Genomic DNA, 57,223 nt, shown 5'->3' with positions numbered 1-57,223 from the left:
GGAGCAGACGCCAGAGGCTCAGCAGCAGCGCCCCGGAGACCAGTGCGAAGGCGATGGAGACGGCGATGCTCAGCATGGCTCGAAGACCTCTTTGATCGGTGCCTCGTAGCGACGCTTGATCTCGGCGATCAGGGCGTCGGGGTCGTTGACCTTGAGTCCATGAACGACCAAATGGCTGCGATCCGGGCTGAGCCAGGCCGAGACGGTGCCCGGCGTCAGGGAGACCGTATTGGCGAGCAGGCTGATCCCCAGATCCGTGCGCAAGGCAAGCGGCACGCGGACGAAGGCCGGCTTGACGTGCTTCGGACCGCCCAGGATCAGGGCGGCGACCGCGAGGTTGGCCACCAGGATGTCGTACATGACGACCGCCAAAAATCGCATCAAGGTCAGTGGCTTGTGGACCCTGACCCGCTCCGGCCAGAAACGCAGCGTGAAGACCGGGATCGCCCATCCCAGGATCAGGCCCAAGAGAATCTGACCGGGCGACAGGCTGTTGACCAGCAGGAGCCAGATCAGGGCCAGGACCGGCGTGAGGATGGGGTGAGGCAGCAGCCTGAGCTTCATCGCTTATGCACTCCGGTCATACAGGTCGGGGGTCGCCCAGCACGGCCCGGATATAGACGCCGGGCTCCAGGAGCTGCTCGGCGGTTGCACGGGTGTACTCGGACAAGGGTCCGGCCCAGATGACCAGCGTGACGCACAGCAGCAGCAGGCCGAAGACCGGCAAGAGACGGCCCCAGTTCGGACCGACGGCGGATCGCCCGGCGGTACCGGTGCGCTCGATCAGGCCCTCGGCGCGGTAGAACAAAAGGCTGCCGCTGCGGGCGAGTGCAATGATGCCGAAGAGCCCGGCGGTCAGGATCACGCCGAACACCCAAGGCATGCTCGGCAGGTCCACCGCGGCGTTCAGCACCATGTACTTACCGAGAAATCCGGACAGCGGCGGCAACCCGGAGACGAGGATGGCGGTGATGAAAAAGAGCGCACCAATCAGGTTGGCGTTGGCGATGACCGGCCCCGGATCCAGACGATCCGCAAGCGTGCCGCGCCCCATGGCGATGATGTCCGCCAAGAGGAAGAAGGCCGCCGCCGCGAATGTCGTGTGCGCCAGATAATAGAGACCTGCGCCGATGCTGGCCTCGGTCCCCAGTGCGAAGGCCGTCAACAGGAACCCCACCGACACCACCACCAGATAGGCGACCTGCCTGCGCAGCTCATGCGCGGCCAGCACGCCCAGGGTGCCGATCGCCATGGTCGCGAGCGCGAGCGGCAAGAGCCAGGGGCTGATCAGATTCGCGACCGGACCGGCCTCGGCGCCGAAGATCAGGGTATAGACCCGCAGGATGCTGTAGGCACCGACCTTGGTCATGATCGCGAAGAGCGCGGCCACCGGTGCCGACGTCGACGAATAGGCCGCGGGCAGCCAGAGATAGAGCGGGATCAGCGCTGCCTTCAGCGCGAAGACCACGAACAACAGGAGCCCGGCCGCGCGCACTACGCCGAGATTCTCCGGCGGGGTCGCCGCCGCCTTCACCGCGAGGTCCGCCATGTTGAGCGTCCCGAGGATGGCGTAGAGTGTGCCGACCGCGAACAGAAAGAGTGTTGACCCCGCGAGATTCAGTGCGACGAAGTGCAGCCCCGCGCGCACCCGATTGGCCCCGCCGCGATGCAGCAGCAGCCCGTAGGAGGCGAGCAGCAGGATCTCGAAGAAGACAAAAAGATTGAACAGATCGCCGGTCAGAAAGGCACCGCTCAGACCGAACAACTGGAGCTGAAAGAGCGGATGGAAGTGCCGGCTTCCGGCATCCGTCCCGCGCACGGCATAGAGCATGGCGAAGAAGGCGAGCAGGCTCGTGACGAGCAGCATCCAGACGCTCAGACGATCCGCGACCATGACGATCCCGTAGGGCGCCGGCCAGTTGCCGAGCGCATACACCAGGATCTCGCCCCCGGCGACACGCTGAGCCAGAAGAGACACCAGCAGGATCTGGATGACGAGCGCGACGAGATTCAGGCTGCGTCGTAAGCGCAAGGGCATGACGCGCCGCAACAGCAGCAACAGGGTTGCCGCAAAGAGCGGGAAGAGGACCGGGGCAATGACCAGATGGCTCATCCGTGCTGTCTCCCGCGTTCCGGCCCGCGCTCATTCGGGGCGTCGCCGCCGTCGAGTCGGCCATCCACCTGATCTGTTCCCAGCTCGGCACGCGCCTTGAGCGCCAGCATGATGATGAAGGCGGTCATGCCGAAGCTGATGACGATGGCCGTCAGCACCAGCGCCTGAGGCAGGGGATCGGTATAGCCGACGGCCTGATCCGAGATCACCGCGGGTTGGCCGACGGTCAAGCGCCCGGTGACGAAGAGGAAGAGATTCACGGCGTAGGACAGCAGGGTCAGTCCGATGACCACGGGGAAGGTGCGCGCCCGCAGTGCAAGGTAGACCCCGCAGGCGGTCAAGACACCGATGATCAGGGCGATCAGGGCTTCCATCGACAACGGTTCCTCAAGCATGGTTCGGCGCGGAGGGTTCCGGCTCGTCCGGATGACTGGCGTGATGCATCAGGCCGAGATGCACCAAGATCAGGAGCGTCGCCCCGACCACCACGAGATAGACCCCGAGATCGAAGGCGATTGCCGAGGCCAGCTCGAAGTCCCCGATCACCGGCCAGTGCACGTGGGTGAATGCGGAGGTCAGGAAGGGATAGCCGAAGACCAGGCTCGCGAGCCCGGTGAGCAATCCGATCATCAACCCGGCACCGATGACCGGATGCAGATTGGAGGTCATGCGGCTGTGTGTCCATTCCACGCCGTTCGCCAAGTACTGCATGATCAAGGCGATCGCGGTGATGAGCCCGGCGATGAAACCGCCGCCCGGCAGGTTATGTCCGCGCAGGAAGATGAAGGCCGAGACAAGCAGGGCGAGCGGCAGCAGGAGACGCGTCAATGCCGCCATAATGGTCGGGTGCATGTCCCAGTTCCAAGGTCGCCCGCGTGCATCGCAGGTCGGTCCGGGCAGACGCAGATCCTTCAGCATCGCATAGATTCCCAGGCCGGCGAGGGCCAGGACCGAGATCTCGCCCAGTGTGTCGAAGCCGCGGAAATCCACCAGGATCACGTTGACCACGTTCGCGCCCCCGCCTCCGGGCACGCTGTTTTCCAGGAAGAAGTCCGCGATGCTCTCGTAAGGCCGGGTCAGCACCGACCATGTCAGTGCCGCCGCGCCGCCGCCGGCCAAGCCGGCCACCCCGATATCCCGGATCCGCCGGGCCCGGCTCGATTCGCTCGGGCTGTGTTGCGGAAGGAAATAGAGCGCCAACAGCAGCAGGACGATCGTCACCACCTCCACCGAGAGTTGGGTCAAGGCGAGGTCCGGCGCCGAGAACTTCACGAAGATGAGCGACACCAGCAGGCCCAAGGCACCCATGACGATGAGTGCGGTCAGGCGGCGACGGTGCAGGATGACCGTCCAGAGGGCGACGGTGATCAGAGCGATCGTGACGAGCAGGCTCACCGCATCGGCAGGCAAAAGGTCGTGATCGCCGGTCAGGGGTGCATCGCCGCCGAGGAAACCGACCGTCCCCAGGGTCAGCGCCGACAGGATGAAGACGAGCAGCATGCGCTGCAGCGAGCCGGTATCCAGGGTGCGTGTGACGGCGCCGGCCAGAGCGAGGAGACCCTTCAGGAGCCAATCGAAGACGGCCCTGGCATCGAGGAGTCCTTCGAGCTTGGTGGCGAGGTTGAACAGCGGGCGACGCCCCACATAGAGCAGGATGCCGCCGACCGACGCGGCGATGCTCATGATCAGCGCGGCGTTGACCCCGTGCCAGATGGCCAGGTCGTAGTCCGGCGGGGCGCTCTGAAGCACGCCCGTCGCCGCCACGGAGAGCAGCGGAGCCACGGTGAAGGCCGGTAGCATCCCGACCAGGAGACAGATCGCGACCAGGATCTCTACCGGCACCTTCATCCAGCGCGGTGGCTCGTGCGGGGTCTTGGGCAGATCGACCGGGTCGCCGTTGAAGAAGACGTCGTGGATGAAGCGCAGCGAATAGGCCACGGCAAAGATCCCCGCGACGACGACGGCGCTGGGCAGGAGCCACTCCCATGTATGGTTCGCCGAGAAGGTGACCGTCTCGCCGAAGAACATCTCCTTGGAGAGGAACCCGTTGAAGAGCGGAACTCCGGCCATGGCCGCCGCAGCGACCATCGCCAGCGTCCCCGTGTAGGGCATGTAGCGCCAGAGACCGTTGATGCGCCGCATATCGCGCGTCCCGCACTCATGATCGATGATGCCCGCGGCCATGAAGAGCGACGCCTTGAAGGTCGCGTGGTTGATGATGTGGAAGACACCGGCGACCGCGGCGAGCGGTGTCCCGATGCCGAACAGCAGCGTGATGAGGCCGAGATGGCTGATGGTCGAATAGGCGAGCAGACCCTTCAGATCGTGCTTGAAGAGGGCGAAATAGGCGCCGATCAAGAGGGTCGAAAGCCCCGCGCCCATGACCAGGACCGACCACTCGGTCGTCCCCGAAAGCACCGGGAACAGGCGTGCCAGCAGGAAGACGCCCGCTTTGACCAGGGTTGCCGAGTGCAGATAGGCCGACACGGGGGTGGGTGCCGCCATCGCGTGCGGCAGCCAAAAATGGAACGGGAACTGCGCGGACTTGGTAAAGGCGCCGAGCAGGATCAACACCAGCATCGGGGTGTAGAGCGGGTCGGAGCGGATCAGGTCGCCGCTGGCGAGAACCACCGATAGATCGTAGCTTCCGACCATCTCGCCGAGCAGCACGAAGCCGCCGAGCATGGCGAGCCCGCCCAGCCCCGTGACGGCAAGCGCCATGCGCGCCCCCGTTCGGGCATCCTCGCGATGTTGCCAGTAGCTGATGAGCAGGAAGGACGACAGACTCGTCAGCTCCCAGAACATCAGGAGCAGGATCAGGTTCTCGGACAGGACGATGCCGAGCATCGAGCCCATGAAGAGCAGCAGATAGCCGTAGAACCGGCCCATGCAGTCGCGCTCGGCCAGGTAATAGCGCGCGTAGAGGATCACCAGCAGACCGATCCCCAGGATCATCAGGGCGAACAGCAGACCCAGCCCGTCGAGCCGGAACGCGAGATCGAGTCCCAGCGCGGGTATCCAGGGGATGCGTTGTACCAGGGTCTCGCCCAGAAACGGGGCGGTCACGCTCGGCGCCAGCGCGATCAGTGAGGCCAGGGCCACGCCTCCGGCCATCCAGGCCGATTGCAGCCGTCCGAAGCGCGAGACCCACGCAGCCAGGCCGGCCCCGATGAAGGGAATGAGAACGACGAAGAGAAGATTCATGCGCGCGACTGCCTGGACGGGAGGACGGTGACTCGCTCGGGCCAAGGATACCACCGTCCGTTCGCAGGCGTCCCCGTGCGGACGCGCCTCTGCGGATCAAGCCACCGTCGGCGATTGCGCAAGCAGATCCTCGGCGGCGCCCGGCCGTCCGAACAGATAGCCTTGGAAGGCTCGACATCCGTGCTCGGAGAGAAAGCTCCGCTGCTCCGCCGTCTCGACCCCTTCGGCAATGACGCCGAGGCCGAGCGTTTGCGCCAACGCGACGATGGTGCGGGCGATGGCCGCGTCGTTGGGGTCGGTGAGCACATCGCGCACGAACGACTGGTCGATCTTCAATTGATCGAGCGGCAGGCGCTTGAGATAGGAGAGCGAGGAGTACCCGGTGCCGAAGTCGTCCAGCGAGAAACCCACCCCGTGGGATTTGAGCGCCGACATCTTGTCGATGGCATCCCCGATGTCGTCGAGCAGGAGGCTCTCGGTGATCTCGAGCTTGAGGCGCTGCGGATTCGCTCCGGTTTGCTCGATGATCCGCAGGACTTGCTCCACGAAGCGCGGGTCGCGGAACTGGCGCGCACTGATGTTCACCGCCAAAGACAGATGACTGGTTTCGTATTGCCTCGACCAGACGGCGAGCTGACGAGCGGCGGCCTCGAGCACCCACTGACCGAGCGGCAGGATCAGACCCGAGGACTCCGCCACCGGGATGAACTCGCCCGGCGAGACCATCCCGCGCTGGGGATGGCGCCAGCGCAACAGTGCTTCGGCGCCGGTCACGCCGCCGGCATCGTCGACCTGCGGCTGGTACTGGAGGAAGAACTGCCCGTCGAGCAGGCCCTGACGCAGGTCGACTTCGAGCGCGGCGCGCCGAGCCAGGACTGCATGCATCTCCGGGTCGAAGAAGCAGAGTGTGTTTCGGCCTGCGGCCTTGGCCTGATACATCGCCAGGTCGGCGCGCTTGAGCAACTCTTCCAGGCTCTCCCGGTGGCCGCTGAAGAGCGTGATTCCGATGCTCGGGGTACTGTGGTGCGACTGCTCGGCGATCCGATAGGGCGGGTTCAGGTTGGCAAGGATCTTTTCGGCGACACGCTCGGCCTGCAAAGCCGCCTCTTCGGCGTCCGTGCCCAGGTCCTCGAGCATCACCACGAACTCGTCGCCCCCGAGGCGGGCCACTGTGTCGCACTCGCGCACGCAGGCGCTCAGCCGCTCGGCGACCTGCCGCAGCAGCAGATCGCCGGTGTCGTGGCCGTAGGTGTCGTTGAGTGTCTTGAAGTTGTCCAGATCGATGAACAGGAGCGCCCCCTCGCTCATGCTGCGGGCACTCGTGGCCTGCGCGTGGGAGAGATGCTCGAGGAGGAGCCGGCGATTGGGCAGGCAGGTCAGGGGGTCGTAGAAGGCGAGCCGCCGGATCTCGTCCTCGGCAGCCTTGTCCCGGGTGATGTCCTGGTTGACGACGACCACTCCCTTGACGGCCCCGTCGGCTCCGCGCAACGGCACGGCCGAATTGAGGACGATCTTGCGCGTGCCGTCGAAGCACTCGATCTCGATCTGCTCGCCCAGCGAGGTCTCGCCGCGGGCGATGGCGCGTGACGCCGCCCAGTCATGAGGCTCGATCGGCTTGCCGCTGTCCAGCCACCAGGCTTTGTACTCGCCGAACCGCTCGATCCCGACATAACGGCTGCCGGCCCAAATCCGCTTCCCGGCGTCGTTGATGAATCGAATCTCGCCCGTCTCGTTCAGGAACCAGATTCCTACGGGAAGGATCTCCATGACGGAGTTGAGAAACCCTTCGCTCTCGCGCAAGGCCGAATCGGCAGCCTTATGCTCCGTGATGTCCTGCAGGGTGCCGACACTGCAGCGGCGCTGGTTCGATGTGGCGGGCGCGGGCTCGAGACGGGCTCGAAGCCAGGAAAGCCGTTCGCCGTTCAGGATCCGGTAGCAGATATCGAACGCCTCGCCCGCGCACGCCGCCTGCCAGGCCTGCTCCGTGATCTCCAGGTCCTCCGGATGAACGGGACCGAACAGCGCCTGCGCCGTGCACTGCTTGCCCTCGTGCGGCCCCAAGATCCGGTCGGCCTCCTCGGAGCGTTGCACGCGACCGCTCGCCAGGTCCAGCGTCCAACTGCCGACCTTCGCGACCGCTTGGGCGCGCGTGAGCTCGGACTCGCGGGCACGGATCTGCGTCGTACGCTCGCGCACCAGGTCCTCGAGTCTTTCACGGTCGATCCGGGATTGGGCCAGCAGGCCGGCGAGGGCGGCCAGCAGCAGCGCAAGCGAGACCCCCGATGCACCCTTGACCGCCAATCCTGCGGGATCGGACCAGCCCCACACCGGGCTGACGCTCAATGTCCAGGTGGCGTTCGGCAGCGGCACCGGTTGGTTCACCGGGTCGGAGAGTGGCGCGGGCGAGGATTGTTCGATGATCTGCACCGCGCCGCTGCGCGGGTCGGTGCGCCAGAGTGCGAGCTCGAAACCGCGTTCGTTCAACTGCGACAACCCGGCGGGCGCGAGTGCCGACGGGGTGCGCAACATCGCCATCGTAAAACCCCAGAACAGCGGGTTGCCCTGCGCATCCTCCAAGAAGACAGGTAGGCGCCCGACCACACCCTCTCCGCCCTGCACCAGCTCGAACGGACCTGCCAGGGTCAGCCGACCGGTGTCGCGGGCCAGGCGTGCTTCGATGCGCTGCTCCGGATCTTCAAGCAAATTCAAACCGAGCGCCGCTTCGTTGGTTTCCAAGGGGAAGACCTGCCGGACGATGCCCTCGGGTGCCAGATAAAGGGCCTCGACGTTCTCGTAGAAGGGCAAGAGTGCACGGGCCGTCGTCTCGAATCCGTCGATTCCTCCTCCGCCCTGATGGACCAATGCGGCCAGCGCGTAGGTTACCGACAGGGCGCGATCGATCTGGATCTCGAGGATGTCCGCGTAATCGTCGGCGATCGCGGCCGCATCGGCACGGGCGAGCGCAATGCGCTGTCGCTCGAAGTAGAGGATCGCCCCCCCGGCAAGGATGGAGGCCGTCAGGAACACCAGGGCCGCGACCACCCCGGGTCGGGCTCGGGCTCGCAGGGAGGAATGAGTCATCGCGGTCGAGCTCCATATCTGCCGGCTCCGGTGCAGGACGTCGTCGGCTGCGTCGGCGTCGGGGCGACGTGGCCGGCTTGAATATACCCGCGAGCGAGAGTCTGTGGGTGTCGGTTCGACTGTGCGATATCGTCTTTTTTTGGTGCTCGCGGGGTACGCCGACGTTGGGCCGTGCCCCGCCAGTTTCAGCCCATCCGTCGGTATCGGGAAGCACTGATTCGATCGGTCTTTCCTCGCCGAATCTCGTTTGAGATCCGCCCCGGCCGGGCGGCCTCAGGCCGCATCGTCTCTGCGGCTCGAGGCTTGTGCTCCTGCCGTGAAAAGCGCGTCGGCCGGACCCGGCAGCCCGAAGAGAAAGCCCTGAAAGGTCCGGCAGCCATGATGGGCCAGGTAATCGCGCTGCGCCTCGGTCTCGACGCCCTCGGCCATGATCGCAAGACCAAGGCTTTCGGCAAGTGCGACGAAACTGTCGGCCGTTGCGTCCGCGGAATCCTCAAGGACCTCGCGTACGAACGCCGGGGCGATCTTCAGCTGATCGAGCGGCAGTCGCTTGAGATACGACAAAGAGCAATAGCCGGACCCGAAGTTGTCAAGGGTAAAGCCAACGCCCGTCTCCTTCAACGCGATCATCTTGGCGAGCGAGTCCTCGGGATCGTCGAGCAACGTCGCCTCGGCCAACTCCAGGCGGAGTCGTCGGGGATTTGCCCCGCTCTCGTCAAGCGCCCGGCTGATGTCCTCGACAAGCTCGGGACGGCGAAAATACGCGCCGCTGATGTTAACTGCCAGGTTGAGCCCCGCGCTCTCCGGTCGCCTCGCCCACTCGGCCAACTGAGCGCAGGCGCTTGCAAGGACCCAACGGCCCAACGGCAGGGCCAGTCCGAGCGATTCGGCCGATCCGATGAACTGCGCCGGCGGGATCAGGCCGCGCTGCGGATGGCGCCAGCGCACCAGCGCCTCGGCCCCGTTGACACGCCCCTGCGTGTCGACCTGCGATTGGTAGTAGAGGACGAGCTGGCCTTCCCCGATGGCATGGCGCAACTCCCGTTCGAGCGTGCCGCGTTGGTCGACGCTCGCCTGCATCTCGGGGTCGTAGAACCGCAGTCTATTACGTCCGGCGGCCTTGGCTTGGTACATGGCCAGATCCGCGTGTTTCAGGATCTCCTCGGCGGTATGCGGCTCGCGGTTGAACATGGCGATCCCGAGACTGGGGGAGCTGCTGTGCTCCGCGCCTGCGAGCATGTAGGGCATCCCCAGGGCGGCGATGACCTTCTCGCCGACCGCTTCGGCCAGCGCGGCCGCCTGCGCCGGGTCATCGCCGAGATCCTGGAGCAGGACGACGAACTCGTCGCCCCCGAGACGGGCGACACTGTCGCTCTTGCGCACGGTCTCGGTCAGTCGCCGCGCGACCTCCTCCAGCAGGAGGTCGCCGATGTGGTGCCCGCGGGTGTCGTTGAGCTTCTTGAAGTTGTCCAGGTCGATGAAGATCATGGCACCGTCCTGACCGGAACGTGCCGAGGCGGCCAGGGTCTGATTCAACCGGTCGAGCATCAGCCGGCGATTCGCCAGGCCGGTCAAGGGGTCATAAAAGGCGAGCCGGCGAATCGCCTCCTCGTCCTTCTTGCGTTGGCTGATGTCGGTCAGTGTGCCGACATAGTGGGTCATGCGCCCGAGGGCATCCTTCACGGCCGTGATGGTCATCCAGTCCGGAAAGATCTCGCCGCTCTTGCGCCGATTCCAGATCTCGCCTTCCCAGTATCCGTGTTCGAGGATGTGCTTCCACATCTCGGTAAAAAAGTCCGTGCCGTGCCGACCTGAGCCCAGTAGCCGCGGGGTCTTGCCCACCGCCTCCTCCGGCGGATAGCCGGTGATTCTCGCAAAGGCTTTGTTGACCCGCAGGATGCGCTCATTCGTATCGGTGACGAGCATTCCCTCCTGCGCCTCGAAGGCGATTGCGGCGATGCGCAGCTCGGCCTCGGCCTCCTTGCGCGCGGAGATGTCGGTGATCATGGCCAACGCCCCGTTGACCTCGCCGTCCTCGCCGTAGAGCGGGTTGGTGGAGACCAGCGTCCACAGGTGGGATCCGTCGGGCCGCTTGAACCGGAACTCATGCCTCTCGGCGATCCCGGCGCGGCGTTTTGCGAGATTCTGCTCGGCGATCCCGCGGATGTCCGGATCGACGAAGTCGAAAAAGGATCGGCCGACGAGTCGATCGATGGGACATCCCAAGAGCTCCGCCATTCGGGGATTGGCGAAGGTGGTGCGACCCTCGATGTCGATCGTCCAAATGCCCTCGTTTGCGGTGTCGAGGATCTGGCGAAGACGCGCCTCGCTACGGTGCAGCGCTTCCTGCGCCAGCTTGCGCTCGGTGATGTCCTCGACCGAGCCGAGCGCGCGCAGCGGCTTTCCGCTCGGGTCGAAGTGCAGGACCGCCCGTTGGCGCAGCCAGCGCAGCCTGCCGTCGACAAGGCTGCGGTGCTCTACATCGTAGGTCTCGCCCCGAAGCGCCGCTTGCCAAGCCGCCTCGATCGTTGCGCGGTCCTCTGGGTGAACCTGCTCCAGGAAGTGCTTGAGGCTGAAGGGCGTATCGGGCAGCCCGCCGGTGATTCGGCAGGCGACGGCCGACGCGGTTGCCCGGTTTGCCTGGACATCGAAGTCCCAGCTCCCGACCTGCGCGATTGCCTCCGCGCGCTCCAAGTCCACCTCACGCGCGCGGACCTCGGCGGTGCGCTCGGCGACCTTCATCGCCAGCCGCGCCTTTTGGGTGCGTGCGTCGACCAGCAGCTTCGCCAGGGTTGCCAACAGGAGGCTGAAGAGCAGACTCAGCCCGGCTCGGACCCCGAGCCCGATTGGATCGCCCCAGCCGTCGATCGGGCTGAGGCTCAGTGTCCAGGTGGCGTTCGGCACCTTGAGTTGTGCCTCTACCGGAGAGATCGGCTCGACCGGCGAGGCGTCGATGATCTGTTTTTCGCCGGTTGACGCCTTGATGGTCCAGAGTCGGTAGGCGATGCCGCGCTCGTCGAGCTGCGACAGGTGGCTGGGTGCGATCGCATCGGGGAACGGCATGCGGGCATGGTAAAGCCCCAGAAGACGGGATTGCCCTGTGCATCGTCGAGGAAGATGGGCAGGCGCCCGATGATGCCGATCTGGCCTTGCACCAGCGTGTAGGGACTGGACAGGGTCAGACGGCCGGTCTCCAAAGCCAACCTGGCATCCGGGCCGCGCACGGGGTCGCTCAGCAGATCAAGACCGATTACCGGCTCGTTGCCGGCAAATGGAACGCCATCCCGGATGACGCCGTCCGGTGCCAGGAAGAGGGCATCCACCCCGGGATATTTGGGGAGCATCGCCTCGCCGATCTCTTGGAAATCGGAGATCCGGCCTTGGCCCTCTTGTACGAGCGCGGCCAAGGCATAGGTTGCCGACAAGGCGCGATCGATGGTCTCCGCGATCTTGTGTGCGTAATCCTTCGCGAGGACAGCGGTATCCGCGCGCATCAGCTGCAGGCGCTGCTGCTCGGTGTAGATCACTACGCCCGTGGACAACGCCAGGGCAACCAGCAGGGTTGCAAGTGCGATCGTCCGGGATGAGGTCGTCTTGGGTGTGTCGCGATCGCGCATGCTGCTCCGGCGATCCTGTGTCGTGCCGTCGTGTCGGGCGGGAGAGGGTGCTTCGGTCGAGCCGCCTCGCCTCCAAGTTCGCGAATCCTTGTGTTCGGGTGCCCGGAAAGGTGCCGAAGGACTCGGGTCGTTCCCGTGTACTTAAGAGTAGACCTTATTTTGCGGGTCGGCGTCGCTTGAGCTCGATCCAGTGGCGATTTGCGTGCTCGGCAAAGCGCGCATCGAGGCATTGGGGCTTTCCAATTTCCTCCCGAGCGCCGATGATTCACCGCATGGACGTCTTCCCTCTCCCCATTGCACGTATCGGCATCATCGGCGGCGGTCAGCTCGGCCGCATGATGGCGAAGGCCGCGAAACGGATCGGCTGCACCTGCGTGGTGCTGGACCCGACACCGGGCTCGCCGGCCGGCCAGGTTGCCGGACATCAGATCGTGGGTGCCTATCACGACCCTTCCAAGCTCCGCGAGCTGGCCGAGTCCTGCGATGTCGTGACCTTCGATATCGAAGACATCGATGCCGAGACACTCATCCAGCTCGGGCGCGAGGGGCACAATATTCAGCCGCCCCCGACCGTACTCGCCTTGATTCAGGACAAGCTCACGCAAAAACGGGCGCTGAGCGCGGCCGGCATCCCGACCGCGCCCTTCGAGCCGATGCCCGAGCCGTCTGCCGAAGCCTTCGCTGCATTCGGCTATCCGCTGGTTCAGAAGGCCTGCCGGGGCGGCTACGACGGCCGCGGTGTCTCGATCCTGGACGGCCCCGAGGATTTCGACGGTCATCTGCCGGTGCCCTCCCTGGTGGAGCGCTTCATCCCCGCGGCCAAAGAGCTGGCGGTGCTGGTGGCGCGCGGTCTCGACGGGGACCATCGCTGCTATCCCGCGGTCGAGATGTGTTTTCGACCGGGCGAGAACGTGCTCGAGATGCTGCTGGCACCGGCGCAGATCCCGGCCGAGACCGCCGCCGCGGCGGAGCAGCTCGCGGTGCGCACCGTGGATGCGCTTGGCGGCGTGGGCATCTTCGGGGTCGAGATGTTTCTGACCGAGGCGGGCGACCTGCTGGTGAACGAGGTCGCGCCGCGCACCCACAACTCGGGTCATCACACCATCGAAGCGAACATGACCGACCAGTTCGAGCAGCATCTGCGCGCCGTCGTGGGTCTGCCGCTGGGGTCGACCGAGCAGCTCTGCCCCGCGGCCATGATCAACCTGTTGGGCGCGCCCGGTCATCGGGGGCGCCCCGTCATCAAGGGGATGGCCGAGGCCCTGGCGATTCCGGGCGTCTGTCTGCACCTTTACGGCAAGGCGGCGACCTCGCCCTTTCGCAAGATGGGCCACGTCACGGTTCTGGACCGGGACATCGAGCAGGCCCGCATCAAGGCCGAGCGGGTCCGTCGTCTGATCGAGATCTCGGGAGAGGATCACCCATGACCGCATCCAACCCATCCCCGTCGTCGGCGGATTGCCCGGCCCGAGTCGGCATCATCATGGGAAGCGATTCCGATCTGCCGGTGATGCAGGATGCCGCCGCCGTGCTCGGCGAGCTCGGCATCCCCTACGAGATGACCATCGTCTCGGCGCACCGCACGCCCAAGCGGCTCTACGACTACGCCGAGAGTGCGGTCGAACGCGGCCTGCGAGTAATCATCGCCGGTGCGGGCGGCGCGGCACACCTGCCCGGCATGGCCGCCGCCATCACGCCGCTGCCGGTCATCGGCGTGCCGGTGAAGACCTCCAGCCTCTCGGGGCAGGACTCCCTGCTCTCGATCGTGCAGATGCCCGCCGGCGTGCCGGTGGCGACGGTCGCCATCAACGGTGCGAAGAATGCCGGGATCCTCGCCGCCCAGATCCTCGGCGCCTCGGACGCGCAGGTGCGCGAGCGGATCGTGCGCTTCAAGCAGGATCTGGAAGCCACGGTCATGGCGAAGGTTGCGGCGATGGAGCAGCAGACGTGAACCCGCTCGCCTATTTCGATCCGGACGATCCCTACCCCGAGAGTGATGGACAGCCAATGGCGGAGAACACGGAGCAGTTCGACTGGATCGTCAAGATCAAGGAAAACCTGGAGATCCTCTTCGCCGATCGGCCGGACGTCTTTGTCGCCGGCGATCTGCTTTGGTATCCGGTTTCGGATCGGCGTGTCTCCGGCCCCGTCGCACCGGATGTCATGGTTGTCTTCGGGCGGCCCAAGGGCCGACGCGGCTGCTACAAGCAATGGGAAGAGGGCGGGGTGGCACCGCAGGTCGTCTTCGAGATCCTGTCGCCCGCCAACAGCCTCAAGGAAATGGCCGACAAGCTGGCCTACTACGAGCTTTACGGCGTCGAGGAGTATTACCTCTACGACCCCGGCACCAACCGTCTTGAGTTGTGGATCCGTCAAGGCGAGCGGCTATGCCTGATCAGCCACATCAACGGCTGGGTCAGCCCGCGGCTCGGGATCCGTTTTGCGCTCACGCCCGAGACTCTGGAGATCTTCGGCCCGAACGGTCGTCCCTTTCTAACCTCGATCGAATTAGCGCGGCGCGCCGATCACGCGGCCGCTCGGGCGCAAGAGCAAGCAACCCTGGCGCAGCAGGAGCACGAGCGTGCAGAACGTCTCGCCGCACGACTACGCGCCCTCGGTATCGATCCCGACGCCGACATCTGATCTGCTGCACCGCGATGCATCGCGGGTCAATTCAGAGCCGCAAGGATGTCTGCCTCGACCGGTATATTCCCGCTTTTCCCATCCTGAACCGCGTCGGCACCGGCGTGGTTTAACGCAGACGACGTCAAGCCGACCCGAAGACCTCGCATGTCCCGCGGAGGACGCGGTTCAGCAACCGACCTCGTGCGTCGCCGGAATCAAGTCCGCGACCCCGTCGCGTTGGTTCGCAGCGGCAAGCAAATCCGGAATATCCGCCTCGACGACCTCCACCCCCTTGCTCTCGCAAAACCGACGCTCCTTGTCCGTCGGATCCGGGATCAGCGCCCAACCGGCCGGCGTTCCTGCCCCGTAGATCAGGTCCGACATCACCATCCGCTCGGTATCGCGCAGCAGACGCAGCCCCAGAAAGAGGTACTGCCGTTCCTGCCGATAGGTCTTGAGAAACGCGGGGATCCCGAATCCGCCCATCAGCTCGGTCAGGTAATCCACGAAGTCCGCATCCGAGGCGATATAGGTCGCGTCCGGTCGCGGGCTTCCCATCGGCTTGAAGAGCACGGGAAGGCGCTGATCGACCTCATCCAGCTCGATCCGGCGATAGGCTGCCCCGTCGAAGTGGTCGAGCCGAAAACGATAGTCGGTGCCGGCGATGCGCGCGATGCCGCGCACCAGTGTATGCGGGACCCCGACGTAGGAGTCCTGCAGCTGAGTATCCCGATTGATGTCGATGACGTAGCGCGGCTGTAGATCCTTCAGCCAGTCATGCAGAGGCGCGCGCGTCCAAGCGCGCTGGCCGTAGGTGGCGTCGAGAAATCGGTTCACGGCACTGCGGCCGCGTTTGAGCTCCACATCCATGGCCGCGCGGGGGAACTCCCACATGAGACGCCGCGACATAGGCTTGCCGCCGTTCATGGCAAGGATGAGGCTGTCGCTGTCGGCAGGTATGGGATCGCCGGTGGCGGTATCCACCACGCCGGCGAGCGCACCCGGGCCCAGATAGGGAATCAGATCGCCGCGCGTGAGCGCGCCTGCAAGTCGTTGAAGCATTTTGGGGACCTATTGCGACCGAGAGAGAACACTGAAGTGGCTAAGCAAGAACAACGCCACCCGTAACATCCCAAGATCACAGCCAGGCCCGGACGGTACGGCAACTTAAATGTCCCCGATCCTCCGCCCCATGTCCTCTTCCCGACAATCCGATTGCTTTTCCCCTTTTCCCCTTTCTCCTGAACCGCGCCAACTTCGAGTCCGACGCGGCACTGAAACGTCCGCACGGGGCTTGAGCTTCGCGTCGAGCCCCGGACGCGGCTCAGCTGGGATCCGTACGCTTGCGACGCCGCTCCTGATGAAATCCTGGCTCACGAGGCTTGCGCTCGTACGAGGGCTGATCGGGTCGCGGGCTGCCGGTGGTTTCTCCGCCGCCGCGCCGCGTGCCAGCGGCCGACCCGTCGGCGAGCGAGATCCGCAGCGCTTGACCGCGGACATAGACCCGCTTGAGGTGGTTGAAGATCTCTCGCGGCATGCCCTCCGGCAGATCGACCAGCGAGTGATCGTCCCGGATGTCGATTCGGCCGATGTAGCGGCCTTCCAGCCCGGATTCGTTGGCGATGGCGCCGACGATCTCGCGCGGGGTGGCGCCGTGCTGGTGGCCGACCTCGATCCGGTAGCTTGTCAGTCCCTCGGATCCGCGCCCTTGCGGACGTGGCCGGTCGCGACCGTCCTCACGCGCTCCTTCGGGACGAGGCGCTCCCCGGTCGCCGTCGCGGGCCGGGCGAGGGCGTCCCTCGTCGCGACCCTCGCTCCGCGGGCCGCGCTCCGGGCGCTCCGGGCGTGTCGCAGCCGGACGCGGCAGATCCGCTTTGACGTCGAGCGGACGCTCGCGCTGGGTCAGGTAGGCCAGCGCCGCGGCGATGTCCATCAACTCCATCTCCTGCTCCGTGCCGAGTCGCGCGACCAGACGGTAGAAGAAGTCCAGATCCTGCTCGGTCAGGGTCTTGCGCAGCTCCGCGGTAAAGCGGTCGATGCGCGACTCGCTGAGCTGGGAGGCCGAGGGCGGCTCCATCGCCGGGACGCTGCGTCGGATGGTGCGCTCGATCGCGCGCAGTAGGCCGCGCTCGCGCGGCTCCACCAGCAGGATGGCGCGACCGGCCCGCCCGGCCCGCCCGGTCCGCCCGATCCGGTGGACATAGGCGGATGGATCGGTCGGGATGTCGTAGTTGACGACATGGCTGAGCCGCTCCACGTCGAGCCCGCGTGCAGCCACGTCGGTGGCGACCAGGATATCGAGCTGGCCCTGCTTGAGCCGCTCGACGGTGCGCTCGCGCATCTCCTGGCTCATGTCGCCGTTCAGCGGCTCGGCGGCGAAACCGTGCGCCTTGAGCTTGTCGGCGAGCTCGACGGTCGCATGTTTGGTGCGTACGAAGACGAGCATGCCGTCGAACGGCTCGAGCTCTAAAATGCGGGTGAGCACGTCCAACTTGTGAAAGCGGGTGACGACGCAGTGGTGCTGGTCGATGGTGTCGACCGTCTCCGAATCTGCCGTGACGCGAATCTCGACCGGATCCGACAGTCGGGTCTGGGCGACTCGGCGGATCCCCGCGGGCATGGTCGCGGAGAAGAGCGCGACCTGGCGTCCGGGCGGGGTCTGCTCGAAGATCCAGTCGATATCCTCCGCGAAGCCCATGTTGAGCATCTCGTCGGCCTCGTCCAGGACGAGCGTCTTGAGCACGTCGAGCGCCAGGGTGCCGCGTTTGAGATGGTCCATCACGCGTCCCGGCGTGCCGACGATCACCTGCGGGTTGCGTTTGAGCTGACTGAGCTGCAGGCCGTAGGCTTGACCGCCGTAGATCGGCAGGACGAGAAAGCCCTTCAGATGCTGTGCGTAGCCTTGGAAGGCCTCGGCGACTTGGAGCGCAAGCTCGCGGGTCGGCGTGAGCACCAGAATCTGGGGTCCGCGCTGCGTGGGATCGACGCGGCTGAGCAAGGGAAGGGCGAAGGCGGCCGTCTTGCCGGTCCCGGTTTGGGCCTGGCCGAGCAGGTCGCGCCCGGCGAGCAGATGCGGAATGCATTGGAGTTGAACGGGGGTCGGGGTCTCGTAACCGAGATCCTCGACGGCTTGTGCAACGGCGGGGGCTAGGCCGAGCTGGCCGAAGCCGATACTCGTGTCGGGGGTGTCCATCGTGGGGCCTCGAAAGAATGGTGCGTCCGGCGGGAAGTCCGGCGGACCATCCAGGGGGATTCGCAAAGTAACAGCAAAGTAACAGGGTATTATCTGCGCGGGTTGTCGCTGGATCAAGTTTGATTCGCGGCTCGGGTGCGATTCCGCATCGTTGCACTGCGGATAACTCGATACTATGTCCAACTTTTAGTCTGGACAGGATCCGGACGCCGCCGATTCTTTTCCGAGGAAACCCGATGTCCACAATACCGCCACGACCCGGCATGACCGTCCCGAGCACGCGTCTGAGTCGTCTTTGGCATCTTGGATGTGCCACCGGGGATCTCGCCGCAGGGATCGGCGTGAAGGGTCTAATCGAGCTTGCCCGCACCCGTCGCAGCGCCGAGCCGTCGCGGATCAGGCTCTCGCCCGAGCACACCCGCCGCTTTACCGATCGGCTTGCGCGCATGCGGGGTGCCGTCATGAAGATGGGGCAATTGATGTCCATGGATGGCTCGGACATCTTCACGCCCGAGGCCGCGGAGATCATGAGTGCCTTGCGCGAGCGTGCCGCGCCGATGCCGATGAGCCAGCTCGCCGGGGTTCTGGAGCGCGAATACGGGCAGGGCTGGGACGCGAAGTTCAAGCGGTTCGAGTTCACGCCCGTGGCCTCCGCCTCGATCGGTCAGGTGCACCGGGCCGAGACGCGCGACGGACGTCGTCTCGCGCTCAAGATTCAGTTTCCGGGCGTGCGCGAGAGCATCGACAGCGACATCGACAACCTCGCCTTCTTGGCCCGGACCCTCGGCATGGCCCCGGCGGGCGTTGACCTGACGCCTTATTTGGAAGGCGCGCGCCGGCAGCTCCATCAGGAGGCGGACTACGGCGCGGAGGCGGATTCGCTCGAGGCGTATGGGGCCGGTGTCGGCGCGGATCCGGACTTCCTCGTCCCGCGCGTGCATCGCGACCTCTCCACATCGCGCGTGCTGGCGATGGATTTCGCCGAGGGTGTCCCGGTCGATCGTTTGGCCGACAGCGGCTACAGCTGTGAGGAGCGCGACCGTGCCGCAACGGCGTTGACGCGTCTGTCGATGCGCGAGCTCTTCGAGTTCGGTCTCGTCCAATCCGACCCGAACTTCGGCAACTATCTGTATGACGCCAACAGCGGGCGGATCGTGCTGCTCGATTTCGGTGCCGCGCTGCCGGTGGGGTCGGATCTCGTCCAGCGCTATCGACAGCTCGCTCGTGCTGCATTCGCCGATGACCGTGCTGCGATGCGCGCGGCCTCGATCGATCTGGGCTATGTCGGCGCGAGCGACCCGAGCGAGCAGGTGAACGCTCTGATCAATCTCCTGCGCATGTCCAGCGAGCCGCTGCGCAGCCCGGGGCATTACGACTTCGGCGTCTCCGATCTCTTCGAGCGGGTCTATGCGCGCGGTCGCGAGATGTTCTACTCGGGCGCCTTCAGCACCGTGCCGGCACCCGAGACCATGTTCCTGCACCGCAAGTTCATGGGTGCTTTCATGTTGTGTCGGCGTTTGCGAGCGCGGGTGGATCTCGGCGGGATGCTAAGGCCATATCTCTGAGGCCAACCTCCAGCTCGTAGGTTGTGCTGACGATAGAAAGCACAACTTGCGCCGACGGTTGGTTGTGCCTCGCACGGCTCGGCACAACCCACGGACGCGGTGTCGTGAAACCCTGAGCTGCGCAGCCTGGCATAACGGTCTCCGGAATTCGCCTTGGCGGAGGATCACAGCTGGAGGCGGGAGGCTCACCGCGCCAAACGGGCGAGCCGTCCCTGATACCGCCGCATGACCAGAAGATGCGCAACCGCCTGTGTCCAGAGATAGACATACCAGGGCAGGGCGGGTGCGTAGTCGTGGATGGCGGCCATGGTGTAGCGATCGTCCAGCAGGGTTTGGAACTCGAAGCGGGCACGGCCCTGCGCGACCGGTCGGCTCAGCAGACCGCCGACGATGGCGTAGACCTGCCGTTGCGGGCTGCTTTCTTCGGCGAGCCATTGCAGCGTCAGCAGGTGCAGGCGCGGGAAGCGGGTATAGACACTGCACCGGCCTGTTTCGTCGATGTGGGTGCAGACCATGGGCCAGCAGCAGGCGCCGAGCCAGCGGAAATAATTGCCGGCAACCCAGGCGGCATCCTGACCGGGCGGCAGAATCACCCGCTGAATGGAACGCACCAGCCGCGCGCGTCGCATCAGCTCGCGGCTCTGACCCTCGATCGGCTGGCGCGGGCTCGGCAGCAGGTGTCGGCCGGTTCGGTCGAGTGCGGCGCGCAGCGCCTCGCCGAACGATATCGCTGACGGGTCGATCGCGCGCTGCACCGGGTTGTCGCGAATCACCGTGTCCTGAGGCAAGCTTTCCAGTGCCGGACCGACCACAGCCGATGGCGCACCGCTGAAGAACCGAGCGGTGGCCGAGGCCAGCCAGAGCGGCATCCACGGCAGGGTCAGGATGCGTCGCCGCAGCCCGAGCACCTCGGCCGCTTGACGCAGCATCTCTTCGTAGCTCAAGCACTCAGGACCGCCGATGTCGTAGGCGCCCCGACAGGTCTCCGGTTGTCCCAGGCAGTGGCGGACCGCCCGCACAAGATCCACGAGCGCGATGGGCCGCGTCATCGAGCGAGCGCTCGGCGGCAGCAAGAGCAGCGGCAGGCGCCGCACCAGATCGACCAGCAGCCGCGGGGCCGAGCCGCCGGGGCCGACCACGAGCCCGGCACGCAGCGCCGTGACCGGTGTCCCGCGCGAGGCCAGCACCAGCTCCACCTCGCGCCGACTCCAAAGCAGCGGCGAGATTCGGAAGCTGTCCGGGATCAGCCCGCCGACGACAATGATCTGCTTGACCCCGTTCGCCGCCGCGGCCCGGGCGAAGTTATCGGCCAGGATGAGATCCATGTCGCGCGGATTGGCCTGCGTCAGGCGCGAGGAGGGCGCGAGCGAATGCACCAGATAGACGGCGTAATCGCAGTCCGCGAGCCCTTCGACCAGGTCCGGTGCCGAGAAGAGATCGCAATGACGCCAGGTGATGCGCTGATCCGGGTCAGGTGTCTGTGCCCGGGCGGGCGATCGTGTCAGCGCCCGAACGGAGAAGGCGTCCGTCAGGGCGCGGCAGATCGCGGTGCCGATAAAGCCGCTGGCGCCGGCGACGGCGACCCTCGGCCGCCGGGGTGGATTGGATGGCATGGCGTCCTGTCTCTCGGGGGATGTCTCGACCGAACGCCATAGGATATACCGCCCGAGGAGCGCTCAGGCTTCGCTTGCAACCCTTTTGGATTTTGCCCTCTTGGAATTTGGTAGAGTCGCGACATGGAGCTCAACAGCTTTGTCCTTTCGGCGATCTCGCTGCTCACCGTGGCGGCGCTCGCCGTTGCGCTATTCAAGCACTTGGGTCTGGGCTCGATCCTCGGGCTTCTGGTGGCGGGCATCGTGGTCGGGCCGCACTCGCCCGGCCCATCGGTGACGGCGCATGTCGAGGACGTGCGCAATTTCACCGAGCTGGGCGTGGTGATGCTGCTCTTCCTGATCGGTCTGGAGATGAAGCCGCGGCGGCTGTGGTCGCTCCGACGCGAGGTCTTCGGGATGGGCTCGGTGCAGATCCTGGTCTCCGGCCTTCTGGTCGCGGGCTACATGTCGCTTTACGACTACTCCTGGCGGGCGGCGCTCCTGATGGGGCTGACCTTGGCGCTCTCGTCCACGGCGCTGGTCATGCAGCTGCTGCACGAGCGCGGCGATCTCGCCACCCGCCACGGGACGGCCGCCTTCGCCGTCCTCTTGATGCAGGACCTGGCCGTGGTGCCGCTGCTCGCGATCGTGCCGATCCTCTCGGATGTCGGCACCCTGTCTTCGGACGTCCCCTTTTGGCAGCAGATCCTCGTCGTCGCCGGCATGGTGGCTCTGGTCTTCGGCTTCGGGCGTTACCTGGTGCCCTTTGCGCTCAAGTCTCTGCTACGTCAGCACAATCGCGAGGCCTTTACCCTGGTGGTGCTGCTGGCGGTCTTTCTCGCAGCCGGCGCGATGCACGAGGCGGGGCTCTCGATGGCGCTCGGTGGCTTCATGATGGGGATGCTGCTCTCGACCTCGCGCTTCAGTTTTCAGATCCAGGCACAGATCGAGCCCTTCAAAGGGCTGCTGATGAGCCTCTTTTTCGTCGCCGTCGGGATGTCGATCGACTTGGAGGCGATCGCGGCTCAGCCGCTGCTGCTTGCCCAGCATGTCGCCGTGATCCTCGCCATCAAGCTCGTCGTACTCCTCTTGATCGGCATGGCCTTCGGACTGCCGCGCGGCACGGCGACGCGTGTCGCCTTCATGCTGGCTCAGAGCGGGGAGTTCGGTTTTGTCCTTTTCGGCTCGGCCAAGGCGCTCGGGGTCATCGACGATTCGACCTTCGTCATCGCGGTGAGCGTGATCTCGGTCAGCATGTTGCTGACGCCCTTGCTGGTGCGGATCGGCGACGTCTCGGCGCGGCGCCTCGAGCACCGAGCGGCGGCTCCGACGCCCTTCGAGTACCCGACGGTCCCCGCGGGGCAGGCAGGGCAGGTGGGTCGGGTCGTGATTGCGGGGTACGGGCGCGTCGGTCATACGGTTGCGACCCTCTTGGAGGCCAACAACATCCCCTTCATCGCCTTCGACACCAACCCGGCCCATGTCGAGCGCGGCGAGCAGGACGGTCGCGCGGTCTATTTCGGCGATATCGGCGATGTGGAGCTCCTGGAGGCCGCCCAAATCGACAAGGCGGCACTGGTGATCCTGACCATCGATCACGGACCGACCGCCTTGCGGGCCGTCTCGCATATCCGCACCGCCTACCCGAAGGTGCCCGTGATCGCCCGCGCGCGGGACCTGGAAGCCTGCGGCAGCCTTATCCGCGCCGGTGCGACCCTGGCCTACCCGGAGGCGATCGAGAGCAGTCTGCGCTTGGGCGCGGAAGCCCTGCAGATGCTCGGCATCTCCACGAACGAGGTCGACTCCTTGCTCCAAGGCGTGCGCAGCGCGGGCTATGCGCAGGTGGTCGAGTAACCAGGCGCTGGCTTGGCCTCATGAGCGGCTGATGCTCGCGTGACCCGCAGGCCGCGTCGCGGTGCGCATTTTGCTCGCTATCAGCCGCCGGCCGCCGGCCGCCAGCCCTAAGCTGTCAGCTGTCAGCTGTCAGCTGTCAGCTGTCAGCTGTCAGCTGTCGGCTCTCAGCTCTCAGCTTCCAGCTTTCGGGTTTCACCTTTTACCTTTCACCTCTCCCCCTCACCACCATCCCCGGTTGCTCGATTCGCCCAAACTCAGTAGGCTTCCGGGCCGCCCAGAACAAGAAGACGAGGACTCGATTCCGATGGACATCACCGACGAGCGCGCGCGTTTCAATATGATTCAACAGCAGATTCGCCCCTGGGACGTCCTGGACGACCGGGTCCTTGAGGCGATGGCGGAGATTCGACGCGAGGCGTTCGTGCCCGACGCCTACCAGGGTCTCGCCTACGCCGATATCGAGATCCCGATCGGCGAGGGCGCTTGCATGCTGGCGCCGAAGGTTGTGGGGCGCATGCTTCAAGCGCTCGACGTGCAGGCCGGCGAGCGGGTGCTGGAGATCGGTGCGGGGACGGGCTATGTGAGCGCCTGTCTCCATCGCTTGGGCGGGCGGGTCATCGGGGTCGAGATCGATACCGCTCTGGCGGACGAGGCGCGTGCGCGTTTGGCCGGCTTGGGGCTCGAGTCGATCGAGATCCGCACGGGCGACGCGCTGAGCGAGCCCGTCGAGGGTGGGCCGTTCGACGTGATTGCAGTCACCGGATCGATGCCCACCGAGGCCGCCTTGCCGCTGCTTCAAGGGCAATTGGCTAAAGGCGGGCGTCTGTTCTGTATCGTCGGTGTGGAGCCCGTGATGGAGGCCCTGCTCCTGACCCGTGTCGGCGAGCGTGATGTTCGCCGAGAGGGGCTGTTCGAGACCGCGACGCTTGCGTTGAAAAATGCCGCCGAGGCGAACGCGTTTGAGTTCTGACCGCGCTGAACCGCGTTCGATGGTGTATGCGGGGTTTGCGTGTGGGCTCGGTGTCGTTTGAGTCAACGGGCGTTGCAGTGGACGCGGTTCAGGACATTGGAAGGAAAGGATCGAGCCATTGTGGTGCGTTTACCGGGGCTGGCTGCTTTCTTCGAGGGTTGGTTGGTCGACCCTCGGAAACGCATGCACGCCTGGCGTGGCTGAATACGGGGGCTGGTGATGCGTCGAATGGGGCCTGGAGAGGTTGCGCAGTTGTTGGCGGCGGACGGCGAGCCGCCGATCTTGCTCGATGTCCGCGAGCCGTGGGAGTTTCAGATCTGTCGGATCGAGGGATCCTTATCCATCCCGATGGGACAGATCCCGGGGGCATTGGCGCGCTTGGATCCGAATCGCGAGATCGTCGTGATCTGTCATCACGGCATTCGCAGTTATCAGGTCGCGCGGTTCCTCGAACAGCAGGGCTTCACGCGCACGGTCAATCTCGACGGCGGCGTTGCGGCTTGGGCGCGTGATCTGGATCCCGCGATGCCGGTCTACTGATCCGCCATCTGTCGTTGCCCGCGGGCGGCTCGGGCGCGACGCTGCTTTTTCCTTGATTCCCGTCGGGAAACTGACGCACACTCACCTGTGCCACGGGCGATCTCGGCCACGGGCGATCCAATAACAATATCGCGAGGACACGCCATGAGTACCCATCAAGCGCAGATGCCGCTCTGTCAGAGGGCCTTTTCCCAGCTTCTGATCATCGACGCCCAGGAGCGTCTGGCGCATGCAATGCCTGCCGACGAGCTGGACCTGGTCGTCGGGAACATCAATCGGCTGGTTTCCGCCGCCAAGATCCTCGGTATTCCGGTCATCGCGACCCAGCACAATTCCAAAGGGCTCGGACCGGTCATGGCGAGCATCCGCGAAAACATGCCCGAGGGTGCGGAACCGACCGAGAAGACCGCCTTCTCCTGCTGCACCGCTCCCGGATTCGAGCGCAACATCTCCGCCCATCCAGACCGGCGTCAGTTGATCGTCGTGGGCATGGAGGCGCACATCTGTATCGTCCAGACCGTCTCCGGGCTCCAGCGCTGGGGGTATCAGGTGTTTGTTCCGGCCGATGCCATCGTCTCGCGTAAATCGGTGTTCAAGCAGAACGTACTCGACCGTATGCGCCACGCCGGGACCCAAGTCGTCTGCACCGAGTCGGTCGGCTTCGAATGGCTCGGGGACTCGACCGACGCCCAGTTCCGAGAGGTTTGGTCGCTGTTCAAGGCAGAGGATTGATGCGCCGGGGCGGCCGATCATTGGGTCATTGCCGCGGCCCGAACATCGCTCGCCCTCGGTTGATCCGCATTACACGGGCGTCTTCGGCAAGCGGGCTTCGATCAACGTCATGAGCCGATCGAGTGCGCCGCGATTCGCCTCGACGATGCGACGGCCGTTCTCGCCGATGCGGGCCCGCTCGGTGGCATCGCTCAGCCAAGAGATCATGAGCTGCGCCAGCGCTTCGGTGTCGGCGACCTCCGTCGCGCCCTCTTCGGTGCACAGCAGCTCCGTGATGGCCGCAAAGTTGAAGTGGTGCGGGCCGATGGCGACGGGGACGCCCGAGGCCGCGGCCTCCAAGAGGTTGTGACCGCCGGCCGGCACCAGGCTGCCGCCCATAAAGGCCGCGTCGGCAGCGGCGAGAAAGACCGGAAGCTCTCCCATGGTGTCGCCGAGAAAGACCGCCGTGCTCGGTGCGGATGGCTCCTGTCGGCTGCGACGGGCGAGCGTCAAACCCTGCCGTGTCACCAGCTCGGCGACGCGATCGAAACGCTCCGGATGGCGAGGAACCAGCACCAGCAGGGCCTCGGGCAAGACCGTTCGAATGCGTTCATGAGCCGCGAGTACGGACCCGTCTTCCCCCTCGTGGGTGCTGGCCGCGACCCACACCGGGCGTTGGCCTCCCCACGCGCGTCGCATCGCCTCGGCCTGATCGACCAGGCTCGCCGGTTGGCGCAGATCGAACTTGATGCTGCCCGTGACCTGGACCCGATCGGGATCGGCCCCCAGTGCGATGAAGCGCCGGGCGTCCGGCTCCGCTTGGGCGGCGATCAGATCGAAGCCTTGCAACGTCTCGCGCGTGAGGCGCGCGAACCGTCGATAGCCCCGCGCGGAGCGTTCCGAGAGCCGGGCGTTCGCCAGGATCACCGGGATGTCGCGTTTCGCGCAGGCCGCCAGCGTGTTGGGCCAGATCTCGGTCTCCATGACGATCAGCAGCGCCGGGGTTGTTCGGCTCAGGAAGCGGTCGAGGATTCCGGGAAGATCATAGGGGGTGTAGCGGTGCGCCACGCTGTCGCCGAAGCGCTCGCGCAGCCGCTCGGCGCCCGTGGGTGTCGTGGTCGTCACCAGGACGGACAGCGGCGGGTCATGCTCGATCAGGCGCCGAATCAGGGGCTCCGCGGCCTGGACCTCGCCGACCGAGACGGCATGGATCCAGACCTGCGTTGCCGGTCCTGCCGGGCCGAGCGCGAGCCGCTCGCGCACCCGCCGCCGATAGGCAGGTGACTTGAGGCTGCGCCAATAGAGCCGTAGGAGCGCGAGCGGCAGCAGCAGGCGCAGCAGGAACGTGTAGAGGCGTCGGGTCATCGGCGAGTGATCGTCTCGGTGTGCGGTACGGAGCGGCGCTTTTGCACCGGCTCAGGTCTGCGGCGCGGCAGCCCGGATGTTTCCCAGGATCCGCGTGGTGGAGCGCCCGGGCAACAGATCGAGGACGCGGACCTCCCCGCCGTTGGCACGCACGCAGTCCGCCCCGGCGATCTCATCGGGCAGATAGTCTCCGCCCTTGACCAGCAGGTCCGGCTTGACCCGGCAGATGAGTGCCTCGGGCGTATCCTCGGAGAAGGCGCAAACCCAATCCACCGAGGCGAGACCGGCGAGCACGGCCATGCGTTGCTCGATGCCGTTGATCGGTCGCTCCGGGCCCTTCAGCCGGCTCACCGACGCATCGTCGTTGACCGCGACGATCAGTCGATCGCCGAGTCGCTTGGCCTGCTGCAGATAGGCGACATGGCCCTCGTGGAGGATGTCGAAGCAGCCGTTGGTCATGACGATCCGCTCGCCGGCAGCGCGCGCCGCCTCGACCGCGTCGACCAACGCCTCCTGGTCCAGCACCGTATGCCATTCGCTCCCCTGATAGGCACGCTCCAACTCGCGCGCGGCGACCGTCGCGGTGCCCAGTTTGCCCACCGCCAGACCCGCCGCGCAGTTGGCCAGCGCGCAGGCCTCGTCGAGTGCGACGCCTGCGCCCAACGCGGCGGCCAAGGTCGCGATCACGGTGTCGCCGGCACCGGTTACGTCGAACACCTCGCGAGCCCGTGTGGGCAGGTGCAGTGCATCGGTCTCCGGTCGCAGCAACAGCATGCCGCGCTCGCCGAGCGTGATCAGCATGGCCTGAAGGTCGAGCTCGGCACGCAGCCGCTGGCCCCGCTCGATGAGCGCGACATCGTCGGCGCAGACACCGACGATCGCCTCCAGCTCGGCCCGGTTCGGGGTCAGGAGTGTGGCACCGCGGTAGCGCGCAAAATCGAGTCCTTTGGGATCCACGAGCACGGATTTGCCGCCTTCCTGCGCGAGCGCGATGAGACGCTGCGGGTCGGCCAGCGTCCCTTTGGCATAGTCCGAAAGCACCAGGAGGTCGCAGGCATCGAGGCTCTCGGAAACCAGCGTGGGAAGCGGGTCGTCGCCGAGCGGCGTCAAGGGCGCCTCGAAGTCCAACCGGATTAGCTGTTGATGTTGGCTCAAGACCCGCAGCTTGGTGATGGTGGGCACATCCGTGCGTCTGTGCAGTCGGGTGCGGATGCCCTGCACAGCGAGTCGTGCGGCCAGCACATCGGCCGCCTCGTCGTCTCCCGTCACGCCCGTCAGGGTGACCTGGCAGCCCAACGCAGCCAGATTCAGCGCCACGTTCGCGGCACCGCCCGGGCGGTCTTCCACCCGTGCGACGTGCACCACCGGCACCGGGGCCTCGGGCGAGATCCGACGGGTCGCACCGCTCCAATAGCGGTCGAGCATCAGGTCGCCGGCGACCAGGATATGGGTGCCGGAAAAGTCCGGGAAAGGATGTGTCGAGGTCGGGCGCAAGGCGAGCTCCAGGCGAGAGGACGCGACGAGTCTAGCCGGAAGACCGGGAAGTTTCGAGAACGGCTTGGTGGAGCAGTGCAGAGATTCCGAGACCGTCCGAGATCATTTTCGTTGTCGTAGTCGTATCAAAATGGTCGATGACGACAACGACAACGACAACGACAACGACCACGACAACGGACGGTCTCGACACATCTGCCCTGCTAAATCAACGAGTGGAGAGTGGGCGGTGATGCCTGCCCCTCAAGACTCAAACCAGTCACCACTCCTTTTGGGTTTATGCTTTCACGAGGTCAACCGGATTTCATTGGAGGGTCATCGTCATGGGACAAGCCGCGCTCAAGCAAGAGGTCGACACGCTGCGGGAGTACATGAAGGAGCTGAGCTACCAGGCAATGCGCACCGAGATGTCGCTGGCCCGTCTGTCCGAAGAGATGCTCGCGTTCAAGGACGAAAACAGACGGGAGCGTCAGCGTATGAACAAGCAATGGGGCGATCTCGCCAATCGCCTCGGCACGCTGGTCGAGGACATCGTAGCGCCCAATCTTCCGCGGGTGGCGGCAGAGCTCTTCTCCTGTCCCGTGGCGGATCTGTTCGGGGTGCGCGTCGTGCGCCGCTTCGGCGGCGAGACCCGCGAGTACGATGCACTTCTGGTCTGCCCCGAGGTGGTCTTGGTCAACGAGACCAAGTCACGCCTGACGGATGCGCATGTCGAGGGCATTCTCGAGCGGCTCGCCGAGATCCCCCGCGTCTTCCCGGAGTATGCCGATCGTCGCGCTGTCGGCATCCTGGCGAGCCTCTATCCGGACACGAGTGTCGTGCGTCGTGCTACGCGCCGCGGCGTTCTGGTGATGGGCATGGGCGACGAGACCATGCACGTCTTGAACCCGGAGGCACTCGAGTCCGGCGGTTGAGGGCGCTCCGGAACGGGCCCTGCCTTGATCAGCGATCGTTCATCCGCTCGAAGACGATGTGTCCATCCAGCACCGTGGCCATGACGCGCCCGTGCATCTGCGCATGCAGAAAGGGACTGTTCTCGCCGTGACTCAGGAGTGTCTCCGGCGTCGGGATCCAGCAGTCATTCGGATCGAAGAGACAGACGTCCGCGGTCGCCCCGGGCGAGAGATGCCCCAGGTCCAGACCCAAGATCTCGGCGGGACCGACGGTGAGTCGGGCGACGACGCCGGGCAGGTCGAGCACGCCTTCGGTGACCAGACGCAGCGCGAGCGGCAGCAGGGTCTCGAGTCCCGAGATGCCGGGCGCGGTCTCGGGGAAGGGAAGCAATTTGGCATCGGCATCGTGCGGCTGGTGGTCCGAGCAGATGGCCCCGATCTCGCCGGCTGCGAGCGCATGACGCAGGGCATCGCGGTCCGCCCGGGTGCGCAGGGGCGGTACCAGGTGACAGTTGGCGTCGAAGCCGTCCAGGTCGTCTTCGGTGAGGAAGAGTTGGTGGATGGCGACGTCGCCGCTCGCCTGCACCCCGCGGCCGCGCGCCGCGGCCAACATCACGGTCGCCCGTGCGGTGGAGAGACCGCGAAAATGGATGCGTGCGCCGGTCTGGCCGGCCAATGCGAGGTCGCGGGCGACAGCGACCGTCTCGGCGGCCTCCGGGATGCCGGGAAGCCCTAGGCGGGCGCTCATGCGGCCTTCGTGTGCACAGCCGCCGCTGGTCAGATCCGGGTCCTGCGGATGCAGAAACAGCGTCAATCCGAAGGTGGCGGCGTACTCCATCGCGCGTCGCTGCACCTGGGCGCTGCGAATCGGCCGATCGGCCTGGCTCAGCACCGGGCAGCCGGCGAGCTTGAGTGCGGCCATCTCGGTGATCTGTTTGCCGTCGAGGTCTCGGGTCATGGCGCCGGCCGGTACGACGCGCGCGAAGCCGAGCCGCTGTGCGGTCTGCTGAATCAGCTGTGCGACGGCCGGGGTATCGATGACCGGCGAGGTGTCGGGCGGGCAACAGAGGGTCGTGATCCCGGATGCGGCGGCCGCCCGACTCTCGCTCGCGATCGTCGCCTTCTGCTCCAGACCGGGCTCGCGCAGCCGGGCGCTGAGGTCCACGAAACCGGGGCAGACGATCAATCCCCGCGCATCGAGAACGCGCTCCGGTTCGAATCCGGTAGGTGCCTCGCCGATCGCGAGCACACGCCCGTCGGCAAGATGCAGGTCGACCTCTCGATCGATCCGGTTGGCCGGGTCGATCAGGCGCCCGCCACGAATGCTGATGCGCTCGACCTCAGCCATTGGGCTCACCATCCGTCTTGATGTCTGCCTGCATGGCGATGTTCTGGGTGCCGATGCACATGGACATGACCGCCATGCGGATCGCGATCCCGTTGGTGACCTGCTCTAGGATCACCGAACGGGGACCGTCGGCGACCTGTGACTCGATCTCGACCCCGCGATTGATGGGCCCGGGATGCATCACGATGGCCTCGGGATCGGCCGCGGCGAGACGCTCCTCGGTGAGGCCGTACAGATGAAAGTATTCATGCTCGCTCGGCAGGAGCGCGTTGGTCATGCGCTCGCGTTGCAGGCGCAGCATGATGATGACGTCGACATCGCGGATCCCCTCGCGCAGATCGTGAAAGACCCGCACGCCGAGCGCCTCTTCCGCGAAAGCCGGAATCAGGGTGCGCGGGCCGATGACCCGCACCTCGGCCGTACCCAAGGTATTGAGTGCGAGGATCTGGGAGCGCGCCACACGCGAGTGCAGGATATCGCCGACGATGGCCACCCGAAGGTTCGCGAAATCCCCCTTGTGGCGGCGGATGGTGAACATGTCCAACATGCCCTGGGTGGGATGGGAATAGCGCCCGTCCCCGGCATTGATGACGCTCACGTGCGGTGCAGCATGGGCCGCGATGAAATGGGCTGCACCGCTCGAGGCGTGGCGCACCACGAACATGTCGACCTGCATCGCCTCGAGGTTGCGCAAGGTATCGAGCAGGGTTTCGCCCTTGGCGGTGGCGGAGGTGGAGATGTTGAGGTTGAGCACGTCCGCCGAGAGCCGTTTGGCGGCCAGCTCGAAGGTCGTTCGGGTGCGGGTGCTGGTCTCGAAGAAGAGGTTTGCGACGACCTTGCCGCGGCACAGCGGGACCTTCTTGACCGCTTGCTGTGTCACCCCGAGGAAGCCTTCGGCGCGGTCCAGGAGCTCGACCAAAAGGGCTCGGCTCAACCCCTCGATCGTCAGAAAGTGCTTCAGGTTGCCCTGGCCGTCGAGCTGCGGGTTCCCTGTCTTCATCGGCGAACCTCGTCCTTGGCGGCTGAAGCAGGGGGATCCACGGGTGCCTTGTTGGCCTTCGACGCCGATTTCTTCGCGCTCTGCCCGCGCAGCAGAACGAGCGGGTGTGGTCCGCTGAGCTTGATCTGCTCGCCCGCCTCGAGCTTGGCATGCAGGCCGACAACGTTCGGCTCGATCGGCAGCTCGCGCCCGTCGCGCTCGGAGAGGGTGACCAGGATAACCGAGGCCGGCCGGCCGTAGTCGAACAAGACATTCAGGGCGGCGCGGATGGTGCGGCCGCTCTGCAGGACATCGTCCACCAGGATCAGATGGCGGTCGTCGATCCCGACCGGCAGATACGAAGGGCGCACCTGCGGATGCATCCCGATGCGGGTGAAGTCGTCGCGGTAGAAGGAGATGTCCAGATGACCGAGCGGCTCGACCAGCTCGAGCGCCTCGTGCAGTCGATCCGCAACCCAGACCCCGCCGGTATGGATGCCGATCATCAGCGGGGACTCGATGGCGCGTGCGGCGATCAGAGACCGCAGCTCGTCGGCCATCCGACCGATGATGCCGTCGATCTCGGCGCTGTCTTTCCAGATCTCGGAATTGATCACTGACGAATGCTCGGGTTGGATACTTTGAGATGATTTCCTGGAAACATCATTCCGACTGTGCATGCCTGGAAGAACCGAGAGGCTGTAGGTGCGAATTTATTCGCCCATTTGCCGGTTTCCCCGCGAGGCGCTCGGCAACGCCACCGCCCGGGCCGTGCGAATAAATTCGCACCTACAGGCCGGTCGTTCCTTTCCCCCAAACCTACGCGGTGCCGTGCTCGCATAGCCAGGTCTCCAGGATCAAGGCCGCCGCAACCGCATCGACGGCGTCTCGGTCGGCGGAGCGTCCGCCCGGCGTCTCCGCGAGCTGTCGTCGCGCTTCGATCGAGGTCAGGCGCTCGTCGATGAGATGCACCGCGAGGCGGAAACGTCCTTCGAGCTGGCGCCCGAACCGATGGACCTGAGCGGACCAATCGACTTCGGTGTCGTCCATGTTGAAGGGCAGCCCCAAGACGAATGCCTCGGGTTGCCACTCGCGCACCAAGGCGGCGATACCGGCCCAATCCGGCTTGTCGTTGCGGCTGCGCAGCGTAACCAAGGGTGTAGCCGAGCGGGTGATGGTCTGGCCGACCGCGATACCGATCTTGCGCGGACCGAAGTCGAAACCCAGTAGGGTGGTCATGCGATGCTCGAACGAGATCGATCCGGTGAATGCCCGTCAAGACACGGCTTACGCGTGTCCGGCTTCGCCGCTGAGCAGGTTGAGGTCGACCCCCAGCAGTTGTGCCGCGGCGAGCCAGCGCGCACTCGGGTCCATCCGAAAGATGATCTCGTGACTGGCCGGACCGCTCAGCCAGGAATTCGCACTCATCTCCTGCTCCAACTGACCGCTGCCCCAGCCGGCATAACCCAAGGCGACCAAGGTGTGCTCAGGGCCTTCGCCGGAGGCAATGGCCTCGAGCACGTCGCGCGAGGTGGTGACGCTGATATCCGATGTGATGCTCAGGGTCGAGTCGAAGGTCGGTCCGGACGTGTGCAGCACGAAACCCCGGTCGGTCTGGACCGGTCCACCTTGATAGACCGGGATCTGCTCGACGCTCGGGCGCAACGCGACGATCTCGAGCTGGTCCAACAGCTCGCCGAGCCTGACGTCGAGCGGGCGGTTGATCACGATGCCCATAGCGCCCTGATCCGTGTGCTCGCAGACATAGGTCACCGTTCGCGAGAAATTCGGATCCTGAAGACCCGGCATCGCGATCAGGAAATGGTTGGTGAGCGAGGTGCTGAAGGACATGGTATTAGTATCCCGGTCGGGGAGATCTCAAGCAAGCCCGAGCATCTGTTTGCGGCACTTGCGTGCCTGGGATAGAGTCGCTCGACGACGCGTGTTCCGTGGCTCGAACGTCCGCGGTTTGCAGGAAATGTCGGCGTTCTCCGGCGAGCGTACGCGCACTTCCCGGCGTGTCGGTGGGGCGTTAAACCGCGCCCAGCGCCGTATGTGATGTTTTTGGATGGGATCGGCCCCGGCCGACTCGACGATTGTTGGAGCTGGCGCGGTTTAAGCCCCGAGGAGGCTCGGTTCATGGCACTGGCCAAAGAAGACATCGCGTTCATCAAGGAGCACCTCGGCGAGTGGCTCGTCGAGGTCTCGCTCGGCAAGCCGCCCGCGGTGTATGAGATCGAGCTGCGCGAGCGCATGGCGAGGGTCGAGGAGGAGCTTAATCATCAGCGCGAGCTAATGCGCCGGGGTTTCGATCAGGTCGAGAGACGCTTTGAGCAAGTCGACAAGCGCTTCGATCAAGTCGAAAAGCGCTTCGAGCAGGTCGACAAGCGCTTCGAGCAGGTCGACCGTCGATTCGACGAGTTGATTAAACGCAACGACCGCCATTTTCTGTGGTTGATCGGCTTCATCTCCACGATCTCCGCCTTAATCATCGCCGCAGGCAAGTTGCTGTGATGTTGCAGGTGAGTGGGGCATTCGGGAATCATAGCTTCTCGCCGTCCCTTGAGATGGGGCATGTTCATCTTTCTTTACGTTGAAATTCTTGTGGGTGTCGTCTAAACTTCGCGGCGAATGTGCAACGTCGCATGTCTGCTACATCGCGCCCCTGCTACATCGAGCCTCGGTTGTCGCATGGCGACCGAATCGATTGGTTTCGATGGGTTAGCAGACGTGCTCACGCCGAGGCGCCCGGCTTAACGTGGGCTACGCGTCCCGCGCGTTATTGCGGGCGCGGGGCAGACGGTGCGCGAGTTGGACCTCCGATTGATCAACTGAATTGATGGTCTGATGAAGTGATTGGCCGTTTGTAAGGCTTGGAGCGAGTTAGGCCGAGTATCGCTAGGCGAAATTCCCGGCGATTCCGAGGCATCAGCCGGGTAGAAAAATAAACGACACTGTCGGTTGGCGCGGCCCTTGGATTGAAGAATTTGACAGTGTCATGCGCTCGTTTACGTAACAGGGAGACATTGATCATGCGAACTCGTTTAGCCCTTCCTTTGACCGGGTTGCTGTTTGCGCCGTCGTTCTTGATACCCGGCGCGGCGCTGTCTGCCGACTGCGCAGTTGGTGTCGCCGCAGCGGGACCCTGTACGGTTCCTGCGAATGTATTCGAGGTCACCGTCGGAGCCTGGGGCGGCGGGGGCGCCGGCGGGGGCTCGGGCAACGCCTCGATAGCTTCGGCAAGAGGCGGCGGCGGTGGTGGTGGTGGTGGGTTTGCGCAGTCCGCAATTGCGGTTACGCCCGGTGAGACGTTGAACGTGATCGTCGGGGCCGGCGGGGCCGGATCCAGTGCGGCGAACGGCGCGAACGGCGGGGACTCGACGATCGATGGTTATCAGGATGAGATCCTGGCCAAAGGCGGGGCAGGCGGTATCCGCAACGTCAGCGGTGGTCCAACACCCACAGGTGGCGCCGGTGGATCAGCAAACATCGGCGACTCCACTGCGAACGGGGCGAATGGAACAGCGGGTGCCACCGGATTTGGTATCAGCTCGGGCGCCGGCGGTAAAGGCGCCGATGCCGGCGGCGGGGCAGGCGGTGCCGCGATTTCCGACACCGGTGGAACCAGTAACGGCAATGCAGGCAGCGCGCCAGGCGGCGCGGGCAGCGGATCTCGCACTTCCCAATCCGGGGGTTCCCGAACGGGCGGTGCGGGCGCCGCCGGTCGGGTCACCTTGGCCTTCACGGTCTCCGATCCCGATCCGGCACTCTCCGGCATCACCGTCGGCGGCGGGCCGGGTCCGGTCAACGTGCCTGCCGATGGCTCGTCCTCGGCGACGATCGCGGTTACGGTCGTTGACGGCGACGAGAATCCGCTCTCCGGCTCGGTTGTCTTGGGGGCGGATAGCGCGACGACCGTGATTACCCCGCTCCTTGCGCCGACAACAACCGGGGCGTTTGCGCCCATGGTCGGCGCCACCGCTACGGCGCCCTTGATCGACGGCGTTGCGACATTCACCGTCACCAACACGGTCGTCGAGAGTGTCACCTACAGCGCGGTCGCCTACACCGACCCGGATCAGCCGCCGCCCGTGAACGGCTTCGCACCGGCCGCCATTGCCGATATCGGCGACGGTGTGGTCGTGGTCTTCCAGGCTCTGCCCCCGCCTGTCGGGACCGCCATCCCGACCATGAGCGCCTACGGCCTCTTCGCAATGACCGGTCTGCTCGGTCTGCTTGCCGGCTGGCATCAGCGGCGTCGACGCGGCTAATCGTCTCCGTCCGTAGACACGCCGCCGGTTCCGCAAGGAATCGGCGGTTTTTTCTGCCTAGTCTCAGTCGGTGATTCGGATCCCCTGAGCATTAAGCCATTTCCGGTAAATCTTGGCCCCGACGCAGCGTGGGTCGGACTTGAGTCCGACTCGGCGGTACCGCCATCCTACGCCGTTCTCGTCGGGCTAAAGCCCGACTTACGGCGGGTCTAAGTGTTTTCGGAATCACCTTAAAACCCTTCGTTGCGGTTTAGATCCTTCCTTGGGAGGTCCGATTGATGCTTTGCCCAAAAGCGTTCGGTCGCACAGCCTTCGCTCACTGCTCCCACCCCAACCCGCCGCGGCGCAAAAACTGCCACGTCCGCACGATGTCGAGCACGTCCGTCTCCGCGGCGATGTCGGGCGGGAATGGCGCGTAGGGCGCCGCCAGCTCCACGATTCGCACGGCCGCCTCGTCGAGCAGGTCGTAACCCGAGGAGCGTACGACCCGGATCTGCTCGACACTGCCGTCGGAGCGCACGGCGACATGCAGGATCAGGCTGCCGAACATGCGTTGATCCCGGGCCGCTTGCGGATAGTTGAGGTTGCCGATGCGCTCCACTTTGCGCGCCCAGGCGCCGAGATAGCTGGCGTAGCGAAATTCCCGCGTGCTCGCACTCACCGATTTGCGTCTGACCCTGCTCGCGTAGGCGGCGGTCTTGGCCTGGAGGTTGGCCGTGAGTCGATCGATTTCCTTGCCCCGACTCGCGAGGATCGCAGCCGCGTCGACCGGCGTCTCCCGCGCGACCATCGGGTCGGGAGCAGGGTGTGGCTCGGGTTTGGCCTCGGGCGCGGGTTCGGGTGGAGGCTCCAATCGCGCAATCGTCGCGAGCTCCGGAGGAGACGGCTCGACTGTCTCTTTCGGCTCCGGAACAAGCGTCTCCATACCGATCGGCTCGCGAGGCGGGTCGACGGCGGCTGTATCGAAAGCGCTCGGGTCCGGCTCGGCGACGGGCGCGTCCCGATCGACCGATGTCTTCAGGCTGGCCTCGGGCTCTGCGTTGAGAGGCGTCTCCTCGACCGACTCCGTCCGCGTCTCGGGTATGGGCGTCGGAGGCTCTGTTGCTTCGATGTCTTCCGAGACGATCGCCACCGGATCGTCGTAGACCGCATTGCCGCTGGACGATACGCCCGAGCGGTCGAGCCGAGAGAGGGCCGCGTCCGGGGCCACGGCTGCAGCACTCGGACCGGCGTCGCGCAGGATGAGGATCTCCAGCGCCGACTCCGCGACGGTGCCGGCCTCGGGCGGGGGTGGCCCGAAGGAGACGAGGGCGATCGCACCGGCATGCAGCAGTGATGCGGCCAACAGGGCCGTCAGGAAGGTCGCTCGCGAGGGGTCGTGACCGGGGCTAGCGATGAGCCCGCGTGGAATCTCCGGATCGGGCGAGCGGATGGGCATGGATGTGGATCGAAATCGGGATCAAAGGTCAGTCGCCCCGGGCACCGCGCTCGACTGCATCCTCGGCGCGACCGGAGTATCACTGTCGACCAATTCGATCCGATCGGCCATCGCTTCGTTCATATGCAGGGTGCCTTCGGCATCGACGAGAAGGACATAGCGGATGTCCATCGCGCGCGCTACCGTTTCCCAATCGGTCGGCCCCGCCACGAACATGGCCGTGGCCGCCGCAGCCGCAGTGGCCGCATCCCGATGCAGGACGGTCACCGAGCGGGTGCCGCGCGCGGGCGAGCCGGTTCGCGGATCGATGATCGCATGATAGGTCTCGCCCTTGAACACGAAGTTCCGGTCGTAGTCGGCCTTGGTGACGAGGCTCTCGTCGCCGCGCATCGGGACGATAGCGAGTACACCCGACCCGCTGGGTCGGCGAATCGTGATCCGCCAGGGCTGGCCGCTGCGATCGCCGATCACGCGGACCTCGCCGCCGGCCTGCACCAGCGCGCTCTTGATCCCGAGCTCGCGCAGGTGCTCGATCGCGAGATCCAGGGCATGGCTCTTGGCGATGCTGTCGAAATCCAGCTTGATGGCCGGATTGTGGCCGTGCAGCTCGAGCCCCTCGATATCGATCTGGCTCATCCCGGGCGCGGCCGCGACCAATCGCTTGATTTGCTGTTCGGGCGGCGGCGGGCGGCTGCGCACCGCGTCGGCATGGAACCCCCAGAGATCCATCAAATAGCCGATGGCGGGATTGAAGAGCCCGCCGCTTTTTGCCTCGAGCTCCTTGCTCAGACGCACCAACGGCATGGTCGAGGGGGGGGCCACGAAGGGTTCCTCGGTCAGCAGCAGCTGATTGACCCGACCCATCGGGCCGGGCTGCCAGGAATGCCATGCGTCCTGCAGAAAGGCGAAGTCCTGCTGGACCAGGGAGGCCGCCTGTTGTGCCTGTTGTCGGTCGACGTTGACCAGGCTCAGGTCGACCTGGCCTCCGAAGGCGTCGAAGCGAATGGTGGTCACCGGGGTCTCTTGTCCGCAAGCGGCGAGTCCGAAGAGGATGGCGGCCATCGCATACAGAAGCGGCGCGCGCCGAAGCCGGCCGGGGCGGGAGGATGAATACAGCACGGACACCTCCGGGAAAAGGGTTGCCGGTCGCGCTCGCTCGCGAGGCCGAGCGGGCCGGGTGAGCGGTGGGCAAGGTCTCAGATGCGACGCATGGCTCTGGCCTGAATCGCGTCCATCAGATCCCCCGCAATGTCGGTTCCGTAGGCGGCGTCGATCTCGCGGATACAGGTCGGGCTAGTGACGTTGACCTCGGTCAGGTAGTCCCCGATCACGTCCAGACCGGCGAAGAGGATCTCACGGGCCCGTAACTCCGGGCCGACCTGTGCGGCGATCCAGCGATCCCGCTCGGTCAAGGGGCGCGCCTCGGCGGAGGCCCCGGCGGCGAGGTTGCCGCGGGTCTCGCCCGGTGCCGGGATGCGTGCAAGGCAATAGGGCGCGGGCTCGCCGTCAACCATCAGGATGCGTTTATCGCCGTCGCGGATCTCGGGGATGAAGCGCTGGGCCATGCAGAAACGTCGGCCGTGCAGCGTGAGGGCCTCGATGATGACGCTCAGGTTCGGGTCGTCCGCGCGCACGCGAAACACCGAGGCCCCGCCCATGCCGTCGAGCGGCTTGAGGATGATGTCGCCGTGCTCGCGATGGAAGTCCCGAATCGCCCCGGCGCGGCGCGTAATCAGGGTGGGCGGTGTACACTGAGGGAAGGCCGCGGTGAAGACCTTTTCATTGGCGTCGCGCAGACTGCGCGGGTGATTGACGACCAGACAGCCGGCCGCGCGGGCTTGCTCGAGGAGATAGGTCGTGAAGATATATTCGATGTCGAACGGCGGGTCCTTGCGCATCAGCACCGCCTTCAGCTCGTCGAGCGGGCGCTCCATCTCGGCCCCGAGACGATACCAACCCGTCGGATCGTCCGTGACCTCGAGCGGGCGCATCCGCGCCAGGGTGCGGCCGTCGCGCAGCGACAGATCCGCGACCTCCATGTACCACAGCGGCCAGCCGCGCCTCTGCGCGGCCAACAACATGGCGAAGGTACTGTCCTTCTTGATGTTGATGGATCCGATCGGATCCATCACGACGCCGAGATCGATAGACATGCCGATGAGTTTACTTCAGTGGCCGGGAGATTGTCAGGGATGACGACGACATTGCCGGCTCCCGTCGACCCGCTCAAGTCGGACCCGCCGTCCGATCCGGTGTTCGCTCCGGCGCCGGATGTGTCGCCGATGGTGCCGCTTGCTGCGGGCGCCGCTCGGAGCAATGCCCGTATCCTGCTGGCCGCCGACAGTCCGGCGGCACGTCGCTTCGCCGCCAAGCTGCTGCGCGATCGAGGTTACCCCGTGGCGGTGGCGGTCGACGGCTTCGAAGCACTTGGGATGCTGGACAAGGTCAAGCCCGATCTGCTGCTCCTCGAAAGTCGGCTGGCGCGGCTGGATGGCTTCCAGACGTGCGCGCTTGCCAAGCGACACCCTGGGTTCGGCGCACTGTCGGTGGTGATCCTCTCGGAGCACGGTGGGCTGTACGCGCGCGTCCGTGCCCGTCTGGCCGGCGCGCGGTCCTGCCTGTCGAAGCCATTCACCGCCGAGGAGCTGTTGCAGGCCATCGCCGGGGCACTCGCCGATGGATGATCCGCGTGCACCGCTCGGTCGGGACGGGACTGCAACACGCGCGACGACAAGTCTGCGGACGCTTTCCGAGGTCATGCGGCGTGTGCGCCCCAGGTTTCATCTCGGCCTGGTCGACTGGTATCGAAACGCAACGGATCCGCGCGGAATGACGCGCCTCGAGGTGCTGTTTCGAAAGGTGAATGCCGGTCTGGGCGGCGGTGTTCTGGCCGATCTCTTCGGTCTGGCCGAGATCTTCGCGGCAGCACTGCGTGACGGGCGACTGGGCTGCGATGCGGGCACGCGCTCTTTGATGGGGCAGCTCGATCGGGTCTTGAAGCCACTTGCCCAGCAGCCGCCCCTGTGGCCGGAGGTCGAGGCCCGAGCGCTGATCGATCGGCTTTTGGATGTGCTGGGGGGCTTGGAACCGGGAGATCGACGGGTGGTCGATCTGGCAGCAGTCTACCGATCGTCCGAGGCAATCGGGTCGGCGCAGCGCCCGCACGGCGATCGACCGGCGCCCTCCCGAGAGGATGACGTCGATCGCACCGGCGGGAGACTTGCGGAGTTCGTCGCCTTCGAGGATCTGCTCGAGCGCATCGACCGCGGCGCTTTCGTTGATCCGGCGGCGCTCGATGCCGCCTATGCAGCACTGCACGAGGGCGTCGGTGTCCTGGATCCGACCGATGCCTGTGGACTTGCGCCGCGTCTGGCCGCGATCGCCGACCAGGTGAAGGCGCTCGTATCGGCCGGCTCGGTCGAGCAGTCGACCCGTCTTGAGGCTCTAGCCGCCGACCTGCTTGCGTTGGAGTCGATCCTGCAGGCTTGGGTGGATGAAGGCGTCGTCGCCGAAGCGCCTTACCTCGGTCCCGGGATGGATCCGGCCGAGCTGGCAATCGCCGCCTTGCGCGAGCTGGATCGCGAGCTTCTCGGGGTGACCGAGCTGCTGTTCGGCACCCGGAGGGACGAGGATGTGTCGATGCGCTCGGATGCGGTCGGGGCAATGCTTGCCCGCATCGCGGGCGTACTGCGCCTGCTCGGGCGGGCCGATGATGCCGATCTCGCGACAGCCTGCGTAGACTGGGTGCGTCGCAACACTGTCCCCGATGCGCGCTCGTTCGATGTCGGTCGCGAGCCGTTGGTCGATGCGCTGGCCTGTTTGGGACGAGAGATCCGCGCCGGCCTGGCCGCAGGGCGCGCGGCTCCGGCGCCGACGGGGTGCGCCGAGCAGGCATTGATTACGCTCGCGCGCGCGATCGAGCAGACGTCTGCTCAGTCCATGCCGCCCGCGCCGCCGAACGGCACACCCTCGGACGTGCCGAGTTTCCCGCCGACCCCGACCCTCGCGGAGGAGGCGATCGCTCCGGAGCTCATGGAGATCTTTCTCGAGGAGATCGACGAGGAGTTGGCCTCCGCGCGGGTCCGGCTGGCCCGTTGGTCGCTCGACCCGCGAGATGCATCGGCCGTGACCGGACTGAAGCGCAATTTCTCCGTCATCAAGGGCAGCGGTCTGCTCGTGGGTGCCCGGCGGGTTGCTGAGGTCGCCGAGGCGGTCGAGGGGCTCCTGGTCCGGGTGACGGCGCAGCCGACACGTGATCCGGCCGCAACGAGCTTTATTGCCGAGGTGCTGGATCGGCTTCCCGAGCTGGTGCACGGCGGGACAGAGGATCGCTCCGGCGTCGTCGCGGTGCTGGTTGCGCGCGCCGAGCGGATCGCCGAGGCGGCGAAGGACACGGACCTCGAGGTCGACGGCTTGTCCGCATTGGTCCCCTTGGATGGTTTGGCGGTGACGGATGACGCCATGCAGATCCCCATCGAGGATCTGCTCGATACCTTCGAGGCTGCGCCGGAGACGCCGGGCGATTGGGTGCTGCCCGATGCGGACGAGTCTCCCGAAACCGGGGCAGCCGACGCGCCTGCGGCCTCGGACGAGGCGCTCGGACGCTCGGAGCAGACCCTCGGCGAGGAGCTCGGCAGGGCGTTCTCCGCGCTCCTCGACCCGGCGACGGCGCCCGCGGCCGATCCAGCGTTCGCCGCGACGGCACCGTTCACGGCGGAGGCGGATCCGATCCCGGCTGCCGCATCCTTGGTGGAGCAGATTGCCGAGATCGCGCGGTGTCGCGAAGCGTTGGATATCACCCATGCGCAACTGGTCTCGGGCTTGGACGCCCTCGACCTTGGGCTGGCGCGTCTGCGCGACCTCGTCGATCGCCTTGCGAGCGCGCCACATCCGCGAGGCGGGCCGCCCGGCGAAGGCGGCGACGACATGGGCAAGGCCGTCGGCCAGCGCGATTTTTGCGGTCGCGTGGGCGAGATCCTCGATGATCTGGAGAGCGTCAGGCGCGGATTGATCGCCGATCGACAGGCGTCGGACGAGACGCGGGCGCGACAAGCGAAACTCCTCGAGGCCGTCTTGGACGCCCTGCTCAAGCGGAATCTGGAGTTGGCGGATTGACGGTCGCGCCTGCTCTAGCCGCCGAGATCCCCCCAGAGCGCTTGGATAACGGCGATGGCGGCAAGCGGAGCCGTCTCGGTCCGCAGGATCCGCGGCCCCAGTCGCACCGCCTCGAAACCCCGAGCCCGTGCACTCGCGCGTTCGCGCGGGCTAAGCCCGCCTTCCGGGCCGATCAGTAAGGTGATGGTCGCGCCCGGAGCAGGCAGCGCGGTCAAGGGCCGAGCGCCCTCCGGATCGAGCAGCAGTCCGCCGCCCACGTGGTTGCTCAGCCAATCCGAGTAGGTTGCGGCAGGGGCGAGATGCGTAAGCCGTCGCCGGCCCGATTGCTCGCAGGCCCCGATGAGGATGCCGCGCCAGTGATCCAGACGCCGCTCGAGTCGCGGCCCGCTCAGATGCACTTGACTGCGCTCGGTGAACAGCGGCGTGATGCGACCGACGCCGAGCTCGACGGACTTCTGCAGTGCGTAGTCCATCCGCTCGCCTTTGGAGACGCCGAGCGCGAGATGGATGTCCAGCGGCGCAGTCGGCTCCGCCGCTTCGGGCGTGCCGACTCGGACACTCGACCCGCCGCGGTCGGCTCGGGTGAGCTGCCCCGGATAGTCACATCCGTCGCCGTTGAACAACACCAAGGGCGCATCGGGAGGCAGACGCAGGACCTGGGTGAGGTAACGGGTTTGAGCCGGCGGCAGCTCGAGGGCCGCGCCGGGCTCCAGCGGCAAATCGACATAGATGCGCGGAATTCTCATCGGCAAGACGTCAATCCGCTCCGTGCCGCGAATCCGCGGGGCTGCGCACCCGGACACCCCGGGCACCGGCGACGAGCAGCGCCCAGCCTGCAAGGAGGAGCAGGCCGCCGATCGGGGTGATCATGCCGATGACACGCTGATCCGTCAGCACGAGCGCGAAGAGACTGCCGCTGAATAGCAGGATGCCGACCAGGAAGGCGCCGGCGGCCCGATGGACGAGCCGATCATCCGGCCGCTGCAGCAGCCACAGCCCGCACGCCAGGATCGCAATCGCGTGCAGGCCCAAATAGTCCGTTGCGGTGGCCCAGTTCGCAAGTCGCTCCGCACTCACCATGTCGCGTAGGCCGTGTGCCCCGAAGGCCCCCAATGCGACCGTGACGAACCCGCAGGCCGCGCCGCTCGTCAACCAAAAGCGTGGCCGATTCATCTGCTTTTCTCTGCCGATGCTTTTCTCTGCCGATCCAGGGGTCATCAGAATTACCTAATAAGGCAGATTTATGAAAGCAGGCCAAATTTCTGTTTTGACCACGAGGGGGGCAGTCTCTACCCTCGCCTCACCATGTCGACCGAGCCGACCGGAAATTTCCCGCCCCCCCGATAAAGGTTGTGCCGGGCAGGTGATAAGCGACGGGATGCCGAGGGTCGACCAACCGAAATATGAGGCGTTTCGGAATAGGAGCATCTTCCGAAACCGCCGCGCCGCCTACCCTGTCACCGTGAAGGGCGGCCACCAATGCAATCGAGACGTTGGGAGATCGAGCATCATGCCGGCTTTCGTCAGGACAGATAAGTGCGATGGCTGCAAAGGTCAAGACAAGGCCGCCTGCATGTACATCTGCCCCCACGACCTGATGAAGCTGGACCAAGACGGCTCCGAGACCGGCCACGCCATGAAGGCGTTCAACCAAGAGCCGGAGCAGTGCTGGGAGTGCTACTCCTGCGTGAAGATCTGCCCCCAGCAGGCCATCGAATGTCGTCACTATGCCGACGTTGTCCCGATGGGCGCATCCGTGCAGCCCCTGCGCGGTACCGACTCAATCATGTGGACCATCAAGTTCCGAAACGGCAACATGAAACGGTTCAAATTCCCCATTCGCACCACCCCGGAAGGCTCCATCGATCCCTATGGCTCCAAGCCCGAGGCCGACATCGCCAAGATCGGCGCGCCGGGCTTCTTCACGCTCGGCGACGTCCAGAAGGCGGGCGATCCCGGCGAGCTGATCCGCAAGTAAGCCGCTCGGCCGGACAGCGAACCATAAGATCGAAAGACCTCTAAGGCAATGCAAATGGCTGGTGAATTCGGAAACCCGGAGATCGTTGAGGAAGAGGTCGACATCCTCATCATCGGCGGCGGCATGGGTGCGTGCGGTGCGGCTTACGAGATCGGCCCCTGGCTCGATCAGGCGAAGAAGCAAGGCTATGACCTGAAGGTCAAGCTCGTTGACAAGGCCGCCCTGGACCGCTCCGGCGCCGTGGCCCAGGGCCTCTCGGCAATCAACACCTATCTCGGCGAGCAGGATCCGGCCGACTATGCCCGCATGGTCTCCAACGACCTGATGGGTATCACCCGCGACGACCTGACCTACGACCTGGGCCGTCACGTCGACGACTCCGTGCACCTCTTCGAGGAATGGGGCCTGCCGATCTGGAAGCAGCACGGCGACGAAGGCAAGCCCTTGGTCGAAGGCGGCAAGCCGGTGCGCTCGGGCAAGTGGCAGATCATGATCAACGGCGAGTCCTACAAGTGGATCGTCGCCGAGGCCGCCAAGAAGGCGCTGGGTACGGAGCGTATCCAGGAGCACGTCTTCATCGTCAAGCTGGTCAACGACAAGAACGACTGCAACCGCATCGCCGGTGCGATCGGCTTCTCGGTGCGCGAGCACAAGATCTATATCTACAAGCTCAAGGCGTGCCTCTTGGTCGCCGGTGGCTGCGTGAACATCTTCCGTCCGCGCTCGGTCGGTGAAGGCATTGGCCGCGCTTGGTACCCGGTGTGGAATGCCGGCTCGACCTACGCGATGGCTGCGGAGGCCGGCGCCGAGCTGACCATGATGGAAAACCGCTTCGTGCCTATCCGCTTCAAGGACGGTTACGGCCCGGTCGGCGCCTGGTTCCTGTTGTTCAAGGCCCGGGCGACCAACGCCTTCGGCGAGAGCTACATGGATACCAACAAGGCGCTCCTGGACGATTTCCCGCCCTATGGTCAGGCTAAGGTGCCGGCATCCTGCCTGCGCAACCACCTGATGATGAAGGAGTTGCGTGAAGGCCGCGGCCCGATCTACATGGACACCGTCAACGCGCTCGGCAAGCTGGCCGAGACCATGACGCCCAAGGAGATCAAGCGCCTCGAAGCCGAGGCTTGGGAAGACTTTCTCGACATGTGCATTGGTCAAGCCGGTGTCTGGGCGGGCGAAAACATCGAGCCGGAGAGGAAGAACTCCGAGTTGATGCCGACCGAGCCCTACCTGCTCGGCTCGCATTCGGGCTGCTGCGGTCTCTGGGTCTCGGGTCCGACCGATCTGGGCGCACCGACCTCGGAAGAGCATGCCGACGCCGACAAGGTCCCAACTCACCTGCCGTTCGGCTGGAGCTGGGGCTACCGCTCAATGACGACCGTCAAGGGTCTCTTCACCGCGGCCGACGGCGTGGGCGCCTCCGGTCACAAGTTCTCCTCCGGCTCCCATGCCGAAGGGCGGATTGCGGCCAAGGCTATGGTCAAGTACTGCATGGATCACAAGGATTACCAGCCCGAGTTGGCCGATTCGGTAGCCGATCTGGTCGATGCGATCTACCGTCCGGTCCGCAACTTCCTGGAGAACAAGGACTACGCCACCGCGATCGACGTCAACCCGCACTACATCACGCCCAAGATGCTGCAGTTCCGTCTGCAGAAGATCATGGACGAGTATGTGGCCGGTATCTCGACCCTGTATCAGACCAACGCCAAGATGATGGAAGTGGCGGAGCTGAAGCTGGAAATGCTCAAGGAAGATGCGCTGAAGATGCGCGCCAAGGACCTGCACGAGCTGCTGCGGGCCTGGGAGAACTACCACCGCATCCTCACGGCCGAGGCCCACATGAAACACATCCAGTTCCGCGAGGAGAGCCGCTACCCCGGCTTCTACTATCGGATGGATTACAATTTTGTAGACGAGGAGAACTGGAAATGCTTCGTCAACTCGGTCTATGACAAAGAGACCAAGACCTGGACCTGCTTCAAGCGCGCCCACGTCGATCTAGTTGATAAGAGCAAACTGTTCAAATAACGAAGCCAACCGGGCCTCGGGCCCCGAGTCGGCTCGCCATTGACCGGACGCTGCAAGGCGTCCGGTTTTTTTGTGTCGGTATTCGGCTTGCCGGGCCGCGGCCCGCTCGATCAGGTCCGGCTCTTCTTCGGCATCGTCGCGGGGACAAGTATGTCTCGCCCGTAATCCTGGTCGGCAGTGCAGTTATTCGCTATCCTCGCCGGCGGCTCCAGCACCATGATGACGCTCCTGGCCGCTGTAACGCCTTCGGGGCAGTGTTTCGGCCGTTTGATTATTCGGGAACAACAAGAAAAGACATCGACAATAAGATCTCGATCAAGCTCGCGCTGGGCCGCTGTTACGCTCTGCTCGCCACTCATCTTACTCTCGGGTGTCGCATTCGGCGGCGAGCAAATATTCAACGCGTCGGACTCATTCGCTGTCCCTGACGCTGTTTCCAAGATCACGGTCGAGGCCTGGGGGGGGGCGGCGCAGGTGGAGGGTCGACCGAGCCAACGGCTCTCTCGCTCCAAGTCGCTCGAGCCGGCGGCGGAGGCGGAGGCTACGCGTCCGCCGAAATTGCGGTCACGCCTGGCGCTAATCTCGCCGTGACCGTGGGCACCGGCGGCACGGCAGCGACCGGCGCAACCGGAGGTGTCGGCGGCGACTCGACGATTGTCGGCTTCACTGGCCAGATCTTGGCGCAAGGCGGGTTCGGCGGCACCGGGAATCCCAGCTGCGGGATGCCGGCCGGGGGCGTCGGCGGAGGGGCTGGGTCCGTCGGAACCACGACCATCGCCGGGGCAACGCCGTGAATGGCGAGACCGGCCTGGACAGTGACTCGGGTGCCGGCGGTGCCGGAGGCAACGGTGGTGGGGCCGGCGGAGCCTCCATTACGAACCCATTGGTGACTGCCGCAGGTAACCTCGGCTCGGCCCTCGGTGGTGCCGGCGGTGGATCACGCTCGATCTAAAGCCTTTTTCAGGACAACAATCGTGCCGGTGGCGCCGGAGCGGCCGGGCGGAATGTGACGATCGACACGCCGAATCCGGCAACGACCGACGCTAGCGGTATCGCGAGCTTTACGGTCGTTAGTACAGTCGCGCAGACGGTTACCTTTACCGCGAGCTATAACCCGGACATCGGTGCCGTCGATATCGAGTTTCAAGATGCCCCGCCGCCGCAACCGACGGCTATTCCGACCATGAGCGCCTACGGACTCTTGACGATGACGGGCCTACTCGCTCTCCTCGCTGGATGGCAGCAACGCCGCCGTCGCTGAGCCGCCGTCGTCCTTTGGCCCGACAACCGCCGGTCCCTCGTGGCCGGCGGTTTTGGGTTGCGAGGTCCGATCGCGCCGAAGAAACCACTCGACGCAGCACACCCCGACCGGGACGGTGTATCACTTGGATCGCAGCCCGCGACATTGGCGGCCCGCGCCGGTAAGATGGACGAAACGATGCCTGCCAATCGTCTCTCGTCCAACCTGTCCCGTCATGGCGGATGGGCAAAGCAACGGCCCGCAGCCACGATGAACGACACCAAACCCTATATCCCCTTTCACGGCGCAGTCATGCCCGAGGCGATGCGGGCCGACAGCAAGATCCAATTCCGCTGCTACCAAGGCATTTCCTGCTTCAACACCTGTTGTCGTCAGGCCGACATTACCTTGGCCCCCTACGACATCCTGCGCTTGAAGCGTCGTTTGGGCATGTCCTCGACCGAATTCATCCGTCAATATACGGTGCCATTCCAGATGGACGGCGACGGCATGCCCGGGGTCAAGCTCAGGACCGACGAGACCGGGACCTGTCTGCAGCTCGACGGCGACAATGGCTGCGGTGTCTACAGCGATCGCCCTACCGTCTGTCGTTACTACCCGGTCGCATTGCTCGCACTGCGCGAGAAGGACTCCCCCGAGGCCAAAGAGCGTTATTCGCTGGTGAAGGAAGCGCACTGCAAGGGCCACGCGGAGCCGCGCGAGATCAGCATTGCCGACTACCGCGTGGAGCAAGGCTGTGAAGAATACGACGCGCGTAATCGCGAGTGGTACCGGTTGGTGCTCAAGAAGAAGTCCGCCGGACCGAGTGTCGGGCGGCCGCCCCGGGCCAGTCTTCAACTCTTCTTCATGGCCTCCTACGACATCGACACCTGTCGTCGTTTCGTCCTGAGCGGGAATTTTCGCAGCACCTATCAACTCCCCGCTGAGTTCTACGCCGAGGTGAAGCAGGGCGACGAGGCGCTGTTGGATTTCGCCTTCCGCTTCCTCCGGCAGGTTCTGTTCGGCGAGCGGATCGTCCAAGAGTTCGCCGACGCCTGGGATCGACGCGTCGCCCAGCGCAAAGAGGTCTGGGATGCCCGCAAGCAGATGGAGATCGAGCGCAGCATGGCCGCGGACGATCAAAAATACACTGAAGGCGGCGACGGATACCGTGCCTAAAAATGACCGAGCCCAGACACCTATGAGCGATCGACAGCAGCCCGAAACGCGTTTGGCCGCGCAGCTTTCACATCAAGACCTTTCAGCCATGCTCGCCGACCGGCTCGGCGTCACCGCAGCGCTCGTCGAGGCCGTCCGGGGTGACGCCGATTTGCTTGCCGCCACGGTCGATGCCGCGGTGCGCACTGCCGAGTCCATCCGCAACGGCGGCACACTCTTCATCTGCGGCAACGGCGGCAGCGCCGGCGAGGCCACCCACCTCAGCGGCGAGCTGATCGGTCCCTTCCTCAACAAGACACGCCGTCCGATCCCGGCCGTTGCCTTGGGCTTCGACACCAGCGCCTTGACCGCCGTCGCGAATGATTTCTCCTTCGATGAGATCTTCTCGCGCCCGCTCGCAGCCCTAGCTCGGCCGGGCGACGTGCTCTGGGCACTGTCCACCAGCGGACGGTCGCCCAATATCGTCCGGGTTCTCGAGACCGCAGCCGAGCGTCGGGTGCTCAGCGTGCTCCTGACTGGCGCACCCCATGCCGATCTTGTCGCGCCGGTGGATCTATTGCTTTCCGTCCCGTCCCGCGAGACGCCCAGAATCCAGGAGATTCACCTGGTGCTCGGGCATTTTTTGTGCGAAGCCGTCGAGGCGACGGTCTGCTGAGTGATTATCGGACGCCGAGCTCCCCGACGGTTGCGAGTCGCGACCGTCGCTCCGGCGATGGAGAAGGTAATGGACGAGCGGGTTCAGGTTGGCGGCGGCGACGTCGGGATGGCTCCACAGATAGCCGGTCACGTCGAAGAACGGGTTAGGGTTACGGCCTTCACCCCAACCCGTTCGGAGAAAATGTGTTAAGGGGTTGATCCCCGATTGCGCGACGTCCGGATTCCGTTCGAGGTACCAGCGCGACGAAAAGTGTTGGTGAGGGTTGCGTCCCTCAAGTGCGCCACGACTGACGTAGTGGAGCAGCGGATCGATTCCTGCTTCATGAACATCCGGGTTATGCTCAAGGTACCAAGCCGTGTCGAAGAGCGGGTTTGGGCAGAACCCCTTCCGCCAGCCAATCAGAGACCAGTGAATCGGTGCACGATATCCGCTCGCCAGCATCTCTGGATAGGTCCTGACGTACCACGCCTCGTCGAAGAGTCCGGACGCCTCGATTTGCTGTATCTCGGCACGCAATCGAAGGCGGCTGCGAAGGCGCATCATCAGTGTCCACGAGATCATTTTAGGGATCGCCAAAAGCCGGCTGAAGGTCGCTGGAAACCGTTGCTCGGCTGCAAAGAGATAGCGTGCAAGCTGCCAGGTCTCACTGGTCTGAAGCGCATAGAGTCGAAACGCAGCCTGGTCGCGCTGCTGTCCCAGTCGATCGGTTCGTTCTGCGATGTCTGCCCGTAGGTCGTCGGCAAGGCGTTGGCTTCCAGCAAGCTTCGCTGCAAGCTCGGCGATTCGATTCTTGAGAACGAGAGTTTCCGAGCGGAACTCATGTTCACGTTCGCTTGCGTGATTCTCAAGAGCGAGAAATGCCGAGCGGAGCTCATTCGTCTGCGACCGATGTCGGGCCAATCCGCATTCCAGCTCCTTGACACGCGCCTTTTGCCGCTCAAGGCTCGTTGTTATGGTGCCGACGGTGCGAGCGAGGCGTTTTCCGGCAATCGCCTCAAGCTGAAAGATGGGTCCGATGGCCCGATCAGCCTGCCGCAGCTCTTCTCTGACATGGTCAAGCGCACATTGTGCGTCCGCGGAATCGGGTTGATCGACGAGCTCGAGAAGCGATGAGAAGGTCTGCTTGACCCATCGCGGCACACTCGTGTCCTCGTCTAGGTCTTTTGCGGATGCACGATTGTGTCTCAAACGCTCCTGCAGAAACCGGTCGATCTCTTGAATCGCTTCTTGCCCGGCAGCTCGCGGCCAGGTTATCCCCAGGTGCTGCTCAATCCGCGTTGCGCAGTCTCGCCAGTCCGACATGAGATGGTCGAAGGTGACGATGGATCTACGGGAGCCGCGTGTTGCAGCCTCGGCATCAAGCGTGTGTCTCAACCACAAGAGATAGGATTTCGCCGGATCAAAACCGTCGCGCCTGCTCAGCGATGCAGCGACCTCGAGCGGGTTGCGCACCGGGAGCAGGCACACGACATCCATCGCCATGTCCTGGAACGTCTTTTGCCAGAATGGGAAGATCCGGCAGATTCTTGGATCCTTGACGAGGATGAGGTCTCGTGAGCCGAATGCTCGATTTACCGCTTCGGTCGCCCGCCGCTTAAATCCATCGGATACTTGAAGACGTGCCCAGTCGAACGACAGCTCGCGCCAGTCGTCCCAGCGCGAGCCCGCGCAGCGAAGCAGGGTGTCGTTCAGGCGATAGATCCCCATCGACTCCCAGAAGCCTGCCTCATTGTTGTCGGGCACCGGCGGCATCAAGTCTCCGGGGAGAGTTCCGCCGAGTAATCCGGCAACCCGAGTGAAGGCCGACGTGCCGCTCCGATGCATGCCCAGGACGACAATGGCCGTTCTGTGGCGTCGTGGCGCCGCGGTAGGGGCGTTGTACGGATCGTCGACAGCGCGCAACGTTGCGGTCTCGGTCTCGGTCGGGAAACCAAGCTTGGCCACGGTTCCGATGTCCTGCGGATCGAGTAGGGAGGTGTCGAAATCTCGATAACGTCCGATCGAGGCCGGCGGGTGAATCAGCAGCGCCAACTCGTCGATGCGCGCCCGGCTCGGATCGACATCGAGGAAGGTGAGCATCCCGTCGAGATGCCTGCGCGGATCCTCGCAGAGTCGGTCGAAGTTGAGCAGGAGGCATCGGCCCGGGAAGCATTCGAAGACCGCGAGGAGGTGTTCATGCACACGGCACCAATACTTCAGTGAGTGCCTTGGGTCGATCGGTACCGGGTCAATACCCAAGAACCTCGGACCCCAGAGGCGAAGCTGGTTCTGGTTTTGGCTATAGGCCATATCCAGTCCGCTGCGGACGACGTGGATGTACTTGAGCGTCGGTATCGACCGCATCAAGCGCGCCGAGACGACATGGGTGTTGGGTTCTTTCCAACCCCATCGACCAGTGCGGACGGCATCGGACGGTGGGTTGCAGAAGGACGCGACGCGCTCTTTGAGCCACAGCGAATCGTGTTGCAGTCGATCCGTCAGTGCGAGTTGCTTCAGGAACGTCTGGTCGGTCGTGTCGAGCTCCGTGCATCCCTGCATGCGCCGTAGGAAGAGATCGACGCAGGTCTGAAATTCGGAGTCAGGGCATCTCAGGATCCCGAGACGTTTAAACAAGAGCGTGAACCAAAGATTATCCAACGATTCGTTGAGATCGCTGCCGAGGGAAAACCCTAGCCGAATCAATAGCTCGGCGATAAGGCGCGTTCCGCTCCCGCCCACCCCTCCGATGGCCACAGGGGGCTCGATTTCGACGTTCGTCACCATACAATTCACTGAAGCGGTTCGCGACGCCTTGATTCCGCACCCCCACAGGTTTTGCTGCGAGGATCCCCCGCTGCTGACGACCTCGGCGTACGTTGCGTTTGCCCGTTCGCGGATCGCAAGGCTCCGAGCCCCACCGCCGAGCACAGACCTTTGCACCCCGGTATTTAAACAAGCGTCCTGATTTTAACCCCAATCGGAGCCGATAGCCGATAGCCGATAGCCGATAGCCGATCGCGGTGTCGTATGGGAGACGACATGTTCCCGGCGCTCGGGCATGATCCAGCGACACGCGCTTTTTTCGATAAAGATGCGCCATATCAAAACATCAAGCGATAATCTGCGCGGAGCGGCCGGTCTGACCGGTCGCTTCTCGTTATGCTCATGCTGTAGGGGCAAGCTCCTGCTTGGGCGCGCCTGCCGGGAAGGATCCGGTAGGGTGAATGTTTGTACGAATTAGGCATTCGACACGGAGATTAGGATGTTGAGATTCCTGAGCATGGCGGTCGTGCTGTTGACCGTGAGTCCTGTCGGTCTGTCTCAGGGCCGGGGCGATCCCGCTCCTGGGCCCGTATCCATGCCGCCGGAGCAACAAAAGACTCAAGCGGGCGATGTTCACGAGTACTGGACGCCCGAGCGCATGCAGAATGCCCAGCCAAGGCCCCTGCCGGGGGCTGTTGTATCCGAAGAGCAGCTTAGCCGACCTGCCCAAGAGGCGGACATTCCTGCGGGGTCGCCGATTCTCGTGCCGGGTTGGTCTCCGGGGAGCGGTGAGCCTCCTCCCTTGCAGGGCGACGGCGAACTGCTGAACATGGATCTCGAGACTCAAGATATCCTGCTGCAGACCTACGGGGCGGCTCCGACGAACCCGAAAGACGGACCTTACGGGCCTTTTCAACGCTGGACCATGCAGGGACGTTACGACACCTGGCCGAGATCGATTCACGGAAAGTTATTTTTCTCGATCGGCAGCTCGAACTACGTTTGTTCCGCAAGCGTCATCGGGAGCAACGTCATCGCGACAGCCGGACACTGCATCAGCACGGGCGATGGCGCTTGGGCGACAAACTTTCGATTCTGTCCGGGCTACAGCCAGAGCGGGCCAATGTCCGGAACCGGGTGCTGGGGTGTCCGAGGCGGCGCAACCAGTGAAGCATATTTTCTGTCGGCCGATGTCGACTACGATTTTGCGTGCCTCGTGACCAATCCGACCGGCGATCAGTTTAACGGCCCGATCGGCGCACGAACCGGATGGGCGGGAACAGCGTATAATTTTTCCTCGTCTCAGCCGGTCGTCCAATTCGGATATCCACAGGGCGCTCCCTTCGATGGCAAGACCATTCAACAGGTTGCTTCGACTGAGTGGTATGAAGTCGACATGGGGTCGGGAGGGCAAAAATCGAAGTATATCGGCAGCGATCTAACAGGCGGGTCGAGCGGGGGAGGGTGGTTCCTGAGTTGGCGTCACCCCTCCACCGAGTATCCCGATACCGATAATTCGATCGTGACCGATCCCGCGGGTGCCCGGAACGGTCCCTACATCAACGGGGTAAACAGTCATCGCCGGTGTCGAGCAGGTTGCAGCAGTCCCCCGACAGCAACCGTGGGCGTCTTCTGGGAGGAAATGGGTTCGCCGCAATTCCTGAACTCGCCTTCGGATACTCAAGATGCCTCGGATATCTTCAAGCTCTGCTTTGACGAACAATAAGTACGTCTCCGAACGTGAGCTCTCCGACCTGATGTCCGGTGTATGCAAGGTGCAGGGCGCTTGGCGTTCAGCTCAATGCGAGATCGAACCGTCGCCGCTCTCTTCGGGGGGCGGCGTCTCCGCTGGAGGCGCCACGCAGCCGCGAGCGAAGGCTCGGGGCTCCGCCGCGGCCCTTTTCGGTTGAACATGCGTGCCTGGATCGACGAAACGAACCCGCCGCCAGCTTAGGAAGATCGTCTCGGTTTTCGGCTCGCGCCGAGCGAGATGGTTGCTTTGGCGCGAGCGATGGGGAGACCGAAGCTTGGTCTCCATCGAGTATCGCGGGCGAAAACATTACCTTCGACTCAACAGCACCGACCCCCTGGTTTGGTTCAGTGTTTTCCGTCAAGAGGACTATGCTGCGGCCTTGCCGTTCGAGCCTCGGGTCATCCTCGATGCCGGTGCTTATACCGGATTGTCAGCCATCTACTTCGCCGAAAAATACCCCGCTGCGAAGATTATCGCCGTCGAGCCGGATCCGGAGAATTTCAGGCTCTTGATGAAGAACGTCGGATCCCACGGCCGAATTCACCCCGTCCATGCTGCGCTCTGGTTCGAAGATGCCGAGTTGACGCTCCGCCGTCGACCGGAGGGGCACTGGGCGTCGTCTGTTCACTCGGTCGAGCCCGGAACGGGTTCCGCTGTCGCCGATCGGCCGATCCCGGCTCTCCGAATCGAGACGCTCATGTCGCGATTCGCTGTCCCGGAGATCGACGTGCTCAAGGTCGATATCGAAGGGGCTGAGAAAGAGGTCTTCGAGCACTGCGCGGCTTGGATCGACCGCGTCGGAGCCATCTTCATCGAGACGCACGACCGATTCAAAGCGGGCTGCTCCGAGGCGGTTGCGACGGCCACGCCGGGCTTCCGTTGCGAGCCGACATCGCCGATGACGCTCCTGCTCATCAATCCGAGTCGAGGGAGCACCGGGCAACGCGGATAATCTGCGGCGTTGTCGCCTCGGCGAGGTTAAATTGCGGTTCCGTGGGTGGCCTCACACCTCACGCGGCTCGGTGTCGGTGTGACGGGTGAGCACCGGGTGGCTCGACAGCGGATCGGAGGCATCCAGCTCCGCATCCGAGCGATAGAGCCGAAGCTCTCGGCAGCTCTGGAGGGCGATGTCGGTGGCTCGCAGCTCCGCCCGCGAGCGATGCCATCCGCGTTTGAGCTCCTCGGGGTCGTAGATGCGATCGACCCATTTGGCCTTCGCATGCGCGGCGCTCAGAAACAGGTAATGGCGCATCGGAAAATCGGCCGGCCAGACGTGTAGTCCGGGGAAACTGACTCGATGACCTCCGGCGCTGGTCAAATCGACCTGCGCATCCCCGCGCTTCCAAAGGTTGAGGCGATGATGCATGCACGGACGCAGCGGATAATACCAACGCATCGTCTTCTGGAAATCGGGATGCTCGTGATCGGGCGCCTCGCGTGTCGGGACGAAGCAGAACTCCACGAAATTGATCGCGTTGTAACCCTCCGAATCAACCCTTTCAATAGCCTCGCGGATTGTCCCGAAGTCTGGAGGCGGAAGCCGAATTTCATCGGCATCCACATGCATCACCCAGTCGTGCTCGCAGTCCCGCGCAATCTCGACCTTACGCTGAAGGATGCGCTCCCAACTATAGATTCCGTGGCGCGCCAGCGACTCGATATGAATCAGCCCATGCCCGACATACTCTCGTGCGACATCCAGCGTGCGATCCGTCGACTCGTTGTCGATAAGGTAGACCTCGAAGCCTTGCCGAATCAGGTTCTCGAGGCAGGCGCGAATGAATCGCTCCTCGTTGAATGTTGCCAAGATGGCCAAGGCGCTCTGCTGCATGTGGTCGTTGGTCCGTGCGGGAGTGTATCCATTGCGAGACTATACCCTATGGGGGCCGTCTTCTCGGGTGGCCGGCCGCAGCCGGCATAAGGCCGCCGTGCAACCGTTTCGACGAATGAACGACTGTCGGCAGCCGCACGTCCGGGGTCGGACGGCGTTGATCGTTCAGGTTGCCTCTCCGGTCCTCATCGCCGAGCCTGCATCGTCATGACCATCGGACTCGGCAGCCGGTCGAGCCCTTCCTGCCCAAGGCGTCGCGCGCATGACAAGTACCAGATAGATCACAATCCCCGCGCCAGTGCCCAGAAGTCCGATCAGCAGTGTCGGTGTGCGATACGCTAGCTCGACACGATGAGCGCCAGCCTCCAGTACGAGCCCGGTCAACCCTCCGTGTAGCATGATCATCTGTCGACGTACACCGTCGACCCTCGCACTCCAGCCGGAGTCGAGCGGCATCGGCAGGAAGAGTATGCGCGGCTCCGGTGCCGAGACCGTACCGTAGATTCGATTGGCAGAAAACTCGCTGATCGCAAAGACGTTGTTCTCCGCGAGTCGCCGAGCTCGTGCAAGGTAGCCCTCCATGTCGGGGGTAGGCTTCGATGGCTCCGTTGGCATCGTGAGCTGCGACATGCCCTGCAGTGCGTCCGCATCGTCATCCTCTACAACCGCTGCGCGCAGCATTGCAAGCGTTTTCATGTTGACGGAGAGCCGATCGAAGTCCGAGCGCAACATGAAGCTGTCGTAGGTCGCTCCAAAAGGCACATATGCCCGGTTTTGATAGAGGGTTACGGAGTCAAATCGCTTCACCTTGGTGAATAGATCTTTAGGTACATGAATCGGCGCGCTTCCCGGCGAATCCCGTACGAGAAGATATTTGGTTCCAAGCAGTCCTTGCAGTAGGGGGCGCGAGGTGACGCCCTTTGCCCATCGGGTGCTTGCTTCAACCGCAGGATCGAGTACGGCGACCGCAGCCAGAAACCGGATATAGTTTCCGTGGTTGAAGGATGAGTAGGAAGGTGAGCTGTAGTAATCCTGAACGAGTGCGTCGTTGATGCCGAAATGCATCGCAGGCGACGAGCTATACGTCTTTTCAATGCGATAGAGCCCATCATCCCGGTGTCTCAAGTCATCAAGGGCCTCCGGCGTCTCATCGTTATACCCGGATCTTACGAGCTCTTCCGAGCTGACGACGTCACGATGATTGACGCCTACATATCCTTGATAGCCCAATTCAACGCAAACGACAGCCAGGAGTGCGGCAAGCCACAGTCCGGGTCGCGGTGATCTCGCGGCAAGCAATAAGAGGGCTGTTTGCACCACCAGTAGGATGCCAAGCACTACGCTCAGGCTGAACTCGGGTTTCGGCTCGGCGAAAGGCCAAAGCAGCAAGCTAAGCAGGCCGATCAGGGTGAGTATGAGCAGCCATGCCGACAGCAGCGACTGCCGGAAAATCGAGTCAAGTGCCCGAATGGCGAGATAGCTGACCGTAAAGGCAAAGTAAAAAGATAATCCCGTTCGATAGTAATCCCCCGAGAAGAGGCTAAGCGCATATCTGAACCAGGGGAACGCCACGGCGAATACCCAGACTCCCAGCCATATCATGTACGTTGGTCTGGGTTTGCCGCGTTGTGCAAAAACCTGGGGAAGGAGCAGCAGCGACAGCAATCCACCATAGAAGGCGGGCGCTTCCAAGTAGTTTCCCCAGCCGTTGAAGGCGGAGCCGGTTCCGAGTAGGTTGTTCGAGAAGGCACGGTAAACGGCGGTCCAGTAGTGTCGGCCCTCCTCCAGTTGGAACAATGGATAAGCGAACAACTGGCGAGCGAGGCTGGAGTCGCCCGAT

The 57,223-nt window shown here is 64.6% G+C and carries 47 protein-coding genes (2 of these 47 cut by a window edge); 20 read left to right on the top strand and 27 right to left on the bottom strand.

What is annotated here, in order from left to right:
* The 8 genes from BLV04_RS08865 to BLV04_RS25600 form a co-directional block, all read right to left on the bottom strand.
* Positions 1 to 76 carry the start of a K+/H+ antiporter subunit F gene (locus BLV04_RS08865; RefSeq protein ID WP_093030182.1) on the bottom strand. Its footprint begins 194 nt before the window's first position, so 76 of the gene's 270 nt are visible here — the first part of the coding sequence; its start codon is at positions 74 to 76; its stop codon lies beyond the left edge, outside the window.
* On the bottom strand, positions 70 to 564 hold the full coding sequence (locus tag BLV04_RS08860) for a Na+/H+ antiporter subunit E (protein ID WP_093030178.1): 495 nt from the start codon (positions 562 to 564) through the stop codon (positions 70 to 72). Before BLV04_RS08860 ends, BLV04_RS08865 begins: the two co-directional genes overlap by 7 nt.
* A 16-nt stretch (positions 565 to 580) precedes the next feature.
* Complete coding sequence (locus BLV04_RS08855; protein WP_093030175.1) at positions 581 to 2,113, bottom strand: monovalent cation/H+ antiporter subunit D; 1,533 nt, start codon at positions 2,111 to 2,113, stop codon at positions 581 to 583.
* Positions 2,110 to 2,487, bottom strand: coding sequence for a Na+/H+ antiporter subunit C (locus BLV04_RS08850; RefSeq protein WP_093030347.1), 378 nt, complete (start codon positions 2,485 to 2,487; stop codon positions 2,110 to 2,112). Before BLV04_RS08850 ends, BLV04_RS08855 begins: the two co-directional genes overlap by 4 nt.
* Before the next feature lie 13 nt (positions 2,488 to 2,500).
* Positions 2,501 to 5,317 (bottom strand): monovalent cation/H+ antiporter subunit A, encoded by a 2,817-nt coding sequence (locus tag BLV04_RS08845; protein WP_093030173.1) that lies wholly within the window; start codon positions 5,315 to 5,317, stop codon positions 2,501 to 2,503.
* Between the two features lie 96 nt (positions 5,318 to 5,413).
* Positions 5,414 to 8,398, bottom strand: a complete 2,985-nt coding sequence (locus BLV04_RS08840; RefSeq protein ID WP_093030170.1) for a bifunctional diguanylate cyclase/phosphodiesterase — start codon at positions 8,396 to 8,398, stop codon at positions 5,414 to 5,416.
* Positions 8,399 to 8,671: 273 nt separating this feature from the next.
* A complete protein-coding gene (locus BLV04_RS08835; protein ID WP_245731812.1) occupies positions 8,672 to 11,140 on the bottom strand; it encodes a sensor domain-containing protein in 2,469 nt (822 codons plus the stop codon).
* A gap of 176 nt (positions 11,141 to 11,316) precedes the next feature.
* The gene (locus tag BLV04_RS25600) at positions 11,317 to 12,015 is read right to left on the bottom strand and encodes a CHASE domain-containing protein (RefSeq protein ID WP_093030164.1); all 699 of its coding nucleotides are present in this window, start codon (positions 12,013 to 12,015) and stop codon (positions 11,317 to 11,319) included.
* Between the two features lie 272 nt (positions 12,016 to 12,287).
* Here BLV04_RS25600 and purK point away from each other — a divergent pair, with 272 nt between their 5' ends.
* From purK to BLV04_RS08815, 3 genes are read left to right on the top strand one after another with little or no spacing between them, the layout of a single operon-like run.
* Complete coding sequence (purK, locus tag BLV04_RS08825; protein ID WP_093030162.1) at positions 12,288 to 13,442, top strand: 5-(carboxyamino)imidazole ribonucleotide synthase; 1,155 nt, start codon at positions 12,288 to 12,290, stop codon at positions 13,440 to 13,442.
* Positions 13,439 to 13,966 carry a 5-(carboxyamino)imidazole ribonucleotide mutase gene (gene purE / locus BLV04_RS08820; protein WP_093030159.1) on the top strand — a complete coding sequence of 176 codons (528 nt, stop codon included), beginning with the start codon at positions 13,439 to 13,441 and terminating at the stop codon, positions 13,964 to 13,966. Before purK ends, purE begins: the two co-directional genes overlap by 4 nt.
* Positions 13,963 to 14,658, top strand: a complete 696-nt coding sequence (locus BLV04_RS08815) for a Uma2 family endonuclease (protein ID WP_093030156.1) — start codon at positions 13,963 to 13,965, stop codon at positions 14,656 to 14,658. Before purE ends, BLV04_RS08815 begins: the two co-directional genes overlap by 4 nt.
* Before the next feature lie 168 nt (positions 14,659 to 14,826).
* Here BLV04_RS08815 and BLV04_RS08810 read toward each other — a convergent pair whose 3' ends face one another.
* The gene (locus BLV04_RS08810; protein WP_093030152.1) at positions 14,827 to 15,702 is read right to left on the bottom strand and encodes an SIR2 family protein; all 876 of its coding nucleotides are present in this window, start codon (positions 15,700 to 15,702) and stop codon (positions 14,827 to 14,829) included.
* Between the two features lie 262 nt (positions 15,703 to 15,964).
* Positions 15,965 to 17,833, bottom strand: a complete 1,869-nt coding sequence (locus tag BLV04_RS08805; protein ID WP_093030149.1) for a DEAD/DEAH box helicase — start codon at positions 17,831 to 17,833, stop codon at positions 15,965 to 15,967.
* A gap of 236 nt (positions 17,834 to 18,069) precedes the next feature.
* On the opposite strand from BLV04_RS08805, the gene BLV04_RS08800 reads away from it, so the two are divergent.
* Positions 18,070 to 19,398, top strand: coding sequence for an ABC1 kinase family protein (locus BLV04_RS08800; protein ID WP_093030147.1), 1,329 nt, complete (start codon positions 18,070 to 18,072; stop codon positions 19,396 to 19,398).
* Positions 19,399 to 19,583: 185 nt separating this feature from the next.
* Here BLV04_RS08800 and BLV04_RS08795 read toward each other — a convergent pair whose 3' ends face one another.
* On the bottom strand, positions 19,584 to 21,011 hold the full coding sequence (locus BLV04_RS08795; protein WP_093030145.1) for an NAD(P)H-binding protein: 1,428 nt from the start codon (positions 21,009 to 21,011) through the stop codon (positions 19,584 to 19,586).
* Positions 21,012 to 21,134: 123 nt separating this feature from the next.
* On the opposite strand from BLV04_RS08795, the gene BLV04_RS08790 reads away from it, so the two are divergent.
* The 4 genes from BLV04_RS08790 (at position 21,135) to BLV04_RS08775 (ending at position 25,086) form a co-directional block, all read left to right on the top strand.
* Positions 21,135 to 22,844 carry a cation:proton antiporter domain-containing protein gene (locus tag BLV04_RS08790; protein WP_093030143.1) on the top strand — a complete coding sequence of 570 codons (1,710 nt, stop codon included), beginning with the start codon at positions 21,135 to 21,137 and terminating at the stop codon, positions 22,842 to 22,844.
* A 304-nt stretch (positions 22,845 to 23,148) separates the two neighbouring features.
* Positions 23,149 to 23,814 carry a protein-L-isoaspartate O-methyltransferase family protein gene (locus BLV04_RS08785; RefSeq protein ID WP_093030141.1) on the top strand — a complete coding sequence of 222 codons (666 nt, stop codon included), beginning with the start codon at positions 23,149 to 23,151 and terminating at the stop codon, positions 23,812 to 23,814.
* Between the two features lie 219 nt (positions 23,815 to 24,033).
* On the top strand, positions 24,034 to 24,354 hold the full coding sequence (locus BLV04_RS08780) for a rhodanese-like domain-containing protein (protein ID WP_093030139.1): 321 nt from the start codon (positions 24,034 to 24,036) through the stop codon (positions 24,352 to 24,354).
* Between the two features lie 144 nt (positions 24,355 to 24,498).
* The gene (locus BLV04_RS08775) at positions 24,499 to 25,086 is read left to right on the top strand and encodes an isochorismatase family protein (RefSeq protein ID WP_093030137.1); all 588 of its coding nucleotides are present in this window, start codon (positions 24,499 to 24,501) and stop codon (positions 25,084 to 25,086) included.
* A 69-nt stretch (positions 25,087 to 25,155) separates the two neighbouring features.
* On the opposite strand, the gene waaA is transcribed toward BLV04_RS08775, so the two are convergent.
* Both waaA and hldE read right to left on the bottom strand, forming a co-directional pair.
* Complete coding sequence (gene waaA / locus BLV04_RS08770) at positions 25,156 to 26,430, bottom strand: lipid IV(A) 3-deoxy-D-manno-octulosonic acid transferase (RefSeq protein WP_093030135.1); 1,275 nt, start codon at positions 26,428 to 26,430, stop codon at positions 25,156 to 25,158.
* 51 nt (positions 26,431 to 26,481) lie between these two features.
* Complete coding sequence (gene hldE / locus BLV04_RS08765; RefSeq protein WP_093030133.1) at positions 26,482 to 27,924, bottom strand: bifunctional D-glycero-beta-D-manno-heptose-7-phosphate kinase/D-glycero-beta-D-manno-heptose 1-phosphate adenylyltransferase HldE; 1,443 nt, start codon at positions 27,922 to 27,924, stop codon at positions 26,482 to 26,484.
* Positions 27,925 to 28,247: 323 nt separating this feature from the next.
* Here hldE and BLV04_RS08760 point away from each other — a divergent pair, with 323 nt between their 5' ends.
* Entirely contained in the window at positions 28,248 to 28,838 is a 591-nt protein-coding gene (locus BLV04_RS08760; protein ID WP_093030131.1) for a hypothetical protein, read from the top strand.
* A gap of 28 nt (positions 28,839 to 28,866) precedes the next feature.
* Here BLV04_RS08760 and BLV04_RS08755 read toward each other — a convergent pair whose 3' ends face one another.
* The 5 genes from BLV04_RS08755 to BLV04_RS08735 form a co-directional block, all read right to left on the bottom strand.
* Positions 28,867 to 30,165, bottom strand: coding sequence for a dihydroorotase (locus BLV04_RS08755; protein ID WP_175534554.1), 1,299 nt, complete (start codon positions 30,163 to 30,165; stop codon positions 28,867 to 28,869).
* Positions 30,158 to 31,165, bottom strand: a complete 1,008-nt coding sequence (locus BLV04_RS08750) for an aspartate carbamoyltransferase catalytic subunit (protein ID WP_093030127.1) — start codon at positions 31,163 to 31,165, stop codon at positions 30,158 to 30,160. Before BLV04_RS08750 ends, BLV04_RS08755 begins: the two co-directional genes overlap by 8 nt.
* A complete protein-coding gene (gene pyrR / locus BLV04_RS08745) occupies positions 31,162 to 31,761 on the bottom strand; it encodes a bifunctional pyr operon transcriptional regulator/uracil phosphoribosyltransferase PyrR (RefSeq protein WP_093030125.1) in 600 nt (199 codons plus the stop codon). The genes BLV04_RS08750 and pyrR overlap by 4 nt, the downstream gene beginning before the upstream one ends.
* A 202-nt stretch (positions 31,762 to 31,963) precedes the next feature.
* The gene (ruvX, locus tag BLV04_RS08740; protein ID WP_093030123.1) at positions 31,964 to 32,383 is read right to left on the bottom strand and encodes a Holliday junction resolvase RuvX; all 420 of its coding nucleotides are present in this window, start codon (positions 32,381 to 32,383) and stop codon (positions 31,964 to 31,966) included.
* Positions 32,384 to 32,431: 48 nt separating this feature from the next.
* Positions 32,432 to 32,995: a YqgE/AlgH family protein gene (locus tag BLV04_RS08735; protein ID WP_093030121.1), complete on the bottom strand. Its 564-nt coding sequence runs from the start codon at positions 32,993 to 32,995 to the stop codon at positions 32,432 to 32,434.
* A gap of 288 nt (positions 32,996 to 33,283) precedes the next feature.
* On the opposite strand from BLV04_RS08735, the gene BLV04_RS08730 reads away from it, so the two are divergent.
* Entirely contained in the window at positions 33,284 to 33,658 is a 375-nt protein-coding gene (locus BLV04_RS08730; protein WP_093030119.1) for a hypothetical protein, read from the top strand.
* A 518-nt stretch (positions 33,659 to 34,176) separates the two neighbouring features.
* Positions 34,177 to 35,415, top strand: coding sequence for an IPTL-CTERM sorting domain-containing protein (locus BLV04_RS25870; RefSeq protein ID WP_342721900.1), 1,239 nt, complete (start codon positions 34,177 to 34,179; stop codon positions 35,413 to 35,415).
* 316 nt (positions 35,416 to 35,731) lie between these two features.
* Here the strand turns inward: BLV04_RS25870 and BLV04_RS08720 are convergent, their stop codons facing one another.
* From BLV04_RS08720 to gshB, 3 genes are all read right to left on the bottom strand, one after another.
* Positions 35,732 to 36,853, bottom strand: a complete 1,122-nt coding sequence (locus BLV04_RS08720) for a TonB family protein (RefSeq protein ID WP_093030115.1) — start codon at positions 36,851 to 36,853, stop codon at positions 35,732 to 35,734.
* A gap of 21 nt (positions 36,854 to 36,874) precedes the next feature.
* Positions 36,875 to 37,972, bottom strand: a complete 1,098-nt coding sequence (locus BLV04_RS08715; protein ID WP_093030113.1) for an FAD:protein FMN transferase — start codon at positions 37,970 to 37,972, stop codon at positions 36,875 to 36,877.
* A gap of 77 nt (positions 37,973 to 38,049) precedes the next feature.
* Positions 38,050 to 39,006, bottom strand: a complete 957-nt coding sequence (gshB, locus tag BLV04_RS08710; RefSeq protein ID WP_093030111.1) for a glutathione synthase — start codon at positions 39,004 to 39,006, stop codon at positions 38,050 to 38,052.
* Positions 39,007 to 39,045: 39 nt separating this feature from the next.
* Between gshB and BLV04_RS08705 the strand changes: the two genes are divergently transcribed.
* A complete protein-coding gene (locus BLV04_RS08705; RefSeq protein ID WP_093030109.1) occupies positions 39,046 to 39,537 on the top strand; it encodes a response regulator in 492 nt (163 codons plus the stop codon).
* Positions 39,530 to 41,968 carry a FimL-related protein gene (locus tag BLV04_RS08700; RefSeq protein ID WP_093030107.1) on the top strand — a complete coding sequence of 813 codons (2,439 nt, stop codon included), beginning with the start codon at positions 39,530 to 39,532 and terminating at the stop codon, positions 41,966 to 41,968. Before BLV04_RS08705 ends, BLV04_RS08700 begins: the two co-directional genes overlap by 8 nt.
* A 14-nt stretch (positions 41,969 to 41,982) precedes the next feature.
* On the opposite strand, the gene BLV04_RS08695 is transcribed toward BLV04_RS08700, so the two are convergent.
* Both BLV04_RS08695 and BLV04_RS08690 read right to left on the bottom strand, forming a co-directional pair.
* Positions 41,983 to 42,714 carry a 16S rRNA (uracil(1498)-N(3))-methyltransferase gene (locus BLV04_RS08695; protein WP_093030105.1) on the bottom strand — a complete coding sequence of 244 codons (732 nt, stop codon included), beginning with the start codon at positions 42,712 to 42,714 and terminating at the stop codon, positions 41,983 to 41,985.
* Positions 42,715 to 42,724: 10 nt separating this feature from the next.
* The gene (locus BLV04_RS08690) at positions 42,725 to 43,141 is read right to left on the bottom strand and encodes a DUF423 domain-containing protein (RefSeq protein WP_093030104.1); all 417 of its coding nucleotides are present in this window, start codon (positions 43,139 to 43,141) and stop codon (positions 42,725 to 42,727) included.
* A 337-nt stretch (positions 43,142 to 43,478) separates the two neighbouring features.
* On the opposite strand from BLV04_RS08690, the gene aprB reads away from it, so the two are divergent.
* Positions 43,479 to 43,946, top strand: a complete 468-nt coding sequence (gene aprB, locus BLV04_RS08685; protein ID WP_093030102.1) for an adenylyl-sulfate reductase subunit beta — start codon at positions 43,479 to 43,481, stop codon at positions 43,944 to 43,946.
* Positions 43,947 to 44,000: 54 nt separating this feature from the next.
* A complete protein-coding gene (gene aprA / locus BLV04_RS08680) occupies positions 44,001 to 45,980 on the top strand; it encodes an adenylyl-sulfate reductase subunit alpha (protein ID WP_093030100.1) in 1,980 nt (659 codons plus the stop codon).
* Between the two features lie 937 nt (positions 45,981 to 46,917).
* Here the strand turns inward: aprA and BLV04_RS25585 are convergent.
* Positions 46,918 to 47,127, bottom strand: coding sequence for a hypothetical protein (locus BLV04_RS25585; RefSeq protein ID WP_245731806.1), 210 nt, complete (start codon positions 47,125 to 47,127; stop codon positions 46,918 to 46,920).
* Here BLV04_RS25585 and BLV04_RS26055 point away from each other — a divergent pair.
* The 3 genes from BLV04_RS26055 (at position 47,032) to BLV04_RS08655 (ending at position 49,054) form a co-directional block, all read left to right on the top strand.
* On the top strand, positions 47,032 to 47,241 hold the full coding sequence (locus BLV04_RS26055) for an IPTL-CTERM sorting domain-containing protein (protein WP_371828638.1): 210 nt from the start codon (positions 47,032 to 47,034) through the stop codon (positions 47,239 to 47,241). The two genes, BLV04_RS25585 and BLV04_RS26055, sit on opposite strands and share 96 nt — an antisense overlap.
* Positions 47,242 to 47,418: 177 nt before the next feature.
* Positions 47,419 to 48,399: a YkgJ family cysteine cluster protein gene (locus tag BLV04_RS08660; RefSeq protein WP_245731805.1), complete on the top strand. Its 981-nt coding sequence runs from the start codon at positions 47,419 to 47,421 to the stop codon at positions 48,397 to 48,399.
* An 88-nt stretch (positions 48,400 to 48,487) separates the two neighbouring features.
* Complete coding sequence (locus tag BLV04_RS08655; protein WP_093030344.1) at positions 48,488 to 49,054, top strand: D-sedoheptulose-7-phosphate isomerase; 567 nt, start codon at positions 48,488 to 48,490, stop codon at positions 49,052 to 49,054.
* Here BLV04_RS08655 and BLV04_RS08650 read toward each other — a convergent pair.
* Entirely contained in the window at positions 48,953 to 51,820 is a 2,868-nt protein-coding gene (locus tag BLV04_RS08650; RefSeq protein ID WP_093030090.1) for a sulfotransferase, read from the bottom strand. The two genes, BLV04_RS08655 and BLV04_RS08650, sit on opposite strands and share 102 nt — an antisense overlap.
* Positions 51,821 to 52,298: 478 nt before the next feature.
* Here BLV04_RS08650 and BLV04_RS08645 point away from each other — a divergent pair, with 478 nt between their 5' ends.
* Positions 52,299 to 53,525 (top strand): trypsin-like serine peptidase, encoded by a 1,227-nt coding sequence (locus tag BLV04_RS08645; RefSeq protein ID WP_093030088.1) that lies wholly within the window; start codon positions 52,299 to 52,301, stop codon positions 53,523 to 53,525.
* 301 nt (positions 53,526 to 53,826) lie between these two features.
* The gene (locus BLV04_RS08640; protein WP_175534551.1) at positions 53,827 to 54,504 is read left to right on the top strand and encodes an FkbM family methyltransferase; all 678 of its coding nucleotides are present in this window, start codon (positions 53,827 to 53,829) and stop codon (positions 54,502 to 54,504) included.
* A 51-nt stretch (positions 54,505 to 54,555) separates the two neighbouring features.
* Here BLV04_RS08640 and BLV04_RS08635 read toward each other — a convergent pair whose 3' ends face one another.
* Together BLV04_RS08635 and BLV04_RS08630 are read right to left on the bottom strand one after the other, a co-directional pair.
* Positions 54,556 to 55,383 carry a glycosyltransferase gene (locus BLV04_RS08635; protein WP_093030084.1) on the bottom strand — a complete coding sequence of 276 codons (828 nt, stop codon included), beginning with the start codon at positions 55,381 to 55,383 and terminating at the stop codon, positions 54,556 to 54,558.
* 165 nt (positions 55,384 to 55,548) lie between these two features.
* On the bottom strand, positions 55,549 to 57,223 hold the 3' portion of the coding sequence (locus BLV04_RS08630; RefSeq protein WP_093030082.1) for a YfhO family protein. 797 nt of this gene lie beyond the right edge of the window; the window shows 1,675 of its 2,472 coding nt (coding positions 798-2,472); its start codon lies off the right edge, out of view; the stop codon is at positions 55,549 to 55,551.

The sequence above is a fragment of the Thiocapsa roseopersicina genome (assembly GCF_900106925.1).
Lineage (GTDB): Bacteria > Pseudomonadota > Gammaproteobacteria > Chromatiales > Chromatiaceae > Thiocapsa > Thiocapsa roseopersicina.
The sequence above is the reverse complement of the archived record's forward strand: the minus strand, read 5'-3'. Positions and strand labels throughout refer to the sequence as shown.

What these genes read in the sequence shown, in the direction of transcription:
- BLV04_RS08835 (WP_245731812.1), bottom strand. Translation starts at nt 11,140, where the DNA reads ATGAAGGTCGCCGAGCGCACCGCCGAGGTCCGCGCGCGTGAGGTGGAC.
- BLV04_RS08860 (WP_093030178.1), bottom strand. Translation starts at nt 564, where the DNA reads ATGAAGCTCAGGCTGCTGCCTCACCCCATCCTCACGCCGGTCCTGGCC.
- aprA (WP_093030100.1), top strand. Translation starts at nt 44,001, where the DNA reads ATGGCTGGTGAATTCGGAAACCCGGAGATCGTTGAGGAAGAGGTCGAC.
- purK (WP_093030162.1), top strand. Translation starts at nt 12,288, where the DNA reads ATGGACGTCTTCCCTCTCCCCATTGCACGTATCGGCATCATCGGCGGC.
- BLV04_RS25600 (WP_093030164.1), bottom strand. Translation starts at nt 12,015, where the DNA reads ATGCGCGATCGCGACACACCCAAGACGACCTCATCCCGGACGATCGCA.
- BLV04_RS08750 (WP_093030127.1), bottom strand. Translation starts at nt 31,165, where the DNA reads ATGAAGACAGGGAACCCGCAGCTCGACGGCCAGGGCAACCTGAAGCAC.
- BLV04_RS08800 (WP_093030147.1), top strand. Translation starts at nt 18,070, where the DNA reads ATGTCCACAATACCGCCACGACCCGGCATGACCGTCCCGAGCACGCGT.
- BLV04_RS08730 (WP_093030119.1), top strand. Translation starts at nt 33,284, where the DNA reads ATGGCACTGGCCAAAGAAGACATCGCGTTCATCAAGGAGCACCTCGGC.
- aprB (WP_093030102.1), top strand. Translation starts at nt 43,479, where the DNA reads ATGCCGGCTTTCGTCAGGACAGATAAGTGCGATGGCTGCAAAGGTCAA.
- BLV04_RS08720 (WP_093030115.1), bottom strand. Translation starts at nt 36,853, where the DNA reads ATGCCCATCCGCTCGCCCGATCCGGAGATTCCACGCGGGCTCATCGCT.
- waaA (WP_093030135.1), bottom strand. Translation starts at nt 26,430, where the DNA reads ATGACCCGACGCCTCTACACGTTCCTGCTGCGCCTGCTGCTGCCGCTC.
- BLV04_RS08785 (WP_093030141.1), top strand. Translation starts at nt 23,149, where the DNA reads ATGGACATCACCGACGAGCGCGCGCGTTTCAATATGATTCAACAGCAG.
- BLV04_RS08705 (WP_093030109.1), top strand. Translation starts at nt 39,046, where the DNA reads ATGACGACGACATTGCCGGCTCCCGTCGACCCGCTCAAGTCGGACCCG.
- BLV04_RS08775 (WP_093030137.1), top strand. Translation starts at nt 24,499, where the DNA reads ATGAGTACCCATCAAGCGCAGATGCCGCTCTGTCAGAGGGCCTTTTCC.
- BLV04_RS08850 (WP_093030347.1), bottom strand. Translation starts at nt 2,487, where the DNA reads ATGGAAGCCCTGATCGCCCTGATCATCGGTGTCTTGACCGCCTGCGGG.
- BLV04_RS08795 (WP_093030145.1), bottom strand. Translation starts at nt 21,011, where the DNA reads ATGCCATCCAATCCACCCCGGCGGCCGAGGGTCGCCGTCGCCGGCGCC.
- BLV04_RS08655 (WP_093030344.1), top strand. Translation starts at nt 48,488, where the DNA reads ATGCTCGCCGACCGGCTCGGCGTCACCGCAGCGCTCGTCGAGGCCGTC.
- BLV04_RS08805 (WP_093030149.1), bottom strand. Translation starts at nt 17,833, where the DNA reads ATGGACACCCCCGACACGAGTATCGGCTTCGGCCAGCTCGGCCTAGCC.
- BLV04_RS08690 (WP_093030104.1), bottom strand. Translation starts at nt 43,141, where the DNA reads ATGAATCGGCCACGCTTTTGGTTGACGAGCGGCGCGGCCTGCGGGTTC.
- BLV04_RS08660 (WP_245731805.1), top strand. Translation starts at nt 47,419, where the DNA reads ATGCCTGCCAATCGTCTCTCGTCCAACCTGTCCCGTCATGGCGGATGG.
- BLV04_RS08840 (WP_093030170.1), bottom strand. Translation starts at nt 8,398, where the DNA reads ATGACTCATTCCTCCCTGCGAGCCCGAGCCCGACCCGGGGTGGTCGCG.
- BLV04_RS08790 (WP_093030143.1), top strand. Translation starts at nt 21,135, where the DNA reads ATGGAGCTCAACAGCTTTGTCCTTTCGGCGATCTCGCTGCTCACCGTG.
- BLV04_RS08700 (WP_093030107.1), top strand. Translation starts at nt 39,530, where the DNA reads ATGGATGATCCGCGTGCACCGCTCGGTCGGGACGGGACTGCAACACGC.
- BLV04_RS08855 (WP_093030175.1), bottom strand. Translation starts at nt 2,113, where the DNA reads ATGAGCCATCTGGTCATTGCCCCGGTCCTCTTCCCGCTCTTTGCGGCA.
- BLV04_RS08755 (WP_175534554.1), bottom strand. Translation starts at nt 30,165, where the DNA reads ATGGCTGAGGTCGAGCGCATCAGCATTCGTGGCGGGCGCCTGATCGAC.
- BLV04_RS25870 (WP_342721900.1), top strand. Translation starts at nt 34,177, where the DNA reads ATGCGAACTCGTTTAGCCCTTCCTTTGACCGGGTTGCTGTTTGCGCCG.
- BLV04_RS08645 (WP_093030088.1), top strand. Translation starts at nt 52,299, where the DNA reads ATGTTGAGATTCCTGAGCATGGCGGTCGTGCTGTTGACCGTGAGTCCT.
- gshB (WP_093030111.1), bottom strand. Translation starts at nt 39,006, where the DNA reads ATGTCTATCGATCTCGGCGTCGTGATGGATCCGATCGGATCCATCAAC.
- BLV04_RS08780 (WP_093030139.1), top strand. Translation starts at nt 24,034, where the DNA reads ATGCGTCGAATGGGGCCTGGAGAGGTTGCGCAGTTGTTGGCGGCGGAC.
- BLV04_RS08635 (WP_093030084.1), bottom strand. Translation starts at nt 55,383, where the DNA reads ATGCAGCAGAGCGCCTTGGCCATCTTGGCAACATTCAACGAGGAGCGA.
- ruvX (WP_093030123.1), bottom strand. Translation starts at nt 32,383, where the DNA reads ATGACCACCCTACTGGGTTTCGACTTCGGTCCGCGCAAGATCGGTATC.
- BLV04_RS08845 (WP_093030173.1), bottom strand. Translation starts at nt 5,317, where the DNA reads ATGAATCTTCTCTTCGTCGTTCTCATTCCCTTCATCGGGGCCGGCCTG.
- BLV04_RS08650 (WP_093030090.1), bottom strand. Translation starts at nt 51,820, where the DNA reads ATGGTGACGAACGTCGAAATCGAGCCCCCTGTGGCCATCGGAGGGGTG.
- BLV04_RS08760 (WP_093030131.1), top strand. Translation starts at nt 28,248, where the DNA reads ATGGGACAAGCCGCGCTCAAGCAAGAGGTCGACACGCTGCGGGAGTAC.
- purE (WP_093030159.1), top strand. Translation starts at nt 13,439, where the DNA reads ATGACCGCATCCAACCCATCCCCGTCGTCGGCGGATTGCCCGGCCCGA.
- BLV04_RS08810 (WP_093030152.1), bottom strand. Translation starts at nt 15,702, where the DNA reads ATGCTTCAACGACTTGCAGGCGCGCTCACGCGCGGCGATCTGATTCCC.
- BLV04_RS08735 (WP_093030121.1), bottom strand. Translation starts at nt 32,995, where the DNA reads ATGTCCTTCAGCACCTCGCTCACCAACCATTTCCTGATCGCGATGCCG.
- BLV04_RS08695 (WP_093030105.1), bottom strand. Translation starts at nt 42,714, where the DNA reads ATGAGAATTCCGCGCATCTATGTCGATTTGCCGCTGGAGCCCGGCGCG.